This is a genomic window from Pseudomonas sp. IT-P218, assembly GCF_949767605.1.
Taxonomy (GTDB): Bacteria; Pseudomonadota; Gammaproteobacteria; order Pseudomonadales; family Pseudomonadaceae; genus Aquipseudomonas; species Aquipseudomonas putida_AE.
Genome location: NZ_CATKQQ010000044.1, coordinates 398215 through 455039, shown reverse-complemented (window position 1 = coordinate 455039; position 56825 = coordinate 398215). Strand labels below are relative to the sequence as shown.

Here is a 56825-nt window from a genome sequence, read left to right as displayed (position 1 = left end):
TGATGTGCCCGATGCAGTTCATGTTGAACGCGTTGAGCAGGATCTTCTTTTTCGCGTCGGCCATCAGATGGTCCCCCGTAGCGGCGGGTTTTCATCGTTCAGGTAGTAGTTGCCGACCGCGTGGTACTTCCAGCGCACCGGGTCGTGCAGTGTGTGCACCCGGGCATTGCGCCAGTGGCGATCCAGGCCGTGCTCGATCAGGGTGGCCTGGCTGCCGGCCAGTTCGAACAAGGTCGTGCCGGCGGCGAGGGAGATTTCGGTGCTGATCGCCCGGGCTTCGGCGACGGCAATCGACGCGGCGGCGACGCTTTCGGCATTGGTGTCGGCCTGTGCCTTGTCGAGGAATTCCCCGGCGCGCTCCAGCAAGGCTTCGGTGGCGTGCAGGCGAATGCTCAAGTGGCCGAAGCTCTTGATGGTCAGCGGGTCGTCGGTGGCTTTTTCATGGGTGGCGTCGATCCACGGCCGGGTCTTGGTGCGCACGAAATGCAGCGCATCTTCATAGGCCGCGCGGGCGATGCCGGTGTCGATGGCGGCATGGAGAATCTGCGCCAGCGGGCCGACCGGGGTCGGGCGCTCGAACGCGCTTTGAAACGGGATCACGTCTTCGGCGGCAACAAAGACATCTTCGAACACCACTGAACCGCTGCCGGTGGTGCGCTGGCCGAAGCCGCTCCAGTCGTCGATCACGGTCAGGCCTTTGCTGTCGCGCGGAACGAACGCCAGTTGCTGCACGCCGTTTTCATCGATCACGGAGGTCGGGATGCGCTGCGCGTAGATCGCGCCGGTGGCGTAGAACTTGCGACCGTTGATGCGATAGCCGTCACCATCGCGAGTCAGGCGGGTGACGCGGTCGTGGGCGGTTTTGGTACCCAGTTCGGCAAGGGCATTGCCGAATCGCTGACCGGCCAATACTTCGGCGTACAGACGTTTTTTCTGCTCTTCGCTGCCATTAACCCGCAGTACTTCGAGGGCGTAGAAATGGTTCTGCGGGATTTGCCCGAGGGAGCCATCCGCTTGGGCGATCAGGGCGATGACCTTGGCCAGGGTGACGTTGGAAACGCCGGCGCCGCCGTATTCCTTGGGCACGCTGATGCCCCACAGGCCCGAGCGGGAAAACACTTCCAGTTCCGGGTGTGGCAAACGGCGTTCGCGGTCGCGCAGGGCGCTGTCGCGTTTGAAATCTTCGGCCAGGTCGCTGGCGACGATCAGGGCTTGCTCATCGCTGGTGATGACCGCGACGTGTTGAGAAAGGGTCATGTGTTTCTCCAGATGTCTGGTCGTCAGATCCAGGAATGGCGAGCGGGCAAAGTGCCGTTCAGGTAATAGGCACCCACCGCGTGATATTTCCAGCGCACCGGGTCGTGCAGGGTGTGCACCCGGGCGTTGCGCCAGTGGCGGTCGAGGTTGAATTCGGCGAGGGTGGCGCGGCTGCCGGCCAGCTCGAAGAGCTTTTCGCTGGCCTGTAACGAGATTTCGGTGGTCAGCACTTTGGCTTCGGCCACGGCAATCGAGGCGCGGGCGGCAGACTCGGCGGTGAGCGGCGCGGCGCTCACCTGGTCGAGCACCTGCCCGGCCTTGCGCAGCAGTGCTTCGGCGGCGTGCAGTTCGATTTTCAGCTTGCCGATGTCGGCGATCACGTACAGGTCATCGCTGGCCCGTTCGACGTTGGCGTCGACCCATGGCCGGGCGCGGGTTTTGACGAATTCGATGGCGTCGTCGATGGCGCCACGGGCGATACCGGCGTCGATGGCGGCTTGAATCAGCTGCGAGACGGCGCCTTGGGTATTGGGTTTTTCATTGATCTTCCAGTTGTCCACCACCAGCTCGGCATCGACCCGCACGTTGTTGAGCAAAATGGTGCCGCTGGCGGTGGTGCGCTGGCCGAAACCGGACCAGTCATCGACGATGCGCAGTCCCGGTGTACCGCGACGGACGAAGGCCAGCACCTGCTTGCCGTCATCGTTGAGCGCCTTGACCGCGACCCAATGCGCGAACAGCGCGCCGGTGGAATAGAACTTCTGCCCGTTGAGGACAAACCCATCACCGTCGGCGCTTATGCGCGCCTTGAGTTCCAGGGTGTTTTTAGCACCGCGTTCCGGCCCGGCATTGCCGATTCGCCAGCCTTCCAGGACGCTCTTGAACAGCTGTTTTTTCTGCGCCTCGGTGGCGCTGCCGAGCACCAGGTTGAGAATGCCGAACTGGTTCTGCGGAATCTGCCCCAGGGCCGGGTCCGCCGCGGAAATGATCGCGAACACCTCGGCCAGGGTGACAAATGAAACCTGCGGGCCGCCGTACTCGCGGGGAATGGCGATGCTGCCCAGGCCGCTGCGGGTGAATTGTTCGATTTCCGACCACGGCAGCTTGCGCTGCTGGTCGCGCCGGGCAGCCTGCAGGCGAGCGACTTGCGCCAGCTCATGGGCGGCCTTGATGGCCTGGGCATCGTTGCGCAGCACGTGCGCGGGCAACAACAAGGGGGCGATGTCCAGGTCACTCTGGACGATTGCATCAGCCAGACTGGACATCAGTGCCACTCCTTGGCTACACGCAATGCCCTGGCGATCTGCACTGGGGTGATCGTGTTCCGGACCATACCTACCTCACATCTCATGGAAACACCGCGGGGTGCGGCGAACGAAAACAAGAATGTCCGGTGGTCCGGTTTATATACCCTAAACGTGTATAAATGTTTTTTGAACTAACTTTTAGGAATATGTATAGAAGGTCAAGCTGCTCCTCATCACTTTCGTCGTTCGGCGGCTTTGAGGTGTTCTTTTTTCGGCACCTTGAGATAGGGATTGGCACAACCAATCTTCAACGCCCGTGCTGGCGCCCAGCGCGAATTGTTGCCGACACGATCAAGGATGCAGTAAGTCACCTCCAGGCGCAGGTCTTCGCCGGCTTCGAGAATGATCGCCGGTGGCACCCAGATCTGAATCGGCTGGCCCACATCACTCTCCTTGAGTGGCGGCAAATCCATTCGGGCATCGCCCCAGCGCAGGGTGATTTCGTCATCGGCGGCCATGTTCAGGTACGGCTCGATGGTGACTGGCACGCCGCGCTTGATCTGGTTGGGATTCACCCCCTGCCGGCAAATCGTTCCGGGAAGTTTTACCGGTGCCAGGCTCTGGTTCTCGTCGCCAGTCAGCGCAGTAGGCTGTCCACCGGGGCACTCGAGTTTTGACTGCAGCCGCCGGGCGGGCGATACGATCGGCGCCTGCCCTATTTGCATGATTCGATAGTGAACGCGAGAAGCGCCACTGGCGATAAAGCTCTCGGGTACCCGTAGCTGAACGGGTTGGCCGATCTCATTGGCCTTCAGGGCCCTCGAGGCGACGTAGCAGTTGTCCCAGAACAGTTCGATCAGGTCGCCTTCGTCCATCCCGGGGTAGGGTGGCACCTCGATCAGCAAGTGCGCGGCCGAGGCGAGGTTGATCCCGGCCTTGTGGGACTGCGCCAGTGTCGGGGCGGCAAGTTCGATTTTGTTTGAGGTGCATGTCATGGAAGTCTCCTTGATGTTTTGCAATGAAGTCCGTTTCGGAAAACAACAGCAAAACCGTTCATTACTTTGATTTGAAATAATGATTTGGCGTGATCAGTGCCGCTGGCAGGAGACTAGATAAGAGTGCGCTGGAGTCAGTGTCAATAGAGTGGGCTAGTTAAATGAAGTGCTGGGTGTTATTCAGAAAACTCCTACGCGTTAAAGTTAATAAGCCGTTCCGATGAGTCGACTTTACCTGCTCAAGGCGCCGTTTTATGAGGGGCTGGCGCATTATATGGGTTCACGATGCGCTTGGATGTCCAGTCGGCAAAACTGTTGCGCAATACATATATGTATCGAGTGCGCTGACAAGATGTGCTTGTCGTGCACGTACATTTAATTATGTAAGAGTAAGAGTTTGGTGCGGGGAGGGTGGCACTTCCATCCATGGAAGTTGACCGATGTTACGAGAGGTTTAGTTGTGGGCGTTGTTCAGGAACTTGCTGAGAAACTGTTTCGTGCGTTCTTCCTTGGGGTTGGCAAACAACGCCTTCGCTTCGCCTTGTTCGACGATCACGCCCTTGTCGAAAAACACCACGCGATTGGCCACGTCGCGGGCAAACCCCATTTCGTGGGTGACGATGACCATGGTGCGATTCTCCTCGGCCAGGCTGCGAATGGTCGACAGGACTTCGCCCACCAGCTCCGGGTCGAGCGCCGAGGTCGGTTCATCGAACAGGATCACTTCCGGCTCCATCGCCAACGCGCGGGCGATCGCCACACGCTGTTGCTGACCACCGGAAAGGCGGCGCGGGTAAGCGTCTTCCTTGCCTGCCAGGCCGACCCTGGCCAACAGCTTTTTACCCAGGGCAACGGCCTCGGCGTGCGCGATCTTCTTGACGATGATCGGGCCTTCGATAACGTTTTCCAGGGCGGTGCGGTGGGGGAACAGGTTGAAGTTCTGGAACACGAAGCCCACGTGCTGGCGCAAACGGCGCACCAGGCTCTGTTGCTGGTTAAGCGGGCGGCTGGTATCGATCTCGATGTCGCCGACCTTGATCCGGCCGCTGGTGGGTTCTTCGAGGAAGTTCAGGCAGCGCAGGAAGGTGGTCTTGCCCGAGCCGCTTGGCCCGATGATCGCCACCACCTCGCCTTCCTTCACTTGCAGATCGATGCCGTTGAGCACGACTTGACCCTTGAACTGCTTTGTCAGTTTTTCCACGACAATCATGGGGTCAGGACTCCTGGTCGTGCCGGTTGACCCGTGCTTCCAGCTGGTTCTGCAGGTGCGACAGCACCGTGGCCAGGACCCAGTAGATCAGCGCGGCGGCAAGGTACATGGTGAAGACTTCAAAGGTACGGGCGGTGATCAGCTGCGCCTGGCGGAACAGCTCCGGCACCTGAATGGTGGCCGCCAGCGCGGTGTCCTTGACCAGTGAAATGAAGCTGTTGCCCAGTGGCGGCAATGCGGTGCGCATCGCCTGCGGCAGGATGGCCCGGCGCAGTGTTTGCGCGCGGGTCATGCCGATACTGGCAGCAGCTTCCCACTGGCCGCGCTCGATGGAACTGATCGCCGAACGCAGGATTTCACAGGCGTAGGCGGCCATGTTCAGCGAGAAGCCGATCAGGGCCGCCGGCAGCGGGTCGAGTTCCATGCCCAATTGCGGCAGGCCGTAATAGATCACGAACAGTTGCACCAGCAACGGCGTACCGCGAAAGAACGACACGTAGATGCGGGCGATCCAGCTGATCAGCTTGAAGCGCGACAGGCGCATCAGTGCCAGGCCGAAGCCCATCACCAGGCCGAAGAACATCCCGCCCAGGCTCAAGATGACCGTGTAGTAGGCCCCCTTGAGCAGGAAGGGCAGGGAGTCCAGTGCGAGTTGAAAAGCTTCTTCCATTATTGAGTGACGTCAGCGCTGAAGTATTTTTCCGAAAGCTTTTTCAGCGTGCCGTCGGCGCGCAGCTTGTCGATCGCCTTGTTCACGGCTGCCAGCAGTTCAGGCTCGCCTTTGCGCAGGGCAATGCCGGCCTCCTGGCGGGAGAACGCTTCACCGGCAGCGGTGGTGTCCTTGGCTTTCTTGGCGTATTCCAGCGCGGCCAGACGGTCGATCAGGATGGCGTCGATACGGCCGACACGCAGGTCCTGGAACTTGGTCGGATCGTCTTCATAGGTGCGCACGTCAGCGGTCGGCACGTTGGCCTTGACCCACTGCTCGTAGTTGGTGCCCAGGCCCACGCCGACTTTCTTGCCACCCAGGTCGGCCGCGGACTTGATGTTCAGCTCGGCGGCTTTCTTGGTCAGTACCAGCGCCTGGATCCCGGAAACGGTGTAGGGCTCGGAGAAGTCATACTTCTTCTTGCGCTCTTCGGAGATGGTCACCTGGTTGATCACCGCGTCCAGGCGCTTGGATTCCAGTGCCGCGAGGATGCCGTCCCATTTGGTCGGTTGCAGCTTGACCTTCACACCCAGCTCTTTGGCCAGGGCTTCGGAGAACTCGACTTCGAAGCCGGTCAGTTTGCCGTCGGCGTCGACGAAGCTGAACGGTGGGTAGGTGCCTTCCAGGCCGACGTTGATCACGCCTTTGTCCTTGATTTGTTGCAGTTGCTCACCGGCCACTGCCTGGCCAATCAGGCCGGCACTGAGGGCAAGGCCCAGCGAACCCACCAGCAGATTTCGACGTAGTGCGGAAAAATTCATGACAAGCCCCTGTGTTTTCTTATGGAAGACGCTTAAGGAAAGTTGGCAAATTCGGGATTTGGACGACTGCGATATCCTGCCCTAAAGCAGCGTATGCGTCTCGCTGCAAATTCGCCTGCGGCGTGACTATATGATGGTGCTTTTAGATTAGAAAATAATAAATTCTATTTTTCTTATTTCTTAAAGGAATATGAGTTGCCTGATGAAAAGATCGCAGCCTTCGGCAGCTCCTACAGGGGATTGCGTACATCTGTAGGAGCTGCCGAAGGCTGCGATCTTTTGATCTTGGTTCTTACAAGAAGCTCGTATAGGCAAACAACGCCGGCGCCCCGCCGGTGTGCAGGAAGATGATCGGGCCCTCATCGAAACGTGAACGTCCGATCCCGTCCAACAAACCCGCCATGGCCTTGCCAGTGTAGACCGGGTCCAGTAACAGGCCTTCCTGGCCGGCCAGCAGCTTCACCGCTGCCAGCGTCCCGGCATTGGGCTCGCCGTAACGTGGCGAGAAATACTCGTCCCACAACTCGACCTTGAAACTCTCAGGCAACGTCACCCCCAGCAACTCGGCGGTACGCTCGGCCAGGCCCTGGACCTTTGGCCGCTGGTCTTCATCGCTGCGCGAAACCGTGACGCCGATGACTGGCAATTCCGGCAATACTTCGCTCAACGCCAATGCCAGGCCGCTGTGGGTTCCGGCGCTGCCCGAGGCGAGGACGACGGCGGCAAAATTCAGCCCGGTGTCCTTGATCTGTTCGGCCAGTTCCAGACCGGCTCGCACGTAACCCAGGGCGCCCAGCGCATTGGAGCCACCGATCGGCACCAGATACGGCTTCTTGCCGTTGCTGCGCAGGCGAGCAGCCAGGGATTGCAATTGCTCGTCGGCGTTATCCAGATTTTCGACCAGCTCGACCTTGGCATCGAACAGATCCAGCAACAGCCGATTGCCGTTGCCGACATAATTGGCGTCGTCGGTGCCCAGGGGGTTTTCCAGCAGGGCCACGCAGCCCAGACCCAGCTTGGCCGCAATGGCAGCGGTCTGGCGTACATGGTTGGACTGCAGCGCTCCCGCCGTGATCAAGGTATCTGCGCCCTGGGCCAGGGCATCGGCCGCCAAATATTCGAGTTTGCGCAGCTTGTTGCCGCCCATCGCCAGTGGGGTCAGGTCATCGCGTTTGACGTAGACGTCGCGCCCCAGCCAGGCCGACAAGCGTTCGAGTTTTTCGAGGGCGGTCGGTTGGCCCAGCAGGTCTAGACGGTTGAAGCGGGCAAGCTGTTGTTTGATCATGGGTCCGTACTGGCGGTGGAAGGTCTCTGGACTATAGGCACGCCACTTTGTCGGGGCAACCGTGAATCGCTTATAGCCGATTGTAATTACGACAGCACAATTGGTTCTTAATTTCGCTTGCGAGCCTTGCCGTAAAGTAATCGCCGTCAGTGCGGCCAGACTGTCCGGCCGCCCGTGAGGAGTTTTTACCGTGAGTGAGCGTTCCAGTCATTGGCAGTTGCAAACCATCGTTAGCCAACTGCGTACGGCACGTGAGCAGTGGCGTGCACAAAACGGCCGCGCCAGCGGTGAGCAGGGTGGTCGCGAGTTGCCGTCACGGGCCGCCATGGCGGAGATTCTCGAGGCACTCTGCGGGGCACTGTTCCCGATGCGCCTGGGGCCGGTAGACTTGCGCGAAGAGAGTGAGGATTTCTACGTCGGCCACACCCTCGATGTGGCGTTGAATGCGTTGCTGGCGCAGGCACGGCTCGAATTGCGCTATGCCGCCCGTCACAGCGCCCAGGCCGACACTGAGGTCGAGGCGAAAACCATTCAGATCATCCAGGACTTCGCCCTCGCGTTGCCGGGGCTGCGCAGTCTGTTGGACACCGACGTTCTGGCGGCTTATCACGGCGATCCGGCGGCACGCAGCGTCGACGAAGTGCTGCTGTGCTATCCGGGCATCCTGGCGGTGATTCACCATCGCCTGGCCCACCATCTATATCGCGCCGGCTTGCCATTGCTGGCTCGCATCAGCGCGGAAATCGCCCACTCGGCCACCGGTATCGACATTCACCCGGGCGCGCAGATTGGCCGCAGTTTCTTCATCGACCACGGGACCGGTGTGGTGATCGGCGAGACCGCGATCATCGGCGAGCGGGTGCGGATTTATCAGGCGGTAACCTTGGGTGCCAAGCGCTTTCCGGCGGATGAAGACGGCCAGTTGCAGAAGGGCCAGGCGCGGCATCCGATCGTCGAGGATGACGTGGTGATTTACGCCGGGGCGACGATTCTGGGGCGGATCACCATCGGCAAGGGCTCGACCATTGGCGGCAATGTCTGGCTGACCCGCAGTGTGCCAGCGGGCAGTAACCTGACCCAGGCCAATCTGCAACTGGATGACGGGGCTCAGAAGTAAGAAGCTGTCAGCAACCCCCTGTAGGAGCTGTCTCGTGCAACGAGGCTGCGATCTTTTCAGAAGCACCGCAAAAGCAAAAATCAAAAGATCGCAACCTACGGCAGCTCCTACAAAAGCATGACCGCCGAGCCCTGGAATTAGTCCTTAGCCCCCTATTCATGTTTAACTTGAACGTTCATTCAAGTTAAACCGGTGGTTCGCTGCCCGCTCACAACAGGAGGCTTGCCTTTGCTGAGTCCGATTTCTACAGCCACGATTGACCCCTTCGAGGTGCACCTGCAATGAGTGCATCGTCCATTCCCCCAAGCGGCCTGGTCCGCATGAATCCGCCGGTGTTCTACTTCGCGGCGACCTTCATTCTGCTGTTCGGCATCGTGGTCATTGCCATGCCCGAACAGGCCGGCGCCTGGCTGCTGGCGGCGCAAAACTGGGCGGCCAACACGGTTGGCTGGTACTACATGCTGGCGATGACCCTGTATCTGGTCTTCGTGGTGGTCACCGCGTTATCGGGCTACGGCAAGATAAAACTCGGTGCCGACCACGACGAGCCCGAATTCAGTTATCTGTCCTGGGCCGGCATGCTGTTCGCCGCCGGGATCAGCATCACGCTGTTTTTCTTCTGCGTGTCCGAGCCCCTGACCCATATGCTGCAACCGCCCCAGGGTGAGGCCGGCACGGCGGATGCGGCGCGGCAGGCGATGCAGATCCTGTTCCTGCACTGGGGCCTGCATGGTTGGGGCGTGTTCGCCTTTGTCGGCATGGCGCTGGCCTACTTCGCCTACCGGCATAACCTGCCGCTGGCCTTGCGCTCGGCGCTGTACCCGCTGATCGGCAAGCGCATCAATGGCCCCATCGGTTACGCGGTGGACGGCTTCGGCATCATTGCCACGGTGTTCGGTCTCGGTGCCGACATGGGCTTTGGCGTGTTGCACCTCAACTCGGGCCTGGACTACCTGTTCGGCATTGCTCACACCCAGTGGATCCAGGTCGGCCTGATCACGCTGATGATGGGCGCGGCGATCATCGTCGCGGTGTCCGGCGTCGACAAGGGCGTGCGGGTCATGTCCGACATCAACATGCTGCTGGCCTGTGCGCTGCTGCTGTTCGTGTTGTTCGCCGGGCCCACCCAGCACCTGCTCAATACCCTGATCCAGAACGTCGGCGACTACCTCGGCGCCTTGCCGATGAAGAGTTTCGACCTCTACGCCTACGACAAGCCTAGCGACTGGCTGGGTGGCTGGACGGTGTTCTACTGGGCCTGGTGGATCGCCTGGTCGCCGTTCGTGGGCCTGTTCATTGCACGGATTTCCCGTGGCCGCACCATCCGCGAGTTCGTCTTCGGCGTGCTCCTGATTCCGCTGGGCTTCACCCTGGCGTGGATGTCGATCTTCGGCAACAGCGCCATCGACCAGGTGCTCAACCACGGCATGACGGCGCTGGGCATGTCGGCCATCGACAACCCGTCGATGACCCTCTACCTGCTGCTGGAAACCTACCCGTGGAGCAAGACCGTGATCGCGGTCACGGTGTTCATCAGCTTCGTGTTCTTCGTCACCTCTGCCGATTCCGGCACCGTGGTGTTGTCGACGCTGTCCGCCAAGGGTGGCAACCCGGATGAAGACGGGCCGAAATGGCTGCGGGTGTTCTGGGGCGCAATGACTGCGCTGGTGACCAGTGCGCTGCTGTTTTCCGGCAGCATCGATGCGTTGAAGTCCGCCGTGGTCCTGACTTCGCTGCCGTTCTCGCTGATTTTGCTGTTGATGATGTGGGGCCTGCATAAAGCGTTTTATCTGGAATCGCAGAAGCAGATTGCGCAGATGCATTCCCTGGCGCCGGTGTCCGGTTCGCGGCGCGGTGGTTGGCGCCAGCGCTTGAGTCAGGCGGTGCATTTCCCGTCGCGGGACGAGGTCTATCGCTTCCTCGATTCGACGATACGCCCGGCCATCGAAGAGGTGTCGGCGGTGTTTATCGAAAAGGGCCTGAAGGTCGTGACTCACCCTGAGCCGGTCAATGACAGCGTCAGCCTGGAAATCGGTCACGGCGACGAACACCCGTTCATCTATCAGGTACAGATGCGCGGCTACTTTACGCCGTCATTCGCCCGCGGCGGCATGGGCTCCAAGGAACTCAACAACCGGCGCTATTACCGGGCCGAAGTGCATTTGAGCGAGGGCAGTCAGAACTACGATCTGGTGGGATACACCAAGGAACAGATCATCAACGACATCCTTGACCAGTACGAACGGCACATGCAGTTCTTGCACCTGGTGCGTTGAGCGGGTCTAGGCCTCGGTGGTCATCACCATGAACAACACCAGCGCCGCCACGGGGATACCGAACACGGCGCTGCCCACCACCAGCTCCGTGCCCAACGGCTGGCCGGCATGCACCATGCCCACCGCGCCATTGATCAGCGTCAGGGCCAGCCACAGCACGATGAAGCTGTAGGCGAGGACCTGGCGGGGAAAGCCGATCTTTTCGCCGATGTACAGCATCAGGGCGAGCAGGATCAGGCCAAAAGTGATGATGATGGTGGTGTGCATGGTGTGTTTTGCCTGCCGGATGTGTATTGACTGGTCGGCCGCCTTCGCGAGCAAGCCCGCTCCCACAGGGTATCTCCTTTGAACATTAATCTTGTGAGCAACCGGGATCAATGTGGGAGCGGGCTTGCTCGCGAATGGGTCACCTCGATATCGGTTTGAGCATAGTTAAACCAACCCACCGTTCACCCGCAGAATCTGCCCGTTGACCCAAGCCGAATCCGGCCGCGGAAATTTATGTCGCCTCAGCGATCGCCGGACTGGGCCTGATCCAGTGCCCGCACAACCGGCACATGTCGCCACGGGTTCGGGTGTTTGTGGATTGGTTGGGGGAGGTGTTTGCGGGGGCCGTTTGAATGGAAAAATGTGAAACGTTTCAGCCATTTTTCGAGTCTCAGGTTTTCTGGCGTTTGTCTGGGCGTATGCTGGGCGACTTGCAAAGCAGTCGAGACCAGATTCAAGACAGACAAGAGAGGATTCGATGACTTACACCGCTGCCGAAAACCGCTACGACTCCATCCCCTACCGCCGCGTTGGCCGCAGCGGTCTGGTACTGCCGGCGCTGTCCCTGGGCCTGTGGCACAACTTCGGCGACAGCACGCCGATCGATACCCAGCGCGCGTTGTTGCGCACGGCTTTCGACCTTGGGATCAACCATTTTGACCTGGCAAACAACTACGGCCCTCCGTACGGCAGTGCCGAGATCAATTTCGGCCGTTTGCTGCGTGAAGACTTCAAGCAGTACCGCGACGAGCTGATCATTTCCAGCAAGGCCGGTTGGGACATGTGGCCCGGCCCTTACGGTCAGGGCGGCGGCTCGCGCAAGTACGTGCTTGCCAGTCTCGACCAGAGCCTGCAGCGCCTGGGCCTGGACTACGTGGATATTTTCTACTCCCACCGTTTCGACCCCGACACCCCGCTGGAGGAAACCGCCAGCGCGCTGGCCACGGCGGTGCAACAGGGCAAGGCGCTGTACATCGGCATCTCGTCTTATTCCGGGGTGAAAACCCGTGAAATGGCGGCGTTGCTCAAAGAGTGGAAAGTACCGCTGTTGATTCACCAACCGGCTTACAACCTGCTTAATCGTTGGGTGGAAAAGGACCTGCTGGACACCACCGATGAACTCGGCACCGGTGTCATTGCATTCACACCGCTGGCCCAGGGTTTGCTGACGGACAAGTACCTCAACGGCGTGCCGGCGGATGCGCGGGTCAACCGTCCTGGCGGTGGTTCGTTGCAGGCCTCGCACTTGTCCGAGGCCAACATTGCGCATGTGCGTGCACTCAACGAGATCGCCAGGCGTCGTGGCCAGAGCCTGGCGCAACTGGCGCTGGCCTGGACCCTGCGTGACCCGCGGGTGACCTCGGCGCTGATCGGTGCCAGCCGGCCGGAGCAGATCATCGAGAACGTCGGGGCGTTGAAGAACCTGAGTTTCAGTGCTGAGGAGCTGGCGGAGATTGACCGGTTTGCCCAGGAGGGTGGGATCAATCTTTGGGAGAAGCCTTCTACCGCTGAGTAAGCTGTAAAGCAAAAGATCGCAGCCTGCGGCAGCTCCTACAGGGGAACGCATTTCCTTGTAGGAGCTGCCGCAGGCTGCGATCTTTTGATCTTAAAAAAACGGCACATCTCCCAACACCGTCGCCCGCTGCATCAACCGCCGCGCCGGGCGATAGTCATCCACCGCGTAATGCTGGGTCACGCGGTTGTCCCAGAACGCGATGTCGTCTTTCTGCCAGCGCCAGCGAATGGTGAATTCCGGCCGGGTCGAATGGGCGAACAGGAACTTCAGGATCGCCTCGCTCTCGGTGTCCGATAGCTCGTTGATCTTCGAGGTGAAGCCCTCGTTGACGAACAGTGAGCGACGCCCGCTCACCGGATGCGTGCGGATCACCGGGTGCGACAGCGGCGGATTCTTGCGCCGTGCCTCTTCCCATTGGGCCAGCGCTTCGGGCGTGTTGCCATAGCGCTCCAGCGGAAACGAACGGGTGAAGTCATGGGTGGCGGTCAGCCCTTCGAGCAGGGTTTTCATCGGCGCCGACAGGGCTTCATACGCCGCGATACCGCTGGCCCACAGGGTATCGCCGCCAAACTCCGGCAGCAGCTTGGCGCTGAGCACCGCGCCCATGGCCGGGGTCGGCAGGAAGGTCACGTCGGTGTGCCAGATCGCGTTGTCGCGCACGTCTGTGACGGCGGTGTCGAGGATCAGTACCTCAGGTTGATCCGGCACGTTCGGGTAGATCGGATGAATGTGCAGGTCGCCGAAATTGGCGGCGAATCGCGCCTGCTGCTGCGGCGTGATCGGCTGATCACGGAAGAACAGCACCTGATGCTTGAGCAGCGCCTGCTCTATGGCGTCGCGTTGTTCCAGGTTCAGCGGCTGGCTGACGTCGACGCCGCTGATTTGCGCGCCGAGGGCCGAGCTTAGAGGGACGATGGTCAGGTGGCTCATGGTGGTTCTCTTCAATCCGGGGCGTGCTTTTTGTGGGAGCGGGCTTGCTCGCGAATGCAAACTGTCAGGCAACAAAAAGTGACTGTCACACCGCTTTCGCGAGCAAGCCCGCTCCCACATTTAAAAATCAGTGAGCCTGGCCGTGCCATGGCACCAGTTTGCGTTGCAAGGCGCGCAGGCCCATCTCCATGGCGAAGGCAATCAGCGCGATCACCAGAATCCCCAGCACCACCACATCGGTGACCAGGAACTGCGCAGCCGACTGCACCATGAAACCCAGGCCGCTGGTGGCGGCGATCAGTTCGGCGGCCACCAGTGTCGACCAACCAACTCCGAGGCCAATGCGCACGCCAGTCAAGATATCCGGCAAGGCACTGGGCAGGATCACATGGCGAATCAACTGCACGCGGGTCGCACCCAGTGACTGCGCGGCGCGCAATTTCGCCGGGTCTACCGTGCGCACGCCGGTCGCTGTCGCGATAGCGATCGGAGCGAAAATCGCCAGGTAGATCAGCAGCACTTTCGACAACTCACCGATGCCGCACCAGATCACGATCAGCGGCAGGTAAGCCAGCGGAGGAATAGGGCGGTAGAACTCGATCAAAGGATCCAGCACGCCCCGGGCAATGCGGTTGGCACCGATGGCGATGCCTACTGGCACGGCGGTCAGCACCGCGAAGCCGAGGCCCAGGCCGATGCGGCTGAGGCTTGCGCCCAGGTGCTGCCACAAGGTCGAATCCATGTAGCCGCTGGTGACCAGCAGCCAGCCTTTTTGCAGCACGGCGGACGGCGGCGGCAGAAACAGCGGCTCGATCATTCCAGTGGCGGTGACCGCCCACCAGATGGCAACGAGCGCGACCAGGGTCAGCACGCTGATCCAGCGAGTGCTCAAACTGCGGCGCAGGGGCGTGACCGTGGAACCTGGCTTGACCGCTGCAACGGGAATTTCGTAGCTGCTCATGCGCGCTCCTGCCGCTGGGCGGCGCTGCGTTGGGAGAACACTTTGGCGAGTACGTGTTCGCGGGTTTCGATAAAGCGTGGATCGGACTTGATCGACCGGGCCGATTCCCCCGCGGCGTAGCGCTGGCCGAAATCCAGCTGCAGTCGCTCGACGATCTGCCCAGGATTCGGCGCCAACAGAATCAGATCCGTGGCGAGAAACACCGCTTCTTCAATGTCGTGGGTAATCAGGAACACCGGCTTGGTGGTGCGCCGCCAGACTTGCAGCAGCAGCCCCTGCATCTGTTCGCGGGTGAAGGCGTCGAGGGCGCCGAAGGGTTCGTCCATCAGCAACACACGCGGGTCGGCAGCGAGCGCGCGGGCCAGGCCGACACGTTGCTTCTGGCCGCCGGAGAGTTGCCAGATACGGCGGCTTTCGAAGCCTGAAAGGTCCACCAGCGAAAGCATTTCCCTTGCGCGGGCTTCGCGTTGGTCCCGGGCAACGCCGGCCAATTCCAGGCCGAAACCGACGTTGGCCAGCACGTCCTGCCAGGGCAGCAGAGCGTCGTCCTGGAACACCACGCCGCGTTCGGCGCTCGGTCCTTTGACCGGCACGCCGTCAAGGGTGATGCGCCCGGCACTGGGCTCGACGAAACCGGCAATCAGGTTCAACAGCGAAGTCTTGCCACTGCCGGACGGACCGAGGGCCACCAGCAACTGCTGGGGGCCGAGGGTCAGGGAAATATCCGCCAGCACTGGTGCAGGGCTGCCGGGGTACTGTGCGCTGATGCGCTCCAGCTGTAGCAAAGCCATCGTCATTAACTCCCGATCAATCCGTGATGAACTTGGCGCTGACGTACGGCGCGTAGTCCGGCAGCACAGCGTCGACCTTGCCTTGTTCCTTGAGGAACGCGGCGGTGTCGGTGATGGCCTTGGTGGTCGGCGCGCCGAGGGTGATCACCTGGTCAGCCGCCAGTGGGTAGACGTTGCCTTGCAGCAGCAGCGGAATGTCGCTGGCCTTGGCACCGGAGAGTTTTACCAGCTTGTCGACGTTGCCTTGATTGGCCAGCCAGGCTTGTGGGTCCTTGCGGTAATCGGCGTAGGCATCCAGGGTGACTTTGGCGAACGCGGTGACGATTTCCGGGTGCTTCTCGGCGAAGTCCTTGCGCACGATCCAGGCATCGAAGGTCGGCGCACCGAACTTGGCCAGTTCGCCGGAGGTGATCAGCACCTTGCCGTTTTCCTTGGCTACACCGAGGGCCGGGTCCCACACGTAAGTGGCGTCGATGTCACCGCGTTTCCACGCGGCAATGATGGCTGGTGGAGCGAGGTTGAGCACGGTGACTTTCGAGGGGTCGATGTTCCAGTGCTTCAGCGCGGCCAGCAGGCTGTAGTGGCCGGTGGACACGAACGGTACGGCGATTTTCTTGCCGATCAGGTCCTGCGGGGTCTTGATCCCGGAACCGTCGCGGGCCACCAGGGCTTCGGCGGCGCCGATCTGGGTGGCGATCAGGAAGGTCTCCACCGGCACCTTGCGGGTGATGGCGGCTGTCAGCGGGCTGGAACCGAGGTAGCCGATCTGCACGTCACCCGAGGCGATGGCGGCGATGATGTCGGCACCGTTATCGAATTTGCGCCAGTTGATGTCGGCCTTGGTGGCTTTTTCATACGCGCCGTCGGCCTGGGCGACTTTTGCCGGGTCTACCGTGGTCTGGTAAGCGACGGTCACGTCAGCCGCCTGGGCAAACAGACTCGCCGCAGCCAGGGAGGCGGCCGCCAGCAAGCGAAGAGGGAAATTCAGTTTCATCGAGAAGCTCCTTGTCAGGCGACCGAGAGTCGGCGTGAAAAGGAGACTAAATGATATAAGAATCCGAAAATAAATAACTTTTTCGAATGAGCTTATGAGCGGAAAATTCTAAGAGTCTCTTTGTAGGAGCCGGCTTGCTGGCGAACCAGGCGGCGCGGTGTGACGGTTGCACCGCCTTCGCTGGCAAGCCAGCTCCTACAGGTTTTGCGTGATTTTCGATTAATTGCTGATCGCCAGAATACTCGCCTGGTACGAGCCGACAAACACATCGAAATCACCGACTTCGTTCTGCTCCAGCTCCGCTTGCTGAGCCAGCGACGAACGCGCCCGCTCTTCAAACTTCGCCTGTTGCTCGGCCGGCAACGGCTCGCTGCGGAAAAACTCCGCGTGGACCCGGCTCTGGCGCAGGGAGAACTGGGCAAAGCTTTCCTTGTGCTCAGCCATGGCCGCCAGTACCTGGGCCGATGGCGTCAGGGCAGGGTTCTGGACCTTGGCCATCTGCGCGTCCAGCGCCTTGCTGTGGGCATCGCCGCCGTGGCTCTGATCCAGCAGCGCGGCCAGCGGGGCAATGCGCTCCAGCAATTGGCCGGCCCACTCCTTCAGGTCGACCGGTTGCCCGTCGCGTTGCAATTGCAGGCCCGGGCGACGACCTTCCTTGACCACGCTGAGGAAGTTGGAGGTCGCATTCCCGCAGCTGGTGTTGGTCAGCAACGGACTGTCGTTCAGCGCGCAGTACAGCAGGAACGCGTCGAGGAAACGCGACTCGGTGAGGTCGATGCCCATCGGCAGGAAGGGGTTGATGTCCAGGCAGCGCACTTCGACGTACTGGATGCCGCGGGCCACCAACGCCTGGATCGGCCGCTCGCCGGTGTAGGTCACGCGTTTCGGGCGGATGTTGGAGTAGTACTCGTTCTCGATCTGCAGGATGTTGGTGTTGAGCTGGACCCACTCACCGTCCTTATGGGTGCCGACTTCGACATAAGGCGGATAGGGTGTCGCCACCGCTTTGCGCAGGCTGTCGGTGTAGCTGTTCAGGTCGTTGTAGCACGGCGTCAGGCCGGCCTGGGCGTTGCTCTGGTAACCCAGGTCGCTCATGCGCAGGCTGGTGGCGTACGGCAGGTACAGGGTATCCGGGTCCAGCTGTTCCAACTGGTGCGAGCGACCACGCAGGAACCCGGCGTCCAGCGCAGGTGAGGCGCCGAACAGGTACATCAGCAGCCAGCTGTAGCTGCGGAAGTTACGGATCAGCGCGATATAGGCCGACGACTGATAGTCGCGGTCGGTGCCGACAAAGCCTTCGGCCTGCTTGAGCAGCGGCCAGAGTTTTTCCGGCAGGGAAAAGTTGTAGTGAATGCCGGCGATGCACTGCATGGTCTTGCCGTAGCGCAGGGCCAGGCCCTTGCGATAGACGTACTTGAGCTGACCGATATTGGACGTGCCGTAGTAGGCGATCGGGATATCTTCCTCGGCCGGCAGCGGACACGGCATCGAGGGGCTCCACAGGTACTCGTTGCCGAGCTTGCTGTAGGCAAAACGGTGAATGCTGTCCAGGCTCGCCAGCGTATCGGCCGGGTCGGGCAGGGCCGGGGTGATGAACTCCAGCAGCGACTCGGAATAATCGGTGGTGATCTGTTCGTTGGTCAGCGCGGAACCCAATTCTTCCGGGTGCGGCGTTTGCGCCAGGCGACCTTCATCGGTCACGCGCAGGCATTCACGTTCGATGCCGTGAAGGCACTGTTCGAGCAGAGAGAGGTTTGCGCGCTCGCCGAGCAGAGCCAGGCGGCGGTTGAGAAGTTCGCTCAAGTTGGATTCCTTCACGCGTCAGTCGCCCCAATATGGGGGTGGGCAAGACGGTCTACAAGGGTGAAGTTAAAACTGGCGTTTTCGCCTGGTTTTGGAACTCGCCGCAATCGATGTGGGAGCGGGCTTGCTCGCGAAGAAGTTGTGTCAGCCAACAGATAATTGCCTGACACACCGCCTTCGCGGGCAAGCGCGCTCCCACAGGAAATTCCGACGCTGTGGTCACAGCGCCGAAATTAACTCAAATCGATGACATCTAGCTACAGGACAGCGAACGTGCCTTGTGCTTTAGCGACCAGTTTGTCGCCTTGCATCACATCGGCTTCGACCACCAGCGTGCGCCGACCCGGGTGGATCACCCGGGCCGTGCACATCACCTCGCCGTCAGCGACGGCGCGGATGTAGTTGATCTTGCACTCGATGGTCGCGCTCTGCTGGTCAAAGCCGTGGGTGCTGGAGCAGGCCAGCCCCATGGCAATGTCCACCAGGCTGAACAAGGCCCCGCCGTGCAGCTTGTTGGCGCGATTGCGCAGTTGTGGCTCAAGCACCAGGGCGACTTGCGCCACCCCGGTTTCCAGGCTGTGCAAACGGCAGCCCAGCAGCTTGAAAAATGCGCTTTCGGTGTACCCGGCAGGGACGTCCATCAGCGCTTCTTCAACTGTTTGGCGTTGGCGAACAGCGACGCCATGGCGTTGTTGCTCGGCGCTGCGGCCGTGGTTTCCTTGCGCGGTGCGGTGTTCTGGGATTGGCGTGGCGCCGAACCCGGACGCGCACCACGGGCGCCGTCGATTTTCTCGCCCGGGGTGTCGCTCATGCGCATCGACAGGCCCACGCGTTTACGCGGGATGTCGACTTCCATGACCTTGACCTTGACCACATCACCGGCCTTGACCGCTTCCCGTGGATCCTTGATGAACTTCTCCGAAAGTGCGGAGATGTGCACCAAACCGTCCTGATGCACGCCGATATCGACGAATGCGCCGAAGTTTGTCACGTTGGTGACCACGCCTTCGAGAATCATGCCCAGCTGCAGGTCCTTGAGGTCTTCGACGCCTTCCTGGAACTCGGCGGTCTTGAACTCGGGACGCGGGTCGCGACCAGGTTTTTCAAGCTCTTGCAGGATGTCGGTAACCGTCGGCAGGCCGAAGGTTTCATCGGTGTACTTCTTCGGATCGAGGCGCTTGAGGAACGCGGCATCGCCGATCAGCGAGCGGATATCGCGGTCGGTCTCGGCGGCGATGCGCTGTACCAGCGGATAGGCTTCCGGGTGCACGGCGGACGAATCCAGCGGGTTCTCGCCGTTCATGACGCGCAGGAAACCAGCGGCCTGTTCGAAGGTTTTTTCGCCCAGGCGCGCGACTTTCTTCAGCGCCGCGCGGGTCTTGAATGCGCCGTGCTCGTCGCGGTGGCTGACGATGTTCTGCGCCAGGGTCGCGTTGAGGCCGGAGATCCGCGCCAGCAGCGCCACGGAGGCGGTGTTGACGTCGACGCCCACGGCGTTCACGCAGTCTTCGACCACGGCATCCAGGCCACGGGCCAGTTTCAGCTGCGACACATCGTGCTGGTACTGGCCGACCCCGATGGATTTCGGATCGATCTTCACAAGCTCCGCCAGCGGGTCTTGCAGGCGGCGGGCAATCGAAACGGCACCACGGATCGAAACGTCCAGATCCGGGAATTCCTTCGAGGCCAGTTCAGACGCCGAGTACACCGAAGCGCCCGCCTCGGAAACCATGACCTTGGTCATCTTCATGGCTGGGTATTTTTTGATCAGCTCGGCGGCCAGCTTGTCGGTCTCACGGCTGGCGGTGCCGTTGCCGATGGCGATCAGGTCCACGGAATGCTTGGCGCACAGGGCGGCAAGAATCGCGATGGTCTGGTCCCACTTGTTGTGCGGCACGTGCGGGTAAACCGTGGCGTGGTCGAGCAGCTTGCCGGTGGAGTCGACCACCGCAACCTTGCAGCCGGTACGCAGGCCCGGGTCGAGGCCCAGGGTTGCGCGCGGGCCGGCCGGTGCCGACAGCAGCAAGTCGTGCAGGTTGTGGGCGAACACGTTGATCGCCTCGGTTTCCGCGCCGTCGCGCAGCTCGCCCAGCAGGTCGGTTTCCAGGTGGGTGTAGAGCTTGACCTTCCAGGTCCAGCGCACCACTTCGCCCAGCCATTTGTCGGCGGCGCGGTTCTGGTTCTGGATGCCGAACTGCTGGCCGATCATGCCCTCGCACGGGTGCATGGTGCCCGGCAGTTCGTCGCCGACCTTCAGCGCGGAGCTGAGGATGCCTTCGTTGCGACCACGGAAAATCGCCAGGGCGCGGTGCGACGGCATGCTTTTCAGCGGTTCGTCGTGTTCGAAGTAGTCGCGGAACTTGGCGCCTTCCTCTTCCTTGCCGGCGATCACGCGGGCACTGAGGGTGGCTTCCTGCTTCAGGTAGCTGCGCAACTTGTCGAGCAAGCCGGCGTCTTCGGCGAAGCGCTCCATGAGGATGTACTTGGCGCCTTCGAGGGCTGCCTTCACGTCGGCCACGCCTTTTTCGGCGTCGATGAAGCGCGAGGCTTCGGTTTCCGGGCTCAGGGTCGGGTCGTTGAACAGACCGTCAGCCAATTCGCCGAGACCGGCTTCCAGGGCGATCTGGCCCTTGGTGCGGCGCTTCTGCTTGTACGGCAGGTAAAGGTCTTCGAGACGGGTCTTGGTGTCGGCGAGCTTGATGTCGCGTTCGAGTTGCGGGGTCAGCTTGCCTTGCTCCTGGATGCTGGCAAGGATGCTGATGCGCCGTTCGTCGAGTTCTCGCAGGTAGCGCAGACGCTCTTCCAGATGACGCAGCTGGGTGTCATCGAGGCTGCCGGTCACTTCTTTCCGGTAACGGGCGATGAAGGGCACCGTGGAGCCTTCATCGAGTAGCGCGACGGCCGCTTCGACCTGTTGTGGGCGTACGCCGAGTTCCTCGGCGATGCGGCTGTTGATGCTGTCCATAAAACCACCTGACAAATTGTGAAAGCAGGCTCGCAGGCGCGCAGATAAAGGCCTGGCGAGTCTGGTTGAGCGGCCTGGCCTGCGCCGCTACCTGGATCAAAGGTATCCCGTTGACCCGTGAAATCGAACAATTACTGCCGGCGCCATGAAAATAAAAAGCAGCAGGCCGGCGTAACGATCAGACGTTGCCTGACACAAAAGGCCGCGCATTATAACCAGCGTTGCGTCCTTCGGGGACATCGCAGGTTGTAGGCATAATCGCCGGATTTCTGGCGATAAAGGAAAAATCTGCTAACAATGCACACGGTGCGTATAACGGCAGCTACGCCATAATGCGCGCCGAGATCAAAGGAGCATCCAATGAGCAGCACTGCACAAACTGCTGAAGGCGAAAAAATTCTTATCGTTGACGACGATCCAGGGCTGAGCAGCCTGTTGGAACGTTTTTTCGTCAGCAAGGGCTACCGCGCTCGCGCCGTACCGAACACTGAGCAAATGGATCGCCTGCTGGCGCGCGAAGTGTTCAACCTGGTCGTCCTCGACCTGATGTTGCCCGGCGAAGACGGCCTGACCGCCTGCCGCCGCCTGCGCGGCGCGAACAATCAAATCCCGATCATCATGCTGACCGCCAAGGGCGATGAGCTGAGCCGGATCAAGGGCCTGGAACTGGGCGCCGACGATTACCTGGCCAAGCCGTTCAACCCGGACGAGCTGATGGCCCGCGTAAAAGCCGTCCTGCGTCGTCAGTCGGCTCCGGTGCCGGGCGCGCCGGGCAGCGAAGACGAAAGCGTGACCTTCGGTGACTACGAGCTGTCCCTGGCCACCCGCGAACTCAAGCGTGGTGAAGAAGTGCACATGCTCACCACCGGCGAATTCGCGGTGCTCAAGGCATTGGTGATGAATGCCCGCCAGCCATTGACCCGCGACAAGCTGATGAACCTGGCCCGTGGGCGTGAGTGGGATGCCCTGGAGCGCTCCATCGACGTGCAGATTTCCCGCCTGCGCCGGATGATCGAACCCGATCCGTCCAAGCCGCGCTACATCCAGACCGTCTGGGGTGTGGGTTACGTGTTCGTTCCGGATGGCGCCGCCACCAAGTGATCGACGATTTGTAGGCGCGGGTTTGTGCGGGCAACGGGCAAGATGGCCTTGCCCGCAGACTCGCGACCGGCAATGTGCGAGCATCGCTCGCTCCTGCACGTGTTTAACGGTTACCCATGAAAACCCCGGTTTGGTTCCCCCAGAGTTTCTTCTCCCGCACCCTTTGGCTGGTGCTGATCGTCGTGCTGTTTTCCAAGGCGCTGACCCTGGTTTATCTGCTGATGAACGAAGACGTGCTGGTGGACCGCCAGTACAGCCATGGCGTCGCCCTGACGCTGCGCGCCTACTGGGCCGCCGATGAAGAAAATCGCGAAAAGATCGCCGATGCTGCAACCCTGATCCGGGTGGTGGGCGCCGGTGTGCCGGAGGGCGAACAACACTGGCCCTACAGCGAGATCTATCAGCGGCAGATGCAAGACGAACTGGGGGCCGATACCGAGGTGCGCTTGCGCATGCACTCGCCACCGGCGCTGTGGGTTCGGGCGCCCAGCCTGGGCGATGGCTGGCTGAAAGTGCCGCTGTATCCGCACCCGTTGCGCGGCCAGAAAATCTGGAATGTGCTTGGCTGGTTCCTCGCCATCGGCCTGCTTTCCACGGCCTCGGCGTGGATCTTCGTCAGCCAGCTCAATCAGCCCCTCAAACGCCTGGTGTATGCCGCGCGGCAACTCGGCCAGGGGCGCAGCGTGCGCCTGCCGATCAGTGATACGCCCAGTGAAATGACCGAGGTCTATCGCGCCTTCAACCAGATGGCCGAAGACGTCGAGCAGGCCGGTCGCGAGCGCGAACTGATGCTGGCCGGGGTTTCCCATGACCTGCGCACGCCGTTGACCCGGTTGCGCCTGTCGCTGGAGCTGATGGGCGACCATAACGACCTGACGGACGCCATGGTGCGCGATATCGAGGACATGGACGCCATTCTCGATCAGTTCCTGGCGTTCATTCGCGATGGTCGTGACGAGTCGGTGGAGGAGGTGGACCTGAGCGATCTCGTCCGCGAGGTCGCCGCACCGTACAACCAGAACGAAGAGAAAGTACAACTGCGCCTGGAGCCGATCCAGCCGTTCCCGTTGCGGCGGGTGTCGATGAAGCGGCTGTTGAACAACCTGATTGGCAACGCCTTGAATCATGCGGGCAGCGGGGTCGAGGTGGCGGCTTATGTGTCCGGGGATACCAGTGCGCCTTATGTCGTCCTGAGCGTCATGGACCGTGGCGCCGGGATAGATCCATCCGAGCTGGAAGCCATTTTCAACCCGTTCACCCGGGGTGACCGCGCTCGGGGCGGCAAGGGTACTGGTTTGGGACTGGCGATCGTGAAGCGGATCGCTTCGATGCATGGTGGCAATGTTGAGTTGCGCAACCGTTCGGGGGGCGGCCTGGAAGCGCGGGTGCGCTTGCCGTTGGGGCTGATGTTGCCGCGGGACGCTGTTTAAAACCCGATTTTTCAGTGGAGCTGATGGCCCCTTCGCGAGCAAGCCCGCTCCCACAGTGATCTGGGGTGTATCCAAAGTCTGTATTCACTGGAAATCACTGTGGGAGCGGGCTTGCCCGCGAAGGCGGCTTCCTTGCCACCAACAGATTCGGCGTTTAACCCTTTCCTTTGGTCCGAGTCATATTCGGCCCACCATTCTTCTCAAGATGCTCAATGATGATCCCCGCCACGTTCTTGCCGGTGGTGGTCTCGATCCCTTCAAGCCCCGGCGATGAGTTCACCTCCATCACCAGCGGCCCGTGATTGGAACGCAGGATGTCCACCCCCGCCACGGCCAGGCCCATGACCTTCGCCGCACGCAAAGCGGTCATGCGTTCTTCCGGGGTGATCTTGATCAGGCTGGCGCTGCCACCGCGATGCAGATTGGAGCGGAACTCCCCGGGTTTGGCCTGGCGCTTCATGGCTGCAATGACTTTGTCGCCCACCACGAAGCAGCGAATGTCGGCGCCGCCGGCCTCCTTGATGTACTCCTGGACCATGATGTTCTGCTTGAGGCCCATGAATGCCTCGATCACCGACTCCGCCGCCGTGGCGGTTTCGCACAGCACCACGCCGATACCCTGGGTGCCTTCCAGCACCTTGATCACCAGGGGGGCACCGTTGACCATTGCGATCAGGTCGGGAATATCGTCCGGCGAGTGGGCAAAGCCGGTGACCGGCAAACCGATACCCCGGCGTGACAGCAATTGCAGCGACCGCAACTTGTCCCGCGAGCGAGCAATGGCTACCGATTCGTTGAGGGGAAACACCCCCATCATTTCGAACTGGCGCAACACCGCGCAACCATAAAACGTGACCGACGCGCCGATCCGCGGGATCACCGCGTCAAAGCCTTCCAGCGGCTTGCCGCGGTAGTGGATCTGCGGCTTGTGGCTGGCAATGTTCATGTAGGCGCGCAGGGTATCGACCACCACCATTTCATGGCCGCGTTCGGTACCGGCTTCGACCAGGCGGCGGGTGGAATACAGACGCGGGTTCCGCGACAGCACAGCGATCTTCATGCAACACCTGTGGAAGAGGTAGATACCGGGAACACCGGCTTGTCTTGTACATATTTGATGCCCGGATTGACGACCAACTGGCCATCAATCAGGGCTTTGGAGCCGAGCAACAGGCGATAACGCATGGATTTGCGGCAGGCGAGCGTGAACTCGACCCGCCAGACCCGGTCGCCGAGGGCCAGGGTGGTGCTGATCACGTATCGCACCTGCGCATGACCGTTGGAGCTTTTAATGGTTTTTCTCGTCACCAGGGGCGCTTCGCAGCGGCGGTGACGCAACTGCACCACCGTGCCCAGGTGCGCGGTAAAGCGCACCCATTGCTCGCCGTCGCGTTCGAATGTTTCGATGTCGGTGGCATGCAGGCTGGAGGTGCTGGCGCCGGTGTCGATTTTTGCCCGAAGGCCCGCGACTCCCAAATCCGGGAGCGCCACCCACTCGCGCAGACCGACAACGGTCAAATGGTCAAATGTCTTCAAATTTGCTCAACCGGTAGAAACCGCTCTGGCCGCAAGCGGCAGAATTCGCGGTATTCACGCAGAATAATGGTTAAAAGGCGACAGATATCTACGGCCCGGATTTCCAGCCCCGCGAGGCAGTTCTGGAATGACTGCATTGTAATCCGAGACGGCTTAATTCTTGGTACGAGGAAACGGTAGTACAGTTCATCAATATTTCAGGATGAGGAAATTCCATGGCACAAAAAAACGAAGAGGATGACAAAGTCCGGCTCGATAAATGGCTGTGGGCAGCGCGGTTCTATAAAACCCGTGCCTTGGCCAAGGCGGCGATCGAAAGCGGCAAGGTGCACTGCCGGGGCGAGCGCTGCAAACCGGGCAAGGAGCCGCGTATTGGCGACGAATTCGTGATCCGTACCGGTTTCGAGGAGCGCACGGTGGTGGTCCAGGCGTTGTCGATCGTGCGCCGTGGTGCGCCCGAAGCACAGACGCTGTATGCCGAGACCGAAGCCAGCATCGCCAAGCGCGAGGATGCTGCGGCCGAGCGCAAGGCAGGTGCCTTGGGCGTGAGTACCGATGGCAAGCCGAGCAAGAAACAGCGGCGCGATCTGTTCAAGTTTCGCGGCAGCAGCAACGAGTGATTGACCGGAGCCACCGATCGCGTCAATCAGGCCAGGACTTGTAATTGCGCCTGTGCGTAGCCATATGAGGTAATTAGTCTGCCGTGTTTGTGCCATTCGTCGTAAAGCGCGCACAGCCACTGGCCTGCAGGCCATAACCAGGCAGCCATACGCTATAGCCAAGGCGTAACCTCGTTCTGTAAACACTTTTGTCACCTATTCAGATACCAGACTTATGACCGACTTACCGGATAACGACTTCACCCAACGCTTCATCTTCGATGACAGCGACACCCGCGGCGAGATGGTTTCGCTGGAGCTCAGCTACGCTGAAGTCCTGGCCAAACACGCCTATCCGGAGCCGGTTGCGCAACTGCTCGGCGAGCTGATGGCGGCTGCGGCGTTGCTGGTCGGCACCTTGAAGTTCGATGGCCTGCTGATTCTTCAGGCCCGCTCCGAAGGCCCGATTCCGCTGCTGATGATCGAGTGCTCCAGTGAGCGCGACATCCGTGGCCTGGCCCGTTACGAAGCGGACCGGATCGCCCCCGATGCCACCCTGGCCGACTTGATGCCGGATGGTTCGCTGACGTTGACCATCGATCCGAAGCAAGGCCAGCGCTACCAGGGCGTCGTCGATCTGGACGGTGAAACCTTGTCCGACTGCTTCACCAACTACTTCGTCATGTCCCAGCAGATCGGTACGCGCATCAAGCTCTGCGCCGATGGCCGCCGCGCCCGTGGCCTGTTGTTGCAGCAACTGCCCGCCGATCGCCTGAAAGACGAAGAAGAACGCGCCGCCAGCTGGCAACACCTCACTGCGCTGGCGACCACCCTGACGGCCGATGAGCTGCTGGGCCTGGACAACGAAACCGTGCTCCATCGTCTCTATCACGAAGAGCAGGTGCGTCTGTTCGATGTGCAGAAACTGCGCTTCCGCTGCAGCTGCTCGCGCGAACGTTCGGCCAATGCGTTGGTCAGTCTGGGTATGGAAGACGCGCAAAACCTGGTGGTCGAACACGGTGGAAAAATCGAGATCGATTGCCAATTCTGCAACCAGCAGTACCTGTTCGACGCCGCCGATGTCACCCAATTGTTCGCCGGAGCGGGTGTCGAGACGCCGTCAGATACCCGGCACTAAAACGGTTCAGCGCAGGTAAATTCACTGGAAAGTGGCGTAATAGCGCCGTTACGACGGGAGGGCCCTACTCTTTTTGGGCTTTTCTGGCATAATCCGGCCCACTTTTTTCGCGGTAGTAGTGCACGACTTTCTACTACAAAACGTTTGGAGCACTCGGCCACTGGCCGACGGGGAACCTCATGACGCAAGCCAATAACGCCGTGTACACCGATCTGAGTGTTGATGATCTGGTTAAAGAAGCCCTCAACCGCGGTGAAGGCGAGCTTGCCGATACCGGCGCACTGGTTGTTCGCACCGGTCACCGTACCGGCCGTTCGCCAGTCGATCGTTTCATCGTTGAAGAGCCGTCCACCTCGGCCGCCATCGCCTGGGGCCCGATCAACCGCAAGTTCCCGGCCGACAAGTTCGATGCCCTGTGGGATCGCGTCGAGGCGTTCAACAACGCGCAAGAGCACTTCGTTTCCCACGTGCATGTAGGCGCGGCCGAAGATCACTACCTGGCCGTGAAGATGACCACTCAGACTGCCTGGCAGAACCTGTTTGGCCGTTGCCTGTTCATCAACCCGGCTCAGTACAACCCGGCTGGCCGTGAAGAGTGGCAAGTGCTCAACGTTGCCAACTTCGAGTGCGTGCCTGAGCGTGACGGCACCAACTCCGACGGTTGCGTGATCCTCAACTTCGCGCAGAAGAAAGTGCTGATCGCTGGCATGCGCTACGCCGGTGAAATGAAGAAAGCCATGTTCTCGGTGCAGAACTTCCTGCTGCCGGCCGCCGACGTGCTGCCAATGCACTGCGCTGCCAACATCGGCGAAGAAGGCGACGTGACCCTGTTCTTCGGTCTGTCCGGCACTGGTAAGACCACCCTGTCCGCCGACGAAAGCCGTTACCTGATCGGTGACGACGAACACGGCTGGGGCGAGGGCGTGGTGTTCAACATCGAAGGCGGTTGCTATGCCAAGTGCATCGACTTGTCCGAGAAGAACGAGCCGGTCATCTGGAAAGCCATCAAGCACGGCGCGGTCCTGGAAAACGTCGTTATCGACGATGCCAAGCACGCCGACTACGCCGATGTCAGCCTGACCCAGAACAGCCGTGCCGCCTACCCGCTGGAGCACGTTGCCAAGCGTTCCGAGAAGAACCTCGGTGGCGAGCCGAACGCTGTGATCTTCCTGACCTGCGACCTGACCGGCGTACTGCCGCCAGTGTCGATCCTCAACGAAGAGCAAGCGGCCTACCACTTCCTGTCCGGCTACACCGCTCTGGTGGGCTCGACCGAAATGGGTTCGGGCAGCGGCATCAAGTCGACCTTCTCCACCTGCTTCGGCGCACCGTTCTTCCCGCGTCCAGCTGGCGAATACGCAGAGCTGCTGATCAAGCGCATCCGCGGCTTCGGTTCCAAGGTTTACCTGGTCAACACTGGTTGGACCGGTGGTGGCTACGGCGTCGGCAAGCGCTTCAACATCCCGACCACCCGTGCGGTGATCGCAGCGATCCAGAGCGGCGCGCTGATCGGTACCGAAACCGAGCACCTGGACACCATCAACCTCGACGTGCCACTGGCCGTACCGGGCGTTGAGACTGGCCTGCTGAACCCACGCAATACCTGGGCCGACAAAGCCGCCTACGACGAAGCCGCCAAAGCACTGGCCGGCCTGTTCATCGAGAACTTCAAGAAGTTCGAAGTGAGCGACGCGATCAAGGCTGCCGGTCCTCAGTTGTAAGTGTTGGTTTGATGCAATGAAAAAGCCGCCCTTCGGGGCGGCTTTTTTGTGGGCGACGTTTCAGGTTTTCAGGTGCAAGACAAACGCGCCGACCAACACCAGTACTACCCCCAGTACCTGCACCTTCCCCAGCCGTTCCTTGAAAAACACATACCCCAGAATAGCCGCTATCCCCCCCGACAACGTGCTGATCACCGTCACCACCGAAACCGACCCGGCCACTGCGCCCCAGGCGAATGACGAAAACCCGCCGAGGTTCATCAGGCTGGCGCCGGTCAGCGTCACGCAGTTTTTCAGCGGCGGGATTTTCAAGCCGTCGTCGATCCTGAGCACGATCACCACAAGCACTATCAGGCCCACCAGATACGCGAGCCAGAGCATGGTGACCGGCCCGAGTGTCTGCAGGACGAAGCGGCCTTGCAGCCAGAAACTGGTGCCGTAGAACACTGCCGCCAGCAACGCGTAGGCGATGGAACTGCTGGCTTGTGTGGTGTGGGGTACCTTCGGGTCGGAGTGAATGCTGGACAGAACCACACCGAGCACACAAAGGCCGATGCACAGCAACTGGATCAGGCTGATGTGTTCGCCGCCGGCCCAGGACAACAGCGTGGTCACCACGCCATAGGATGTCACCAGCGGGGCGACGATGGAGGCTTTGCCCAGGGCGAAGGCCTTGGACAAGGCCAAGGCGCCGGACACCGTCAACACGGCGGCGGCGAGGCCGAATAGCCAGGTTTCCAGCGGGGCGGCCAAGGACCGCAGAATGAATACCGGGAAGGCGACCAACAGCAGGCTCATGATGGTAAAGCCCAGCGCCTGACCGAAATACACGGCACGTTTGACGCCAACCGCGCGGGCGTTCAAGCCCACCAGAAAATCCGTGCCGCCCCACAGCACGGCGGCCAACAAGCCCATCAGAACGTCCACGCAATGTCCTTATCGTTATTCGCCGGGGACGCTACAGGCTTTCAAGTTCATCCGTGTCCCAGCGTTGGGCCTTGATGGCCCGGTAGAGCATGCCGATGGTCAAAGGCACCTTGTCGCCGCGACCCTTGGCTTTGCGCTTAAGGAATACATCGTAGCCGTCAGGCTGGAAATAGCGATAGCTGTCGTAATCCACGAAATCGATGGCGAAGTGGTCTTCCAGGGTTTGACTTGGGCAAATCTTATTGTTCGTCAGAGAGGATGGGAAGGGCGGGAGCAGATTGCGGCGAAGCATTTTGCATGTACTTGGCGATGGTTTTTTCTCGAGTGGACAGTGGTTTTTCGAGATCTGCCGGCGACGTGTTGAATCCTGCAAAACGCAAGCTTGCTAGATGTTTGAGCGGCTGACCTTTTCGTAATACGACTGTTTTTGTTTGAGCGTTAGCTTGCTATAACGTTGCTTCAGGTGGCTAATGCATTCAATACATGGACAGGGTCATTATGAATAGCTTTCAGCAAAGCCTTAGCCGGCCCCGTTGGCTCGCGACGGCCCTGCTCCCAATTTCGCAAAGTGCCAAGTTGGACGTCGATCAATGCTGCGAATTTGGCTTGAGTTAAACCAGTGGCCTTACGGATTTCTTTGACGTGCAACGCAACTACTTGAAATTCGCGGGAAGGTCGCCGCTCACCCCGTACAATCTCGTCCATCTGTTGTACGCTTTCCATCAGCTCATCAAAAAATTTGCTCATGGTTATCTCCAGTGTTCAATGACTGCTTTCAACGCTTTGCGCTCATCGGCGGTCAAATCTTGTTGTTCATTTTTAGGGTAGATCATCAATAAAGCGATTTGCGATGCCGAGATGAAATGATAGTAAATCACTCGAGCTCCGCCTCGTTTACCATGTCCCTTCGCTGCGACCCGCATTTTGCGGATCCCGCCTGTCCCTTCGATAACGTCGCCGGCTGAAGGGTTCGACACCAGCAGCTTCTGTAATATCGCGTAGGCATCGTCATCCAATAATTCTTTGGCTCGACGAGTGAAGATTGAGGTTTCAATAAAAATCATCAGTAATGTACGCCATTGGCTTACTTTTTGGCAGTGCCGGCGTTCCTGAATGACCTCCGCTTTTTCAGTTGCGACCATTATTGTTATTCAGCCGGTCAGTTTCGGCAGGCGTTGCCGGGCGATGTCGAGCAGGTCGTTGCCGTCCTGGGTCAGCAGGTACAGCGCATTGACGATGTTGGGGATATCGCGGGTGTCGGCCTGTTTGAAGCACATGCAATACAAGGTCTCCAGCAGGTCGCTCGCGGCGCGGATGCGCTGGCGGGCGGCGTCGAGGATTTCCAGGGGATCGGCCTCGGTGTCGATCACCAGTACCGGGGATTCGCTGTTGCTGGATTTGAGCGGGCGATAGCGGTCGGTCAGTGGGTCGGGGCGGATCATCGAGGTGGGTCCTGTGCGAAATCGGCAAGTGCGCCCGGTAAGCCCAGACACGGTTTTTCAGCCTTGCCGGAAACTATAGAAGGGCGTGGTGTTGTGCGACAAGACGGCGGAGATCGACAGGTGTTGTAGGGTTTTGCGCGGTTATTGAGGAAAGGGACTACAGACGCCGCAGAAGCTGTAGGGCATTTCGAATTTCGCTGCCCGCGAAGGCGATTTGCCAGGCGCCGCACTCCCAAGCCATCCGCTGTATCATCCCGTATCGTTTTTGCCCCCGACCTTTTCTCGACTCGCTGCGATCGCCGGCTAGGCTTTGCTCATCGCAGCAGTCAACGGAATGACAGCTTATGCACAACACCCTGGAACAGGTTTTCGGTTATCCACAGTTTCGGCCCGGCCAGGAGGCAACGATCAGCGCAGTGCTGGCGGGGCGATCGGCGGCGGCAATTTTCCCCACTGGCTCCGGCAAGTCCCTTTGCTATCAGCTGTCGGCCGTATTGCTGCCGCACCTGACGTTGGTGGTCTCGCCATTGCTGGCGTTGATGCAGGATCAGTTGGCGTTCCTGCAACGCCACGGCATTGCGGCGGGCAGTATCGATTCGGCCCAGAGCCGCGATGACGCCAGCGATGTCATGGCCCGCGCCAAGTCCGGCGAACTGAAAATCCTGATGGTCTCCGTGGAGCGCTTGAAAAACGAGCGCTTTCGTAATTTCCTGCAGCAGGTGCCAATCTCGTTGCTGGTGGTGGACGAGGCGCACTGCATCTCCGAATGGGGGCATAACTTTCGCCCGGATTACCTCAAGCTTCCGGACTATCAGCGCCAGTTCAATATCCCCCAGGCGTTGTTGCTGACCGCCACCGCGACCCCGAAAGTGATCGCCGACATGCAGGCGAAATTCGCCATCGAACCTGGCGACGTGGTGACCACCGGTTTCTATCGGCCGAACCTCAATCTGTGGGTGGAGCCGGTCCGCGGCCCGGACAAGCGCCGACGCCTGGTTGAATGGATGAGTCAACGACCCGGCCAGCCGAGCATTGTCTACGTCACCCTGCAGAAAACCGCCGAGCACATTGCCGAACATCTGCAGCGCCATGGCATTCAGGCCGAGGCCTATCACGCCGGTCTGCCTCACGAGCAGCGCGAGGGCATCCAGAGGCGTTTCATGGGCGGGCAGTCCAATTGCATCGTCGCCACCATCGCCTTCGGCATGGGCATCGACAAGAGCGATATCCATAACGTCGTGCATTTCGACCTGCCCAAATCGATCGAAAACTACAGCCAGGAAATCGGCCGTGCCGGACGTGACGGGCTGCCATCGGACTGTCTGGTGCTGGCCAACCGCGACAGCCTCAACGTGCTGGAAAACTTCGTCTACGGCGACACGCCTGAACTGGACGGTATCCGCTGCGTGCTCGACGAGATGCAGGCCGCCGCGCCCGAGGGGCAATGGGAGTTTCTGCTGGGGCCACTGGCGGACCAGAGCAACATCCGCCAGCTGCCGCTCAAGACCTTGCTGGTTCAGCTGGAGCTTCGTGGTCTGATCGCTCCGCGTTATGCCTACTACGCCGAATACCGGTTCAAGTATCTGCAGGAGCCCGAGCAATTGCTGGCGCGCTTCGAGGGTGAACGCAGGGATTTCGTCGCGGCGATCATCCAGACGTCCCCGCGCGCGCGTACCTGGGCCACGGTGAATTTCGATGCGCTGTACGAACAGCATCAGGCCGAGCGCAGTCGGGTGGTCAAGGCGCTGGATTATTTCCAGGAAAAGGGCTGGGTCGAGCTTGAAAGCAAGCTGATGACCGAGGTCTACAGCCTGCTGCAAACCGATTTCGACAGTGCCGAGTTGAGTGCAGAGCTGCACGCCGGCTTCACTCGGCATGAACAGACCGAGGTTGCGCGGATACATGCCATGCTCGATTTGTTCGCCACTGATCGCTGCCTGGGTTATCGCCTGGCCGAGTATTTCGGCGACGAAAATGTGCCCCGTCAGTGTGGGCATTGTTCGGTTTGTCACGGGCAAGTCGCACGACTGCCAGCACCCCCGGAGTTGCCTGCGCTTGAGGATAAGAATTTCGAGGCGCTGTGTAGCGATTTTATCCACAAGCATGAACAACACACGGGGAGTTTGCCGTCGGCCGAGCGTGTGACGCGGTTTCTGTGCGGGATCAGTGTGCCCTTGTTTACCAAGCTCAAGGTGCGGACGATTTCGGGGTTTGCGGTGTTGGAAGATTATCCGTATGCCGAGGTTCGAGGGTGGGCCGAGGCACACCTCTAACCCGTGTGTGGGCGCATCCATCCGCTGAATGTTGCTCATCACAGGAATAAATTTCAAAAAAGCGCAGCGGCTGACTATGGTGAGGGCTGTCTTCGGATCGCCAACAAGAGAACAGAACATGAGCCAGACACCGTTCGATATTCAGCGCGCAGCCGTGATCGGCGCGGGCACCATGGGCCGTGGCATTGTCATGTGCCTGGCCAACGCCGGGGTGGCGGTGCAATGGGTCGATAACAATCCGCAGATGCTTGAACAGGCACTGGTCACCGTGGCGGACACCTACGCCCATAGTGTTCGGCAAGAACGCATCGATCAGGCCGAGGCCGATGCCCGTATCGCGCGGGTCACGGCAGCGGCCAATTATGCGGCCATCCGTGACGTCGACCTGGTGATCGAAGCCGTTTACGAAAACCTCGAGCTCAAGCAGTCAATCTTCCGCGAACTGGATGGCCTGCTCAAACCTGAAGCCATTCTGGCGAGCAATACTTCAGCACTGGACATTGATGCCATCGCTGCCGTTACACGCCGTCCGCAACAAGTCCTTGGCCTGCACTTTTTCAGTCCGGCGCACATCATGAAGCTGCTGGAAATTGTCCGTGGTGCCCAGACTGCACCAGCGGTGCTTGAGGCTGCACTGGTGTTGGGCAAACGCATGGGCAAGGTCAGCGTGGTGTCGGGCAATTGCGACGGCTTCATCGGCAATCGCATGCTCAATACCTACGTGCTGGAGGCGCGCAAAATGCTGCTGGAGGGTGCTTACCCTTACCAGGTGGATGCGGCGCTGCAAGGTTTCGGTTTCGCCATGGGGCCATTCCGCATGTTCGACGTGGTTGGCGTCGATTTGCAATGGCGTGCCCGGCAACTGTCCGGCGTTGGGCAGGATGCGCCAGAGGTGCAGGTGGATAACCGTCTGTGTGAATTGGGCCGTTTTGGTCAGAAGAGCGGCGATGGCTTCTACCACTATGAACCGGGTAGTCGTCAGGCTGAGCACGACCCGCAGGTCGATGTGCTGGTACTGGAAGTCAGCGAAGGGCTGGGGTTCCATCGTCGCGAGATAAGCCAGGAAGAAATCCTGGAGCGCTGCCTGCTGGCGCTGGTCAATGAGGGCGCGAAGATTCTTCAGGAAGGCATCGCCGGATCGGCCCATGACATCGATCTGGTTTACCTCAACGGATACGGGTTCCCGGCGGACAAGGGCGGGCCGATGGCCTGGGCGGATCAGCAGGGGTTGGCGGATATTCATCAGCGGCTGTTGGCACTGGAGACCCGCCAGGGCGATCACTGGAGCCCGGCGCGGTTGATTGGTGAGTTGGCGGCGGCGCGGAAAGGGTTTGCCGACAAGTAATTGATATGGCGCCTGTTCCGGCGCCTTCGCGAGCAAGCCCGCTCCCACAGTTGAAGGCGTTCCACTGTGGGAGCGGGCTTGCTCGCGAAGAACGATAACGCGGTTTTTCGCCTTAAATTGGTCATCCAACCCCAGGAATCAACGCTGATGCCCCAACGCTCCGACTACCCGCACTTGCAACCCATCACCACCCGTTGGCACGACAACGATGCCTACGGTCATGTCAACAACGTCACCTACTACAGCTACTTCGACACGGCGGTGAACACCTACCTTATCGAAGTCGGTGGGCTGGACATCCACGATGGCGAGGTGGTGGGTTTCGTGGTGAGTTCGGCCTGTGATTACTTTGCTTCCATCGCCTTCCCGGATCGGATCGAGATCGGCTTGCGGGTCGGCAAGTTGGGCAGCAGCTCGGTGCAGTACGAATTGGCGGTGTTCAAGCAAGGGGAAGACGAGGCCTGTGCGGCGGGGCGCTTCGTGCATGTGTTCGTCGACCGGGCATCGAATCAGCCGGTGGCGATTCCGCTCGGGTTGCGCAGAGCGATGGAGCGCCTGGTAGTTTAAAACGGGCAAAAAAAATCGCAGCCCTTGGGCTGCGATTTTATCTATCAGTGAACCGCCTGGTATTCCGGGATCAGTCACGATGGCGATAGTACTTGTGATGCTTGCGGTGGCCATACGCATGACCGCGACCTGGATGGCCGTCACGGTAGTAACGACGATCATCATGACCGCGATATCGACGACCGTCATGATCATCGTCATCATCATCGGCTTTGTTGCCCATATAGTTACCCAGCGCGCCACCGGCACCGCCGCCTGCTGCGGAGCCGATCAGGCTGCCGGTGGTGCCGCCAACGCTGCGGCCAACCACGTTACCGCCTGCTGCGCCCAACGCACCGCCAATGGCGGCTTCGCCACGGCTGCGTTTGTCTGCGCCGACTGCGCTACCACCCGCGCCGCCCAGGGCTGCGCCGATGGTGGAACCTGTATTGCCGCCCAGCGATTGGCCGACGACCGAGCCCAAAACCCCGCCCAATGCGCCGCCCACACCTGCTTCGGTGGTGCCGCCAGCAGAGGCCATGCCACTGACCAGGCCAAGGGACAACAAGAGAATCGAGGAGAACTTCATGGAGGAACCTCAAGGGGATGACGACGCGATCCTGAGGCTGTGTCATGGGCGTGACAATCGAAATCCGACGAGTAACACGACTTGAGCACATTTCTATAAGTTGCTGTTTTTTGGGCGGAACTTAATGGTTTTTCGCCGGTCTTTAGTTACTTCGGATAGGCCGTTTTTGTGAAAAACGGCCTTTTTTGTGGGCGTTTGGAAACTGTTTCATCCGGATTATTCGTTGGATGATCCACCGCTTTCGCGAGCAAGCCCGCTCCCACATTGAATACCAGGCGTACATAAAATCTGTGTTCGCTGAAGATCAAATGTGGGAGCGGGCCTGCTCGCGAAGACGCCAATCCAGGCGCCGAATCAGGCCGACCTGGCCATGATCAACCCAGTCTCACTCGCCGCTTCCAACCGGATCGCCACGAACTTCGACGTTGGTGTATGGCTGCCATCCCCGGTGCTCTCCAGCGGCACCAGCGGATTCACTTCCGGATAGTACGCCGCCGCTTGTCCTGCAGGAATATCAAATGCCAGCAGCGTGAAGCCCTTCACCCGTCGTACAACGCCATCATCCCAGATCGACACGATGTCCGCCTTCTGCCCCGGCTTGAAGCCCAGGCGAATGATGTCAGCTTCGTTGACGAACAGCACATCACGTTGGCCTTTAACCCCGCGGTAACGGTCATTGAGACCATAGATCGTGGTGTTGTACTGATCGTGGGAGCGCATCGATTGCATGATCAGGTCCGGCAACACACCGGTGGCGCGGGTACGTTCGTGAACCAGATCCCTGGGCAGCGCGTTCGGGCGGAAGTTGGCCCGGCCGGATGCGGTATTCCACTTGCGCGCGCCGGCGCTGTTGCCCAGGTAGAAGCCGCCTGGGTGCTTGACCCTTTCGTTGAAATCCTTGAAGCCTGGGATGGTATCGGCAATCAAGTCGCGGATGCGCCTGTAGTCGGCCACCAGCCAGTTCCAGTCGACCGGATGGCTGCCCAGGGTCGCGGCGGCGATGCCGGCCAGGATCGCCGGTTCCGAGCGCATCTGGTTCGACAGTGGCTGCAACTGTCCGTTGGAGGCGTGGACCATGCTGAACGAATCTTCGACAGTCACCGCTTGCGCGCCTTCAGTCTGGATGTCGATGTCGGTACGGCCCAGGCACGGCAGGATCAGGGCGTCTTTGCCGTGAGTCAGATGGCTGCGGTTAAGCTTGGTGCTGATCTGCACGGTCAGGTCGCAGTTGCGCAGGGCCTGGAAGGTGCGCGGGCTGTCCGGGGTGGCTTGAGCGAAGTTGCCACCCAGGCCGATGAAGACTTTGGCCCGGCCTTCGGCCATGGCATGAATCGCCTCGACCACGTTGTGGCCGTTTTCCCGCGGAACCTTGATCTGGAAGCGACGCTCCAGGGCATCAAGGAACGCCACGGGTGGCCGTTCGTTGATGCCCATGGTCCGGTCGCCCTGCACGTTGCTGTGGCCACGCACCGGGCACAGGCCGGCGCCTGGCCGTCCGATGTTGCCGCGCAGCAACATCAGGTTGGCGATTTCCTGGATGGTCGCGACCGAATGGCGATGCTGGGTGATGCCCATGGCCCAGCACATGATGACGTTCTTGCCCTTGGCGTACATGCGCGCCGCTCGCTCGATTTCCACCAGGGGCAGGCCGGACTGCTCGACGATCTGCTCCCATGGGGTTTCGTCGATGGCGGCCAGGTAGTCCAGTACATTGACGCTGTGTTCATTGAGGAAGGCGTGATCGAACACCGCAGGCTCGCCCGCATTCTGTGCATCACGCTCCCATTGCAGCAGGAATTTCGCCATACCCCGCATGATCGCCATGTCGCCGCCCAGCGCCGGACGGAAGTACGCGGTGTTGGTCGGTTTGTCGCCATTGGTGAGCATTTCGATCGGGTGTTGCGGGTGCTGGAAGCGCTCCAGGCCGCGCTCTTTCAGTGGGTTGATGCACACCACTTGCGCGCCGCGTTTGACCGCTTCACGCAACGGTTCGAGCATCCGAGGATGGTTGGTGCCGGGGTTCTGGCCCCAGACGAAAATCGCATCGGCGTGTTCGAAGTCGTCGAAGGTCACGGTGCCTTTGCCGACGCCGACACTTTGTGACAACGCAACGCCGCTGGCTTCGTGGCACATGTTCGAACAGTCGGGGAAGTTGTTGGTGCCATAGGCGCGCACGAACAGTTGGTACAAGAAAGCCGCTTCGTTACTGGCCCGGCCGGAAGTATAGAACTCGGCCTGGTCCGGGCTCGCCAAGCCGTTCAGGTGTTTGGCGATCAGCGCAAAGGCAGCGTCCCAACTGATCGGCTTGTAGCGATCGGTCTCGGCGTCGTAGCTCATCGGCTCGGTCAGCCGGCCCTGATATTCAAGCCAGTAGTCGCTTTGCTCCAGCAGCGAAGTGACGCTGTGTTTGGCGAAAAAACTGGCGTCGACGCGGCGTTTGGTCGCTTCCCAGTTCACCGCCTTGGCGCCGTTCTCACAGAACATCACCATGCCGGCTTCGTTGGAGTCACCCCAGGCGCAGCCGGGACAGTCGAAGCCGCCGTTCTTGTTGGTCTTGAGCATCATGCGCAGGTTTTTCAGCGCGTTGTCGCTGGTCAACCAGGCTTGGGCGACGCTGATCAGTGCGCCCCAACCTCCGGCCGGGCCTGTGTAGGGTTTGTAGCGAGGGACAGGTTTCTGGTCGGCTTGACGGTGTTGACTCACGCTTGGTTCTCCAACGCTGGGCTGTAGACCCGCGGCGCATTCTTTTGTGGCAGATGGATGAGATTGAGGTTGTGGCGACGGGCCCATTGCACGGCGAGCCCTGTCGGAGATGACAGGCTGACCAGAGTCTGGATGCCGGCGCGCAAGACTTTCTGGATCAATTCGAGGCTGCAGCGACTGGTGACGATCGCCAGCCCGCCTGCCGTCGGAATGTTTTGCCGGATCAAGCCACCAATCAATTTGTCGAGGGCGTTGTGCCGGCCGATATCTTCACGGCCCAGCAACAGTTGGCCCTGGTCGTTCATGAACACAGCCGCGTGCACCGCCCCACAGTGCTGGCCAAGCGGCTGGAACGCGCCAATGCGCTGGCGCAGGCCATCGAGCCATTCAATGGGTGGCAGCGGGGCGCCGGGCAATACCTGGAGGTCCGGCAATGCCTGCTCGACCGCTTCCACGCCGCACAGCCCGCAACCGCTGGTACCGGCCAGTTGCCGACGCTGTTGCTTGAGGTTCCAGAACGCGCGATTGGCGATGGTCACTTGCGCGTACTGCGCCGAGCCCGAGCCGCTGAGTTGCAGGTCATAGATGTCCGTGGCGTCCTGGATGATGCCGCTGCCCAGGCTGAAGCCGACGATGAAGTCTTCAAGGTCCGTGGGCGTTACCAGCATCACCGCCTGGCTGATGCCGTTATAGGCAATCGCCAGTGCGACTTCCTCGGCCAGCGCGGTGCTGGCCGACTCCGAATGTTCGAGGTTGCTGTAGCTGTACGTTTGGCTGGCGTCGGGCGCGGGCGTTTCGAGGGCAGGCGCCGCGCAGGCTGGGCGCTTGGCGTTCATGGCATCACCGAGGGTTTGATCAGCTTTAAGACTAGGCGCGGCAACTTGTCACGTCTAATCGCTATTACTGATCTGCCGATAGATGCCGTCGATCAAGCGCCGATCAACGATTGCTGATAAAGCGCAAAACAGGCCTCCGCCAGAGCCGAGCGTGGCGCGCTGCGACGCATGATCAGCCCCAGCCGGCCAAGGGTCTGGGCGTTTTCGATCGGTTGCAGGCGCAAATGATCGGTCAGTCCTTCCAGGCCTCCGTCCAACGGCATCACCGCGCAGCACAAGCCACCGTGCACAGCTTGTAACAGTTGATGAACGGCATCGGTTTGCAACAAAGGCTGCGGGTTGAGCCCTCGACTATGGAAGTTGTGGTCGATGGACTGGCGAAAGTGCATGCCGCTGGTGAGCATGCCCAGCGGTAATTCGATCAGCGACTCCCAACTCAGCGGTGTATCGCCAAAGGTAAAGAAACGCTGATCGTAGAGCAGGCCCATGCGGGTTTCACTGAAGGTCAGGGAATCGAAGCGCTCGGCATCCAGGCGTTCGAGGTAGGACACGCCGAGGTCCAGGCGATTGTTCGCCAGTTGTTCGAGGATCTGCTCGGAACTCAGTGCCGAGAGTTCGAAGCGCAGGTTCGGGTGTTCCGTGTGCAGGCGTTGCAGCAGCGGCAAGGGATCGAAGCTCGACAGCGGCACCACGCCCAGGCGCAGGGTGCCGACCAGGTTACCGCGACAGGCGGCCGCCTCGGCGTACAGGCCATCATAGGCCGCCAGAACGGTGCGCGCCCAAGCCAGCACCCGCTCGCCAGGTGCAGTGAAGCCTTCGAAGCGCTGGCCGCGATTGACCAGCGGCAGGTCGAGTTCTTCTTCGAGGCTGCGCAGGCGCATGGACAGGGTCGGCTGGGTAATGTGGCAGCGCGCGGCGGCCTGGCCGAAATGGCGGGTTTCGTCCAGAGCGATGAGGAATTTCAGCTGCTTGATGTCCATCTTCGTTCCTGGAGGCGGGAAGGGGCGATTCTATCGCAAGCGGCGTCATTGGTCGGTTTGGATTGGCAAATGACTGCCGTGGTCTAGGCTTTTGCGTCTGGAACCCGAAACCCAAGGAGAGCGAAACAATGAGCCTGTTCAGTTTTCTAAAAGAAGCCGGTGAAAAAATCCTCGATGCGTTGACGCCGGACAAAGCCGAAGCCAACAGCGAGGCGTTGACCAAGCATGTGCAGAGTGCGTTGACGGGGATCGACACTTCCAAGATTCAGGTCAAGGTCGAGGGCGATAAGGTCATCGCCAGCGGCGAAGCGAATACGCAGGAAGAGAAGGAGAAAATCCTCCTGGCCCTGGGCAATGTGGCAGGTGTCAGCGGTGTTGAAGACGAGATCACTGTTACTGGACCTGTGGTCGTGGCGGCGAAGTTTGTCGTGGTCGAGAAGGGCGACACCCTGAGTGCCATTTCCTTGCGCGTGTATGGCAATGCCAACCTGTACAACAAAATCTTCGAGGCCAACAAACCCATGCTCAAGGATGTGAACAAGATCTATCCGGGGCAATCGTTGCGGATTCCCGAATAATGTGAGGCTCTGTAGGAGCTGCCGCAGGCTGCGATCTTTTGATCTTGTTTTTAAAGATCACAGTCAAAAGATCGCAGCCTTCGGCAGCTCCTACAGGGAATCAAAGGCCGGTTATCAAATCCCGATAATCACCCACTGCGGCAAATTCAGCGGTGTCCTTGGGCCCCTTTTGGCTGTCCGGCTCTTTCACGGCCAGCAAATGCCCCACACCAAAATCTCGCGCACTGCGCAGGATCGGCAAGGTATCGTCGATAAACAGGCTGCGCGCCGGGTCGAAGTCGATGTCGGCCTGCAAGGCATCCCAGAACTGCGGGTTTTCCTTGGGGAAACCGTAATCGTGGGAGCTGATCAGGCGCTCGAAATAGGGTGCCAGTTCGATTCTTTCCAGCTTCAAGGACAGCGAATCGCGGTGTGCGTTGGTGATCAGCACCACGCGTTTGCCTGCACGCTTGATCGCTGCCAGGAAGGTGTCCGCATCCGGGCGCAGGGCGATCAGATGAGCGGTTTCCAGTTTCAGCTCGCGCACCGGCAGCTTCAGTTCGGCACTCCAGAAATCCAGGCAGTACCACTGCAGCTGGCCGGCATTGCGTTCAAACAGGGGCTGCAGTTCCATATCGGCCATGGCCCGACTCACTCCGTGCCATTCGGCATAGCGCTTTGGCAGGTGCTCCAGCCAGAAATGGTTGTCGAAGTGCAGGTCCAGCAGCGTGCCGTCCATGTCCAGCAGAACGGTATCGATATCGCGCCAGGGCAGCAGGGACATAAAAACTTCTCCAGCGGTAAAAAAAGGTATCCGGGGACAACAAACAGGATAGGCCGGGTATAGTAACCCGCTATCGCCCAGGAGCCGCTCATGCGCCAGAAACCCACCATCCTCGCCCGCGAGATTGTCGCCACCAGCCGTTTGTTCTGCGTCGAGGAACTGAAGCTGCGTTTTTCCAATGGCGTGGAGCGCACCTATGAGCGGCTGGTCGGCAAGGGTGCAGGTTATGGCGCCGTGATGATCGTGGCGATGCTCGATGCGGACCATGCTGTCCTGGTCGAGGAATACTGCGGTGGTACCGATGAATACGAATTCTCGCTGCCCAAAGGCTTGATCGAGCCAGGTGAGGACGTTCTGGCGGCAGCCGAGCGCGAGCTCAAGGAAGAAGCCGGTTTTGGCGCGCGACAGCTTGAGCATTTGACCGAGCTGTCGCTGTCCCCCGGTTACATGAGCCAGAAAATCCAGGTGGTCTTGGCCACTGACCTGTACGAAGAACGCCTGGAAGGTGACGAACCTGAGCCGATGGGCGTGGACAAGGTCAACCTGCGCGAGTTGTCGGCGCTGGCGCAGAACCCGAAGTTCACCGAAGGCCGGGCCTTGGCAGCCTTGTACCTGGCCCGTGACCTGTTGACCCAGCGCGGGGTGTTCCAGCCATGAATTTTCCCCACCCATTGATGGCGCCGGTGGTCGAGCTGGCGTTGCAGGCCGGCGATGCGATCCTGCCATTTTGGCGCACCGGCACGCAGGTGACCGCCAAGGCGGATGATTCACCCGTGACGGCCGCAGACCTGGCCGCTCACCATCTGATCCTGGCCGGGCTGACGGCACTCGATCCGAGCATCCCGGTGCTGTCCGAGGAAGACGCCAACATCCCCCAGAGCGTACGCGCCGGATGGCAGCGCTGGTGGCTGGTGGACCCGCTGGACGGCACCAAGGAATTCATTTCCGGCAGCGAAGAGTTCACCGTCAACATCGCGTTGATCGAGCAGGGGCGCGTGGTATTTGGCGTGGTGTCGATGCCGACCAACGGGCGTTTCTATGTCGGTGGTGCCGGGTTCGGCGCGTGGCGTGGCGATCAAGGTGGCACGCCCGTGGCGATTGCGGTGCGTGATGTTCCGGCCCCCGGTCAGCCGTTCACCGTGGTTGCCAGCCGTCGCCATTCCAGTCCAGAGCAGGAACGCTTGCTGGCTGGGTTGAGCGCCAGCCTGGGAGAACTGGAACTGGCCAACATCGGCAGTTCTCTGAAGTTCTGCCTGTTGGCCGAGGGGGCGGCGGATTGTTATCCACGCCTGGCGCCGACTTCGCAGTGGGATACAGCAGCGGCTCAAGGCGTGCTTGAAGGGGCGGGTGGCGAGGTGCTCGACTTGAAGGGTGCGCCGTTCTGTTATCCGGCGCGAGAATCGCTGCTAAACGAATTTTTCCTGGCACTGCCGGCCAAGGCAGCGTGGCGGGAACAATTGTTGGCGCTGGCCAACCTGTAGGAGCCGGCTTGCTGGCGATCCATGCAACGCGGTGTGTCTGACTCACCGCATTGCATCGATCGGCGCATCAACGGTGCAAAACGTACTGCCCGACAAACTTCACCGCATCCTCATCGCTACCCGCATTCACCACTCGCGTATGCAGGCTCAATCGCGCCCGTCCGTACCGCTGATACATCGCCAGGAATTTCTTCCACACCTGCGCACTCGGCGCCTGGCAAATGGCGTGTGCATCGCCTGTCACTGGCAGCGGGTAGTTGATCTGCCCTTCCTGAATAACGATGTGCCCGTCGCTTATCCCTTCTTCTTTCAGGCGTAAATGCAGCCAGCCCCAACCGGCCAGTACCGCGCCGCAATACAGGCTGCCGCCGAACATGGTGCTCTTGTGGTTGACGTTGGCGTCCAGCGGCAAGTACAGGCGCAGTTGCTGATCGTGCCAGTCGAGCACCTTGAGGCCCATGTCCCGGGTGAGGGGAATGTCGTGGTGGAGGACGGATTCCAGTTGACGACTGTCGCGGCTCATTCAGGGGCCTCTTGTTTGTAGTGGATGAGTGGGCGGCAGCTCAATCGAGGTCGTCGCCATGGGTGGAGGTGCCGCTGTCGGCAAAGCTCAGGCCGTGCTTGCGCAATTTGTCATGCAAGGTCTTGCGTGGAATGCCAAGCGCCTCGGCGACGCTGCGTACCGAGCTGTGCGAGCGCGCCAGTTCCGCGGCAATCAGGGTTTTTTCGAAGTTTTCCACCTGCTCGCTCAACCCGCCGCTGACCATGTCTACCGTCGTGCCAACCGAGCCTTGCACCTCGTTGTTATCCAGCGCCAGTTCCAGGCCCAGGGCGAAGCGTTCGGCCGCATTTTGCAGTTCGCGCACGTTGCCAGGCCAAGTGTGGCGCAACAGCAGGGCGCGTTGCCCGGGTTGCAGTTCATGCGGCGGCAAGCCGTGGCGGGCGCTGGCTTCATCGGCGAAATGCTGGAACAGCATCAGCGCATCTTCACCGCGTTCGCGCAGTGGCGGAATGCGCAGGGGCGCGACGTTCAGGCGATAGTACAGGTCGGCGCGGAAGCGCCCCTGATCGGCGGCCTGACGCAGGTCTTCCTTGGTGGCGGCGATGATGCGGATGTCCAGCGGGATCAGTTGATTGCCGCCCAGACGTTCGACCACCCGCTCCTGCAGCAAGCGCAGCAATTTCACCTGGACGTCCAGGCTCATGCTTTCGATCTCATCGAGAAACAGCGTGCCGCCGTTGGCAAACTCGAACTTGCCGATGCGGCGTTTCTGCGCACCGGTGAAAGCGCCTGGCTCGTGGCCGAACAACTCGCTTTCGACCACCGACTCGGCCAGCGCCCCGGCGTTGATCGCCACGAACGGACCATTGCGCCGATTCGACAGGTCATGCAGCGCGCGGGCCACCACTTCTTTGCCGGCCCCGGTCTCACCGAGGATCAACACGTCTGCCCGGGTCGCCGCCAAGGCGCCGATTTGCTCGCGCAGGCGCAGCATCGAGGGCGAGTGTCCGACCAGGCGTGTGCTCAATTCATTGCGATCGCTCAGGGCCAGGCGCAGGCTGCGGTTGTCCAGCACCAGTCGGCGCAGGGCCAGGGCGCGGCGAACGCTGTCGAGCAGGGCGTCGCTGGCGAAGGGTTTTTCCAGAAAGTCATAAGCCCCGGCTCGCATGGCTTGCACCGCCAGCGGCACATCGCCGTGGCCGGTGATCAGCAGCACCGGCAGTTCCGGGTCCTGGGCGTGGAGTTCGGTCAGCAGTTCGATGCCGTCCATGCCCGGCATGCGGATATCGCTGACGACCACGCCCGGCCAGTCGCGCTCCAGTTGCGCGGCCAGGCCCTTGGCTTCTGCCAGCGGCAGAATCTTCAGGCCGGCCAGGTCAAGGGTCTGGCTCAAGGCCTGGCGCAGATGGGGATCGTCGTCGATCAACACGACCTGGATGCGGTTGTCGATGGTCATGCACTTCGGTCCTCGGACGGTTGCAGGCTCACACCCGGTGCGCCTGCGCGCAGTTTCAGGGTAATCAGGGCGCCGCCTTCCTTGTGGTTGGCGAACGACAGTTCGCCGCCGAAGGCGCGCATCAGGGTCTCGCAGATCGCCAGCCCCAATCCAAGGCCCTGGGTGCGGGTCTTGGTGGTGTAGAAGGGCTCGCTGGCGCGGCCGAGGGCCTCCAGGCAGAAACCGGGGCCGTTGTCGCGAATGTACAGGTTGACGCCATCGGCCGTGGATTGGGCACTCAACCAGAGTTTTCGCGGCGGGCCTTTTTCCGTCAGGGCATCCAGGGCGTTGGCCAGCAGGTTGCCCAGCACCTGGCGCAGGCGGGTTTCTCCGGCCTCTACCCACAAAGTGGCGGCGGGCAAGTCGCGGATCAGTTCGACTTCCATGCTGCGCCGACGCTTGGCCAGCAAGGCCAGGGCATCGTCCAGCGCCGGTTGCAGGGCGACGCTCTCCGGGGCATGGCGATCGCGCCGGGCAAAGGCGCGCAGGTGAGCAATGATCGACGCCATGCGTCCGGTCAATTCGCTGATCAGCTTGAGATTGCCGCGGGCATCGTCGGTGCGCTGGTGGTCGAGCAGCACTTCGGCGTTTTCCGCGTAGCTGCGGATGGCCGCCAAGGGTTGGTTGAGTTCGTGGCTGATGCTTGCCGACATCGTGCCCAGGGCCGACAGCTTGCCGGCCTGCACCAGGTCATCCTGGGCGCGAACCAGTTCTTGCTGGGCCTGTTCGCGTTCCAGCACTTCCTGTTTGAGTCGACGGTTGAGGCCCTCAAGATCACTGGTGCGCTCGGCCACCCGGCCTTCCAGTTCGCGCCGGGCCTTGGCTTCGAAGGCGATCCGTTCCAGGTAGTGGCGGCGGCGTTGCATCATCAGGCCGAGCAACAGCATCAACACCAGCAGCGTCGCGCCACCGATGGCGAGCACCGTGCGCACCGGGCGATCTATCAGGGTGCGCGGGGCGAGGATGCTGACGTTCCAGCCGGTTTCCGCGATCGCCTGGGTCTGGGTCAACCAGGCGTTGGGATTGAGCTTCAGCGGCTTGGGTTCGCGGGTGGGGTAGGGCTGGATCGCGGTGATTGCCTTGCGCTCTTCTTCGCTCAACTCACGGGTCGAACGAAAGCGCCATTCGGGCCGCGAGGTGAGGATGACCACGCCGTTGTGATCGGTCAGCAGCAGTTGCTCCGGGGTTTTGCCCCACAGGCTTTCGGTGTGGTCGAGGTCGACCTTGACCACCAGCACGCCGGTGATTTTCTCGCCCTCGCGCACGGCAGCGGCGAAGAAGTAGCCACGTTTGGCGGACGTGGTGCCCAGGCCGAAAAAACGTCCGAGTCGACCGGCCATGGCTTCGCTGAAGTACGGCCGGAAGGCAAAGTTACGACCGACGAAGCTGTCGTGCTTATCCCAGTTGGAGGCGGCCAGGGTCTTGCCCGAGGTGTCCATCAGGTACATGACTTCGGCGCCGGTCTGGGTGCTGATGTTTTTCAGCAGACGGTTGGCGTTGCCCTGGGTGACGCCATCGTCCGGCGCGCCAAGCACGGCGCGCAGGGCTGGCAGGTCGCCGAGGATCTGCGGCAATACTTCATAACGATGCAGGGTGCCCAGCAGGTTGGCGACGTAGAGATCGAGGGTCTGGCGATTCTGCCCGGCCAGTTCGCTGCGGTAATAGCGCTCGGCCAGATGCTCCAGCGGCCACAGCAAGGGCGCCAGGCACAACGCGAGCAGGGCCAGGCTGCGCCAGCGGGGTCTGCGGGGAAGGGTCGGAGTCATGAGCATCGAGCGCCTGTGGGTACAGGTGCATTATGCCTAGGCTTGCCGACGCAGTCTGCGCGCTGAAACGGGCGCCGCCGTTTCAGTCGAAGACGTCGGCGTCCTTGAAGAATGCGGCGGCCTGATCCCTGGCCGACAGTTGCGGCGCTGTATCCAGCGGCGGCCACTCGATGGCCAGGTCCGGATCGTCCCAACGAATGCTGCGCTCGGCCACCGGGTTGTAGTACTCGGTGGTTTTGTAGAGAACCTCGGCGAAATCACTCAACACCAGGAAACCGTGGGCGAAACCCTTGGGGATCCACAGCTGGCGATTGTTCTGCGCAGAAAGGCGTACGGCCACCCATTTGCCGAAATGCGGCGAGCTGCGCCGCACGTCGACGGCGACATCAAGAATTTCCCCGGCGCAGGCCCGAACCAGCTTGTCCTGGGTGTTCTCCAGTTGGTAATGCAGCCCGCGCAGCACGCCTTGTTGCGAGCGCGAATGGTTGTCCTGAATGAATTGCGTATTCAGGCCAGTGGCTTCCTTGAAAGCCTTGGCGTTGAAACTTTCGTAGAAAAACCCCCGTTCGTCACCGAAAACCTTGGGCTCGATGATCAAAACACCGGGCAGGTCGGTGGTCACAACATTCATGGGTTTCTCCAACGATGGGCATTGATGGTCGCCATTCTTGCCTAGAGTGCCTGCAAGGGCGAGTGTCATGTGGTTTTTTTCTTGGTAGTTGACCGATCCAGCCGCTTGCCAGCCGTTTCAAGGGGGTTGCGTATCGCCTTGAGCAGTGGCGATATAGGCGCCTAATAAAATTTCAGGGGTCGTTGTATGCCGCTCGCCACGTTGATTCATCGCGCCAGTTTGCCCAGCCCGCAAGTGTCAGCGGAGCAAGCGCTAGAGCTGCTGCAGGCGCATTACGGGCTGAACGCAAGATTACAGCCCCTGGGCAGCCAGCAGGATCTGAATTTTCGCGTCGACAGCGATCAGGGGCGGTTTGTCCTGAAAATCTGCCGGGGCGACTATTCGGCGCTCGAGCTGCAAGCCCAGCATGCCGGGCTCAAGCACCTGGCTGAGCATCCTGACGTCCATGTGCCGCGGGTGATTGCGGCGAAAAACGGTGCGGACCTGTTGTCCCTGGAGGTCGCAGGCCAAGCGGTGCATGTGCGTCTGCTGGATTACATCGAAGGACAATCGCTGACGCACCTCGAACATTTCAATCGCACGGTGGTGGCCGGTTTCGGGCGGCTGTGCGGTGAAATGGACCTCGCACTGGCGGATTTTGACCATCCGGGGCTGGTGCGCACCCTGCAGTGGGACGCGCGCCACGCCCATGCGCTGATCGCCCATTTGCTGCCGGTGATCAAGGATGAAACCCAGCGCCGCCTGATCGTTGAAGCGTCCGAACAGGCAGAGCGCCATTTGTTGCCACTGCAAGACAAGTTGCCCGTGCAAGCCATTCACATGGACATCACCGACGACAACGTGGTCTGGCAGCGGGATGCGCAACGCCATTGGCAGTTGCAAGGCGTGATCGATTTCGGCGACCTGATCCGCACCTGGCGTATTACCGACCTGTCGGTGACCTGTGCCGCGTTGCTGCATCATGGCGGAGGCGATCCCTTCTGCATTTTGCCGGCGGTGCAGGCCTATCACGCGGTCAATCCGCTGCAACACGAAGAACTGCTGGCGCTGTGGCCGCTGATCGTCGCCCGCGCGGCAGTACTGGTGCTCAGTGGCGAACAGCAGGTCAGCATCGATCCGGGCAATGCCTATAGCCGCGACAACCTGGTCCACGAGTGGGAAATTTTCCGTGTGGCCACCTCGGTGCCGTTGGCGCTGATGGAAGCGGCCATCCTGTCGGCCGTCGGACAGCGCCTGCCGGACATTGGCAGCGACGGTTTCGCACCGCTGCTGCCGAGCCTGGTGGGGCGCGAGTTTGCGTTGATCGACCTGGGCGTGCTCAGCCCGCATTTCGAGGTCGGTAACTGGGAGCAGGAAGGCATCGATCAGCGCCTGTTGGACGAAGCCTCCGCTGCCCACGGCCTGGCGGCCAGTCGTTATGGGCAATATCGGTTGTCGCGCACGCGCCCGGACACTGCCGGCGAACCGGACACTTGTCCCTTGCACGTCGAGTTGCGCGTGCCCCATGGCACGGCAGTCGAAGCGCCGTTTGCCGGGGTGGTGCACCAGCCGATGGCCGGGGTGCTGCAACTGGATGGTCCGCAACTGAGTGTGCGGTTGTGGGGCGTAATGCCATCGCTGCACAGCGGTGCGGCGCTGGTAAAAGGCCAGGTGCTGGGCTCGGTCAGCGGGCCGTTGATCGTGCAGTTGTGCCGAGGTGCGTCGATCAGTGCGCCACTGTTCTGCACACCTTCGCGCGCCGCCGCCTGGCAAGCGCTTTGCCCGTCGCCGGCGACGCTGCTGGGGCTGGCTTGCGATGCGCAGGAAGAACTCGATTCGCAGACCTTGCTGGCTCGGCGCGACGCCAGTTTCGCCCGTACGCAAAAACACTATTACGTCGACCCGCCGCGTATCGAACGCGGCTGGCGCAACCACCTGATCGACATGCAGGGCCGCTCCTACCTCGACATGCTCAACAACGTCGCGGTACTCGGCCACGGCCACCCGCGCATGGCGGCGGTTGCCAGCCGTCAGTGGTCGTTGCTCAACACCAACTCGCGGTTCAACTATGCGGCGGTGGCCGAATTCTCCGAGCGTTTGCTGAAACTGTCGCCAGAGGGCATGGATAGGGTGTTCCTGGTCAACAGCGGCAGCGAGGCCAACGACCTGGCCATTCGCCTGGCGTGGGCCTACAGCGGCGGGCGCGACATGCTCAGCGTGCTGGAGGCCTATCACGGCTGGACGGTAGGCGCGGATGCGGTCTCGACTTCGATCGCCGACAACCCCAAGGCCTTGAGCAGCCGTCCGGACTGGGTGCACCCGGTGATCGCGCCGAATACCTATCGCGGCGAATTCCGCGGCCCTGACAGCACGCCGGACTACGTGCGCAGCGTCGAACACAACCTGGCGAAAATCGCCGAGCAAAAGCGTCAACTGGCCGGTTTCATTTGCGAGCCTGTGTACGGCAATGCCGGTGGTATTTCACTGCCGCCGGGGTACTTGCAGCAGGTTTACGCAATGGTCCGCGCCCAAGGCGGCGTGTGCATCGCCGACGAAGTGCAAGTGGGTTACGGGCGCATGGGCGATTTCTTCTGGGGGTTCGAAGAGCAGGGCGTGGTGCCGGACATCATCACCATGGCCAAGGGCATGGGTAACGGCCAGCCCCTGGGTGCAGTGATCACCCGCCGGGAAATTGCCGAAGCGCTGGAGGCCGAGGGCTATTTCTTCTCGTCCGCCGGTGGCAGCCCGGTCAGTTGCCAGATCGGCATGGCGGTGCTGGATGTGATGGAAGAGGAAAAGCTCTGGGAAAACGCCCAGGTGGTCGGCGGGTATTTCAAGGAGCGTCTTGAAGCGCTGATCGATATTCATCCGTTGGTCGGCGCGGTGCATGGCTCCGGGTTTTATCTGGGGGTGGAGTTGATCCGCAACCGTGAAACCCTGGAGCCGGCCACCGAGGAAACCACGGCGTTGTGCGACCGTTTGCGCGAGCTGGGGATCTTCATGCAACCGACTGGCGATTACCTGAATGTGCTGAAGATCAAGCCGCCGATGGTCACTACGCGCCGGAGCGTGGATTTCTTCGTGGATATGCTCTCGAAGGTGCTCGCGGAGGGTCTGTAAACACATACTCACTGTAGGAGCGAGCTTGCTCGCGAAGAGGCCGTGTCAGCCACGAATTCTTGTCTGATTGACCGCTTTCGCGAGCAAGCTCGCTCCTTCAGGGAGTGGTGGTGTTAATTCGATTGTTATCGGGTTTAAGTGTGAAATTTTAGACGCATGGCTTATCTGTCGCTTCTAAAGCCGATATTTATCGGCTATAAAGTCGCCAATGCCAGGGTGTGGAGCAACCATGCCCGACCGTCACGCACTTGCCCGGAGATGATTCATGAGCCGTAACGTTACCGTCGCCGCCACCCAGATGGCCTGTTCCTGGGACCTTGAAGGCAATATCGAGGTCGCAGAAAGGCTGGTCCGCGAAGCCGCCGCCAAGGGCGCGCAGATCATCCTGATCCAGGAACTGTTCGAAGCGCCGTACTTCTGCCAGAAGCCGAACCCGGATTACCTGCAACTGGCGACGACGGTCGAAGACAACGTCGCCATCAAGCACTTCCAGAAAGTCGCCAGGGAACTGCAAGTAGTGCTGCCGATCAGCTTCTACGAACTGGCAGGCCGTGCGCGTTTCAACAGCATCGCGATCATCGACGCCGACGGCAGCAATCTCGGGATTTATCGTAAAAGCCACATTCCAGATGGCCCTGGCTACCACGAGAAGTACTACTTCAACCCGGGCGATACCGGCTTCAAGGTGTGGAACACCCGCTACGCGAAAATCGGCGTGGGCATCTGCTGGGACCAGTGGTTCCCCGAGGCTGCGCGCAGCATGGCGTTGCAAGGCGCGGAAATCCTGTTCTACCCGACCGCCATCGGCAGCGAGCCGCACGACAAGACCATTTCGTCCCGTGATCACTGGCAACGCGTGCAACAGGGCCACGCCGGCGCTAACCTGATGCCGCTGATCGCCAGTAACCGCATCGGCAACGAAGAACAAGACGGCTACGACATTACCTTCTATGGTTCGTCGTTCATCGCCAACCAGTTCGGCGAGAAGGTGCAGGAACTCAACGAAACCGAAGAAGGCATCCTGGTTCACACCTTCGACCTCGACCAACTGGAACACATCCGTAGCGCGTGGGGCTCGTTCCGTGACCGTCGTCCGAACCTGTACAGCGCGCTGAAAACCCTCGACGGTTCCCTGGAGTCCTGATCGACATGACCACTTTGAGCAGCACCCCTCGCGCAGACGGCTTCTACATGCCGGCCGAGTGGGCACCACAAACCCAGACCTGGATGATCTGGCCCGAGCGTCCGGACAACTGGCGCCTGGGCGGCAAGCCGGCGCAAGCCGCGCACATGGCGGTGGCCAAGGCCATCGCCCGTTTCGAACCGGTCACCGTGGCGGTGTCCGCCGGCCAGTACGAAAACGCCCGTGCCCGCCTTGACGTACCCAATATCCGCGTGGTCGAAATGTCCAGCGACGATGCCTGGGTCCGGGACACAGGACCGACGTTCGTCATCAACAACAACGGCGAAGTCCGCGGCGTGAACTGGGACTTCAACTCGTGGGGCGGTTTTGACGGTGGCCTGTATTCGCCGTGGAACCGCGACTCGCAGGTGGGCGGCAAGATCCTCGAGATCGAGCGCAGCCAACGCTACCGCACCGAGGGCTTCGTGCTTGAAGGCGGCTCGATCCATGTCGATGGCGAAGGCACGCTGATCACCACCGAAGAGTGCCTGCTCAACCGCAACCGCAACCCGCACCTGAACCGTGCGGAAATCGAAGCGGTGCTCAGCGCGCATCTGGCTGTGGATAAGATCATCTGGTTGCCGGACGGCTTGTTCAACGACGAAACCGACGGCCATGTGGATAACTTCTGCTGCTACGTGCGTCCGGGAGAGGTGCTGCTGGCGTGGACCGACGATCCACAGGACCCGAACTACCCACGCTGCCAGGCCGCGATGAAAGTGCTGCAAAACAGCACCGACGCCAAAGGTCGCCCATTTACGGTGCACAAGATGCCAATTCCAGGGCCGCTGTATGCGACCGAGGAAGAATGCGCAGGTGTCGACCCGGTGGATGGCACCCAGGAACGCAATCCGAGCGTGCGTCTGGCCGGTTCGTATGTGAACTTCCTGATCGTCAACGGCGGCATCATCGCCCCGAGTTTCGACGACCCGCTCGATGGTCCTGCAAAAGAAATTTTGCAGAACCTGTTCCCCCAGCATGAAGTGGTCATGGTGCCTGGCCGTGAACTGTTACTGGGAGGCGGCAACATTCACTGCCTTACCCAACAACAGCCAGCACCGCACAAAGAGTGAGTGCAGTTGTAACAGCTTGAGTTAGTGGCGAAATCAGAGAGGCAAACGTTTTCGCGCGCAACTTTGTGGGAAGCCCGCAGCCCTTAAGGAATGCGGGCTTTTTTGTATCCGCTTGTCGACAGCGCGCACGCCTTGGCATAGCTCTTGTATCTGCGAAGGTGTAATGCCGGGAGGGGAGAACTTAGTTGTTCTGTCATAAACCTTGGATAAGTTAGCCGCTCAAAAACCGGGAGAGAGCGTTGAAATGAACGCCGAAGTGAATGTGGCAAGTGAGCGGGCGTTGCATCCCCTGGCAGTTAATGGCGAGTCGCTGCAGATCCTGGCGCACTGGTTAAAGTCCAATGGAACGCGTCAGATCACACAAAGTGATCCGCGCCGGACGATGATCGAGCGCTACCCCGCTGGCTTGTTCAGCGAAGCGGAACTGGATGCGTTGTGGGATGTGATGGAAGGATAAGAAGAAAAACAACGGATTGAAAAAACAAAAGCGCTGCCGGGATGGCAGCGCTTTTTTTTATGGTGCGCAAGTTGTAGAAAATTACCCCGCCCCCCTGTAGGAGCTGGCTTGCCAGCGATAGCGGTAGGTCATTCAACATCAATGTTGAATGTGATGGCCCCATCGCTGGCAAGCCAGCTCCTACAGGGTGATGGTGTTAGAAACTGTAAGTCCCGGTCACCACAACGCTGCGCGGCTCACCCGGCTGAATCTGCGCCGCACTGGTGGCCGACGAGTAATACGTCTTGTCACTGATGTTGTTCAGCGCCGCGCGCAGATCCCAATCCTTCTGCCTGAACCCGGCCAACGCATCCCAGCGGCCATAACCCGGCAGCACGGTGGTGTTGAGGTTGTCGGCATAACGATCGCCAACCAGGGTCAACCCGGTTTCGGCATACCAGCCCATTTCAGGTTTCCAGGTCACGAACAGGCTGCCGTTACGCTTGGCCACGTTGCTGATGCGATTTCCTTCAAAGCCATTGTTGTCTTCCTCGATGGTCGCGTCCTGAAGACCTACGCCACCGCGCACATACCAGTTGCCGGTGATCTTGCCGGTGGCGGTCAGCTCTATCCCACGCGAACGTTGTTTACCGGTCAGCAAGGTAATGGTCGGGTTGTTCGGATCACTGGTGCGGCGGTTGTAGAGTTCCAGTTCGTAGATCGCCAGCGTGGTGCTCAGGCGATCGTCGAGCCAGTCGCTTTTCACGCCGATTTCTTTCTGCCTGGTCAGCTCCGGGCTCAGGTCGTTGGTATTGCCGGCCGCACCCGGAGTGATGCCGATCAAACCACCGCCGACCGGCGAAAACGTCTTCGACCAGGAGGCATAGAAAGAATGATTCTGCAGCGGCGTCCACACCAGCCCTACGCGAGGGCTGGTGCTGTGGCTGTCACGGTCTTCGGAAATGTCCCGCAGCTTGTTGGTCGACTCGATGTCGAACGTGTCGTAACGCAAGCCGGCGAGCAGTTGCCATTGATCGTTCAGTTGCAGCTGATCCTGCACATACACCGCACGGCTTTCGACCTCGGTGTGCGAGCTGCTGGAGACCTGCATGCGACCGGTGTGGCGTAAATCCCGATTGGGGTTGTTCAGGTCCAGCGGCGGCACCGGTGAACTGCCCGGGCCTGAGGTGGCGGCGGTGTACAAGGTCGGATCGCGCCGCTGGCTGCCGATCTCGATGCCGGTCAGCAGGCGATGTTCCAGGCCGAAGGTATCGAACCCGCCTTCCAGTTCAACGTTGTTGTAGACGTTGCGGGTGGTCAGGTCCTGTTGCCAGTGCTGGCGCGTGACCTGGTTGGTGGTCGGGTTGTAGCCGGTCAGGTAGGTGTTGTCGAAATCGCTGTTGAGCTTGAACACGCCCAGGGTCTGGCGCAGTTGCCAGTTGTCGCTGAGCTCGTAGGTGAGCTTGGAGCGCAGCGATTGCGACTTGTCGTCGATGAAATCGTGCTCGCTGCCGTAGGTCGTGTCGCGTCCGACGTCTGCCGGGCGGCCGTTGACCCCGGGGACACCGCGATCCGGCGTACGGTTGTAACGGCTGTATTCGTACTGCACCAGCCAGTTCAGGTCCGGCGTCAGCTGCCAGCTCATCGAGGGTGCAAACAACTGGCGATTACCACTCACGCCATCGCGGAAACTGTTCTGGTCCATGTTGCCCATATTCAGGCGCAGGCTGATGTTCTCGGATGGATCGCTGCTAAGGTCGGCATACAGGCTGCGAAGATCATCGCTGCCGCCCTGGGCTTCGAGGGTCGAGCGGCGGCCGAACTCCGGAAGTTTGCTCACCCGGTTGACGATCCCGCCCTGGCTGCCGCGGCCGTACAACACGGCGGCCGGACCTTTGAGCACGTCGATGCGTTCGATGTTGTGCAGGTCGCGCACGTATTGGCTGTCGTCACGGATGCCATCGAGATAAAAGTCGTTGCTTGCGTCAAAACCACGGATGCGCAGGCTGTCGAAGCGGGTGTCGGCGCCGCTGCTGACGTTGGGGATGCCACTGAGTGCGTTGCCCAGGTCGTTGGTGCCGTAATCGACAACGTTGGCGGTCTTGATCGAGTCGATGGCTTGAGGCACGTAGCGCACCGGCGTGTTGGTGCGGGTCGCCGTATTCGTTTCCTTCACACGAGGGTCATCGGCCTCGGCTTCGGCGCTGATGGAGGTGGCAGGTAAGGTGGTAGGCGCAGCGTAGGAAAAACCGGCAGATATCAGAGCAGAAAGCCCAAGGCTGAAGGGCGTAAGGCGAAAAGGGGCAGGCATTGAAGAACGCATCCGTAGGATTTTTAGGGGTGTAACAAGAGCGGCGCGAATGATAATGCTTGCTATTTACTTGTGTTAATTATTCCTGAGAAGCTCCTCTGATTGATTGTTTCCAATTGTGTCGCAATTGTTACTTTTGCCTTTTTAACGTTATTTGAAGTCGATAAAACTGCGCGTCCGTTGAGGTTTTCTGCCAAGCAAACTCATTTGTTAGACGAATTTCGCCGGGTTATGGACGATTCATGAAATTGACACATCGTTAAGGCCGCGGCTACGATCCGGTCCAACGCCTGTGGCAGACCGCCATGACCGAAAAATAATTAAAAGGCCCGCCGCGAGTGATCGTGGGCGGGCCTTTTTGTTTGCGGAATGAAATAAGAGCGCGATAGCGCCGTTTCGGCCGTTGAACACAGCGCGTTTCAACCCGTAATAAGGAAAACAACATGTTGAACAAGCGAATCAGCCTGATCGCTCTGGGGATTTTGAGCGCTACACAGGCCATGGCTAACGACCAAGCCGAATCCAAGGGATTTGTTGAAGACAGCAGCCTCAAAGTGCTGCTGCGCAATGCCTACATGAACCGTGACTATAAAGACGGCAACCCGGATAAATCCGAGTGGGGCCAAGCGGCCATCGGTACGTTCTCGTCGGGCTTCACCCAAGGCACCATCGGCGTGGGTGTGGATGCCTTTGGGCTGTACGCGCTCAATCTGGAGCGCAACGAAGACCGCAGCGGCGCCCAGGGCATCGACTTTTTCAAACAGGGTGCCAGCGGCGAACCGGCTGACGACCTGGCCAAAGCTGGCGCAGCCGTCAAATTCCGTCTGTCCAGCACAACGCTGACCTACGGCGACCAGATGCCGGTGCTGCCGGTACTGAGTTACGACAACGGTCGTCTGCTGCCGGAAAGCTACACCGGTACCCTGATCACCTCCAAGGAGATCAAGGGCCTGGAACTGAACGCCGGTCGCTTCACCGCCGAATCGCGCAAAAGCGCTGAAGGCCATGACAGCGGTGGCTTGAAGTCGATCAACGTGTTGGGCGGTAGCTACCAGTTCACCGAACAATTCAAGGCCGCGTTATATGCCTCCGACGTCGAAGACGTGCTGAAGAAGCAATACGTGAACGCCAACTACGTGTTCCCGTTCGACAAGGATCAGTCCCTGACCCTGGACTTCAACGGCTACCGTACCAAACTGGACGACTCTTACGTCCGTGACAACGGTATTACCGGCGACGACAACAAGATCTGGAGCC

At 60.5% G+C, this 56825-nt stretch carries 51 protein-coding genes and 2 pseudogenes (2 of these 53 only partly in view); 20 read left to right on the top strand and 33 right to left on the bottom strand.

Annotation, left to right across the window (positions count from 1 at the left end; genetic code table 11):
• From ACM6I6_RS22450 to ACM6I6_RS22415, 8 genes are all read right to left on the bottom strand, one after another.
• On the bottom strand, positions 1–64 hold the beginning of the coding sequence (locus ACM6I6_RS22450) for an LLM class flavin-dependent oxidoreductase (RefSeq protein WP_414920723.1). It extends 1295 nt beyond the left edge of the window; the window shows 64 of its 1359 coding nt (coding positions 1–64); it begins with the start codon at positions 62–64; the stop codon falls past the left edge of the window.
• Positions 64–1257, bottom strand: a complete 1194-nt coding sequence (locus ACM6I6_RS22445) for an SfnB family sulfur acquisition oxidoreductase (protein WP_406591380.1) — start codon at positions 1255–1257, stop codon at positions 64–66. The genes ACM6I6_RS22450 and ACM6I6_RS22445 overlap by 1 nt, the downstream gene beginning before the upstream one ends.
• A gap of 23 nt (positions 1258–1280) precedes the next feature.
• Entirely contained in the window at positions 1281–2522 is a 1242-nt protein-coding gene (locus tag ACM6I6_RS22440; protein WP_414920722.1) for an SfnB family sulfur acquisition oxidoreductase, read from the bottom strand.
• A gap of 215 nt (positions 2523–2737) precedes the next feature.
• Positions 2738–3499, bottom strand: a complete 762-nt coding sequence (locus ACM6I6_RS22435) for a hypothetical protein (protein ID WP_323626544.1) — start codon at positions 3497–3499, stop codon at positions 2738–2740.
• Between the two features lie 454 nt (positions 3500–3953).
• Positions 3954–4709, bottom strand: coding sequence for an L-cystine ABC transporter ATP-binding protein TcyN (gene tcyN, locus ACM6I6_RS22430; RefSeq protein ID WP_274075076.1), 756 nt, complete (start codon positions 4707–4709; stop codon positions 3954–3956).
• A 4-nt stretch (positions 4710–4713) separates the two neighbouring features.
• Positions 4714–5379 carry a cystine ABC transporter permease gene (gene tcyL, locus ACM6I6_RS22425; protein ID WP_274075077.1) on the bottom strand — a complete coding sequence of 222 codons (666 nt, stop codon included), beginning with the start codon at positions 5377–5379 and terminating at the stop codon, positions 4714–4716.
• Entirely contained in the window at positions 5379–6179 is an 801-nt protein-coding gene (gene tcyJ / locus ACM6I6_RS22420; protein WP_077186170.1) for a cystine ABC transporter substrate-binding protein, read from the bottom strand. Before tcyJ ends, tcyL begins: the two co-directional genes overlap by 1 nt.
• 292 nt (positions 6180–6471) lie before the next feature.
• Positions 6472–7464, bottom strand: a complete 993-nt coding sequence (locus ACM6I6_RS22415; protein WP_274075079.1) for a D-cysteine desulfhydrase — start codon at positions 7462–7464, stop codon at positions 6472–6474.
• A 190-nt stretch (positions 7465–7654) separates the two neighbouring features.
• Here ACM6I6_RS22415 and epsC point away from each other — a divergent pair, with 190 nt between their 5' ends.
• A complete protein-coding gene (gene epsC, locus ACM6I6_RS22410; RefSeq protein ID WP_323606551.1) occupies positions 7655–8581 on the top strand; it encodes a serine O-acetyltransferase EpsC in 927 nt (308 codons plus the stop codon).
• Positions 8582–8901: 320 nt separating this feature from the next.
• Complete coding sequence (gene betT, locus ACM6I6_RS22405) at positions 8902–10857, top strand: choline transporter BetT (RefSeq protein ID WP_274075175.1); 1956 nt, start codon at positions 8902–8904, stop codon at positions 10855–10857.
• 6 nt (positions 10858–10863) lie between these two features.
• Here the strand turns inward: betT and ACM6I6_RS22400 are convergent, their stop codons facing one another.
• On the bottom strand, positions 10864–11124 hold the full coding sequence (locus ACM6I6_RS22400; protein WP_274075080.1) for a hypothetical protein: 261 nt from the start codon (positions 11122–11124) through the stop codon (positions 10864–10866).
• 224 nt (positions 11125–11348) lie between these two features.
• On the opposite strand from ACM6I6_RS22400, the pseudogene ACM6I6_RS22395 reads away from it, so the two are divergent.
• Together ACM6I6_RS22395 and mgrA are read left to right on the top strand one after the other, a co-directional pair.
• A pseudogene (locus ACM6I6_RS22395) lies at positions 11349–11477 on the top strand (LysR family transcriptional regulator); the annotation flags it as partial.
• A gap of 125 nt (positions 11478–11602) precedes the next feature.
• Positions 11603–12640 (top strand): L-glyceraldehyde 3-phosphate reductase, encoded by a 1038-nt coding sequence (mgrA, locus tag ACM6I6_RS22390; protein ID WP_274075081.1) that lies wholly within the window; start codon positions 11603–11605, stop codon positions 12638–12640.
• A gap of 90 nt (positions 12641–12730) precedes the next feature.
• Here mgrA and tauD read toward each other — a convergent pair whose 3' ends face one another.
• The 7 genes from tauD to ACM6I6_RS22355 form a co-directional block, all read right to left on the bottom strand.
• Positions 12731–13570, bottom strand: coding sequence for a taurine dioxygenase (tauD, locus tag ACM6I6_RS22385; protein ID WP_414920721.1), 840 nt, complete (start codon positions 13568–13570; stop codon positions 12731–12733).
• Between the two features lie 127 nt (positions 13571–13697).
• On the bottom strand, positions 13698–14531 hold the full coding sequence (tauC, locus tag ACM6I6_RS22380) for a taurine ABC transporter permease TauC (RefSeq protein ID WP_414920720.1): 834 nt from the start codon (positions 14529–14531) through the stop codon (positions 13698–13700).
• A complete protein-coding gene (gene tauB / locus ACM6I6_RS22375) occupies positions 14528–15322 on the bottom strand; it encodes a taurine ABC transporter ATP-binding subunit (RefSeq protein ID WP_414920719.1) in 795 nt (264 codons plus the stop codon). Before tauB ends, tauC begins: the two co-directional genes overlap by 4 nt.
• A gap of 16 nt (positions 15323–15338) precedes the next feature.
• Positions 15339–16316, bottom strand: a complete 978-nt coding sequence (tauA, locus tag ACM6I6_RS22370; protein WP_274075085.1) for a taurine ABC transporter substrate-binding protein — start codon at positions 16314–16316, stop codon at positions 15339–15341.
• Positions 16317–16535: 219 nt separating this feature from the next.
• Entirely contained in the window at positions 16536–18119 is a 1584-nt protein-coding gene (gshA, locus tag ACM6I6_RS22365) for a glutamate--cysteine ligase (RefSeq protein ID WP_414920718.1), read from the bottom strand.
• A gap of 257 nt (positions 18120–18376) precedes the next feature.
• Positions 18377–18760, bottom strand: a complete 384-nt coding sequence (locus tag ACM6I6_RS22360) for a PaaI family thioesterase (protein WP_274075087.1) — start codon at positions 18758–18760, stop codon at positions 18377–18379.
• Entirely contained in the window at positions 18760–21084 is a 2325-nt protein-coding gene (locus tag ACM6I6_RS22355) for a Tex family protein (RefSeq protein WP_274075088.1), read from the bottom strand. Before ACM6I6_RS22355 ends, ACM6I6_RS22360 begins: the two co-directional genes overlap by 1 nt.
• Before the next feature lie 360 nt (positions 21085–21444).
• Between ACM6I6_RS22355 and ompR the strand changes: the two genes are divergently transcribed.
• Positions 21445–22185: a two-component system response regulator OmpR gene (ompR, locus tag ACM6I6_RS22350; protein ID WP_218441155.1), complete on the top strand. Its 741-nt coding sequence runs from the start codon at positions 21445–21447 to the stop codon at positions 22183–22185.
• A gap of 116 nt (positions 22186–22301) precedes the next feature.
• Positions 22302–23615: an ATP-binding protein gene (locus ACM6I6_RS22345; protein ID WP_274075089.1), complete on the top strand. Its 1314-nt coding sequence runs from the start codon at positions 22302–22304 to the stop codon at positions 23613–23615.
• A gap of 154 nt (positions 23616–23769) precedes the next feature.
• Here ACM6I6_RS22345 and rimK read toward each other — a convergent pair whose 3' ends face one another.
• Together rimK and ACM6I6_RS22335 are read right to left on the bottom strand one after the other, a co-directional pair.
• A complete protein-coding gene (rimK, locus tag ACM6I6_RS22340) occupies positions 23770–24675 on the bottom strand; it encodes a 30S ribosomal protein S6--L-glutamate ligase (protein ID WP_034148478.1) in 906 nt (301 codons plus the stop codon).
• Complete coding sequence (locus tag ACM6I6_RS22335; protein ID WP_178134291.1) at positions 24672–25133, bottom strand: ATP-dependent zinc protease; 462 nt, start codon at positions 25131–25133, stop codon at positions 24672–24674. Before ACM6I6_RS22335 ends, rimK begins: the two co-directional genes overlap by 4 nt.
• Positions 25134–25366: 233 nt before the next feature.
• On the opposite strand from ACM6I6_RS22335, the gene ACM6I6_RS22330 reads away from it, so the two are divergent.
• The 3 genes from ACM6I6_RS22330 (at position 25367) to ACM6I6_RS22320 (ending at position 28609) form a co-directional block, all read left to right on the top strand.
• Positions 25367–25771 (top strand): RNA-binding S4 domain-containing protein, encoded by a 405-nt coding sequence (locus ACM6I6_RS22330; RefSeq protein WP_414920717.1) that lies wholly within the window; start codon positions 25367–25369, stop codon positions 25769–25771.
• Positions 25772–25985: 214 nt separating this feature from the next.
• Positions 25986–26888, top strand: coding sequence for an Hsp33 family molecular chaperone HslO (gene hslO, locus ACM6I6_RS22325; protein ID WP_323606546.1), 903 nt, complete (start codon positions 25986–25988; stop codon positions 26886–26888).
• A gap of 179 nt (positions 26889–27067) precedes the next feature.
• Positions 27068–28609 (top strand): phosphoenolpyruvate carboxykinase, encoded by a 1542-nt coding sequence (locus ACM6I6_RS22320; RefSeq protein WP_323606545.1) that lies wholly within the window; start codon positions 27068–27070, stop codon positions 28607–28609.
• Between the two features lie 60 nt (positions 28610–28669).
• On the opposite strand, the gene ACM6I6_RS22315 is transcribed toward ACM6I6_RS22320, so the two are convergent.
• The 5 genes and pseudogenes from ACM6I6_RS22315 to ACM6I6_RS22295 all read right to left on the bottom strand — a co-directional run bounded on the left by ACM6I6_RS22315 (position 28670) and on the right by ACM6I6_RS22295 (position 30978).
• Positions 28670–29524 carry a DMT family transporter gene (locus tag ACM6I6_RS22315; protein ID WP_274075176.1) on the bottom strand — a complete coding sequence of 285 codons (855 nt, stop codon included), beginning with the start codon at positions 29522–29524 and terminating at the stop codon, positions 28670–28672.
• A gap of 43 nt (positions 29525–29567) precedes the next feature.
• Positions 29568–29762: pseudogene (locus ACM6I6_RS22310) on the bottom strand (hypothetical protein); the annotation flags it as partial.
• 233 nt (positions 29763–29995) lie between these two features.
• Positions 29996–30283 (bottom strand): helix-turn-helix domain-containing protein, encoded by a 288-nt coding sequence (locus tag ACM6I6_RS22305; protein WP_274075093.1) that lies wholly within the window; start codon positions 30281–30283, stop codon positions 29996–29998.
• Positions 30284–30285: 2 nt separating this feature from the next.
• Positions 30286–30600, bottom strand: a complete 315-nt coding sequence (locus ACM6I6_RS22300; protein ID WP_274075177.1) for a type II toxin-antitoxin system RelE/ParE family toxin — start codon at positions 30598–30600, stop codon at positions 30286–30288.
• Between the two features lie 87 nt (positions 30601–30687).
• A complete protein-coding gene (locus ACM6I6_RS22295) occupies positions 30688–30978 on the bottom strand; it encodes a hypothetical protein (protein ID WP_414920716.1) in 291 nt (96 codons plus the stop codon).
• A gap of 344 nt (positions 30979–31322) precedes the next feature.
• Here ACM6I6_RS22295 and ACM6I6_RS22290 point away from each other — a divergent pair, with 344 nt between their 5' ends.
• From ACM6I6_RS22290 to ACM6I6_RS22280, 3 genes are all read left to right on the top strand, one after another.
• Positions 31323–33251, top strand: a complete 1929-nt coding sequence (locus ACM6I6_RS22290) for an ATP-dependent DNA helicase RecQ (RefSeq protein WP_414920715.1) — start codon at positions 31323–31325, stop codon at positions 33249–33251.
• 118 nt (positions 33252–33369) lie between these two features.
• A complete protein-coding gene (locus tag ACM6I6_RS22285; RefSeq protein WP_274075096.1) occupies positions 33370–34596 on the top strand; it encodes a 3-hydroxyacyl-CoA dehydrogenase in 1227 nt (408 codons plus the stop codon).
• Positions 34597–34743: 147 nt separating this feature from the next.
• Complete coding sequence (locus ACM6I6_RS22280; protein WP_274075097.1) at positions 34744–35163, top strand: acyl-CoA thioesterase; 420 nt, start codon at positions 34744–34746, stop codon at positions 35161–35163.
• Positions 35164–35233: 70 nt separating this feature from the next.
• Here the strand turns inward: ACM6I6_RS22280 and ACM6I6_RS22275 are convergent, their stop codons facing one another.
• The 4 genes from ACM6I6_RS22275 to ACM6I6_RS22260 form a co-directional block, all read right to left on the bottom strand.
• Positions 35234–35731, bottom strand: a complete 498-nt coding sequence (locus ACM6I6_RS22275; protein WP_274075098.1) for a glycine zipper domain-containing protein — start codon at positions 35729–35731, stop codon at positions 35234–35236.
• A 354-nt stretch (positions 35732–36085) separates the two neighbouring features.
• Positions 36086–38434 (bottom strand): FdhF/YdeP family oxidoreductase, encoded by a 2349-nt coding sequence (locus ACM6I6_RS22270; protein WP_414920714.1) that lies wholly within the window; start codon positions 38432–38434, stop codon positions 36086–36088.
• Positions 38431–39270, bottom strand: coding sequence for a formate dehydrogenase accessory sulfurtransferase FdhD (fdhD, locus tag ACM6I6_RS22265; protein WP_274075100.1), 840 nt, complete (start codon positions 39268–39270; stop codon positions 38431–38433). The genes ACM6I6_RS22270 and fdhD overlap by 4 nt, the downstream gene beginning before the upstream one ends.
• A gap of 92 nt (positions 39271–39362) precedes the next feature.
• Positions 39363–40250 (bottom strand): LysR family transcriptional regulator, encoded by an 888-nt coding sequence (locus ACM6I6_RS22260; RefSeq protein WP_323606539.1) that lies wholly within the window; start codon positions 40248–40250, stop codon positions 39363–39365.
• Between the two features lie 128 nt (positions 40251–40378).
• Here ACM6I6_RS22260 and lysM point away from each other — a divergent pair, with 128 nt between their 5' ends.
• Complete coding sequence (gene lysM, locus ACM6I6_RS22255; RefSeq protein ID WP_274075102.1) at positions 40379–40828, top strand: peptidoglycan-binding protein LysM; 450 nt, start codon at positions 40379–40381, stop codon at positions 40826–40828.
• A 100-nt stretch (positions 40829–40928) separates the two neighbouring features.
• On the opposite strand, the gene yrfG is transcribed toward lysM, so the two are convergent.
• Complete coding sequence (gene yrfG, locus ACM6I6_RS22250) at positions 40929–41591, bottom strand: GMP/IMP nucleotidase (protein ID WP_274075103.1); 663 nt, start codon at positions 41589–41591, stop codon at positions 40929–40931.
• 90 nt (positions 41592–41681) lie between these two features.
• Between yrfG and nudE the strand changes: the two genes are divergently transcribed.
• The gene (nudE, locus tag ACM6I6_RS22245) at positions 41682–42248 is read left to right on the top strand and encodes an ADP compounds hydrolase NudE (RefSeq protein ID WP_274075104.1); all 567 of its coding nucleotides are present in this window, start codon (positions 41682–41684) and stop codon (positions 42246–42248) included.
• Positions 42245–43072: a 3'(2'),5'-bisphosphate nucleotidase CysQ gene (gene cysQ, locus ACM6I6_RS22240; protein WP_406591951.1), complete on the top strand. Its 828-nt coding sequence runs from the start codon at positions 42245–42247 to the stop codon at positions 43070–43072. Before nudE ends, cysQ begins: the two co-directional genes overlap by 4 nt.
• A gap of 67 nt (positions 43073–43139) precedes the next feature.
• Here cysQ and ACM6I6_RS22235 read toward each other — a convergent pair whose 3' ends face one another.
• The 4 genes from ACM6I6_RS22235 to rfbC all read right to left on the bottom strand — a co-directional run bounded on the left by ACM6I6_RS22235 (position 43140) and on the right by rfbC (position 47466).
• On the bottom strand, positions 43140–43595 hold the full coding sequence (locus tag ACM6I6_RS22235) for a YiiD C-terminal domain-containing protein (protein WP_274075106.1): 456 nt from the start codon (positions 43593–43595) through the stop codon (positions 43140–43142).
• Between the two features lie 40 nt (positions 43596–43635).
• Entirely contained in the window at positions 43636–45030 is a 1395-nt protein-coding gene (locus ACM6I6_RS22230; protein ID WP_274075107.1) for a sigma-54-dependent transcriptional regulator, read from the bottom strand.
• On the bottom strand, positions 45027–46835 hold the full coding sequence (locus ACM6I6_RS22225; protein ID WP_414920713.1) for a sensor histidine kinase: 1809 nt from the start codon (positions 46833–46835) through the stop codon (positions 45027–45029). Before ACM6I6_RS22225 ends, ACM6I6_RS22230 begins: the two co-directional genes overlap by 4 nt.
• Before the next feature lie 82 nt (positions 46836–46917).
• Complete coding sequence (gene rfbC, locus ACM6I6_RS22220) at positions 46918–47466, bottom strand: dTDP-4-dehydrorhamnose 3,5-epimerase (RefSeq protein ID WP_274075109.1); 549 nt, start codon at positions 47464–47466, stop codon at positions 46918–46920.
• 186 nt (positions 47467–47652) lie between these two features.
• Between rfbC and ACM6I6_RS22215 the strand changes: the two genes are divergently transcribed.
• The 4 genes from ACM6I6_RS22215 (at position 47653) to ACM6I6_RS22200 (ending at position 53278) form a co-directional block, all read left to right on the top strand.
• Complete coding sequence (locus tag ACM6I6_RS22215; protein ID WP_414920712.1) at positions 47653–50565, top strand: aminotransferase; 2913 nt, start codon at positions 47653–47655, stop codon at positions 50563–50565.
• A 265-nt stretch (positions 50566–50830) separates the two neighbouring features.
• Complete coding sequence (gene aguB, locus ACM6I6_RS22210; protein ID WP_046815314.1) at positions 50831–51709, top strand: N-carbamoylputrescine amidase; 879 nt, start codon at positions 50831–50833, stop codon at positions 51707–51709.
• Between the two features lie 5 nt (positions 51710–51714).
• A complete protein-coding gene (gene aguA, locus ACM6I6_RS22205) occupies positions 51715–52821 on the top strand; it encodes an agmatine deiminase (protein ID WP_323606535.1) in 1107 nt (368 codons plus the stop codon).
• Between the two features lie 244 nt (positions 52822–53065).
• Entirely contained in the window at positions 53066–53278 is a 213-nt protein-coding gene (locus tag ACM6I6_RS22200) for a hypothetical protein (RefSeq protein ID WP_274075112.1), read from the top strand.
• Between the two features lie 196 nt (positions 53279–53474).
• On the opposite strand, the gene ACM6I6_RS22195 is transcribed toward ACM6I6_RS22200, so the two are convergent.
• Positions 53475–55568: a TonB-dependent receptor gene (locus tag ACM6I6_RS22195; protein ID WP_406591947.1), complete on the bottom strand. Its 2094-nt coding sequence runs from the start codon at positions 55566–55568 to the stop codon at positions 53475–53477.
• 443 nt (positions 55569–56011) lie between these two features.
• On the opposite strand from ACM6I6_RS22195, the gene ACM6I6_RS22190 reads away from it, so the two are divergent.
• On the top strand, positions 56012–56825 hold the 5' portion of the coding sequence (locus ACM6I6_RS22190) for an OprD family porin (protein WP_274075114.1). 473 nt of this gene lie beyond the right edge of the window; the window shows 814 of its 1287 coding nt (coding positions 1–814); the start codon lies at positions 56012–56014; its stop codon lies off the right edge, out of view.

Bases quoted from the DNA above. Each gene is read 5' to 3' on its own strand.
- ACM6I6_RS22295 (WP_414920716.1), bottom strand. From the start codon at position 30,978: ATGATCCGCCCCGACCCACTGACCGACCGCTATCGCCCGCTCAAATCC.
- ACM6I6_RS22320 (WP_323606545.1), top strand. From the start codon at position 27,068: ATGACGCAAGCCAATAACGCCGTGTACACCGATCTGAGTGTTGATGAT.
- ACM6I6_RS22215 (WP_414920712.1), top strand. From the start codon at position 47,653: ATGCCGCTCGCCACGTTGATTCATCGCGCCAGTTTGCCCAGCCCGCAA.
- ACM6I6_RS22445 (WP_406591380.1), bottom strand. From the start codon at position 1,257: ATGACCCTTTCTCAACACGTCGCGGTCATCACCAGCGATGAGCAAGCC.
- lysM (WP_274075102.1), top strand. From the start codon at position 40,379: ATGAGCCTGTTCAGTTTTCTAAAAGAAGCCGGTGAAAAAATCCTCGAT.
- aguB (WP_046815314.1), top strand. From the start codon at position 50,831: ATGAGCCGTAACGTTACCGTCGCCGCCACCCAGATGGCCTGTTCCTGG.
- ACM6I6_RS22360 (WP_274075087.1), bottom strand. From the start codon at position 18,760: ATGGACGTCCCTGCCGGGTACACCGAAAGCGCATTTTTCAAGCTGCTG.
- ACM6I6_RS22280 (WP_274075097.1), top strand. From the start codon at position 34,744: ATGCCCCAACGCTCCGACTACCCGCACTTGCAACCCATCACCACCCGT.
- ACM6I6_RS22230 (WP_274075107.1), bottom strand. From the start codon at position 45,030: ATGACCATCGACAACCGCATCCAGGTCGTGTTGATCGACGACGATCCC.
- tauB (WP_414920719.1), bottom strand. From the start codon at position 15,322: ATGGCTTTGCTACAGCTGGAGCGCATCAGCGCACAGTACCCCGGCAGC.
- tauA (WP_274075085.1), bottom strand. From the start codon at position 16,316: ATGAAACTGAATTTCCCTCTTCGCTTGCTGGCGGCCGCCTCCCTGGCT.
- fdhD (WP_274075100.1), bottom strand. From the start codon at position 39,270: ATGAACGCCAAGCGCCCAGCCTGCGCGGCGCCTGCCCTCGAAACGCCC.
- ACM6I6_RS22285 (WP_274075096.1), top strand. From the start codon at position 33,370: ATGAGCCAGACACCGTTCGATATTCAGCGCGCAGCCGTGATCGGCGCG.
- yrfG (WP_274075103.1), bottom strand. From the start codon at position 41,591: ATGTCCCTGCTGCCCTGGCGCGATATCGATACCGTTCTGCTGGACATG.
- ACM6I6_RS22330 (WP_414920717.1), top strand. From the start codon at position 25,367: ATGGCACAAAAAAACGAAGAGGATGACAAAGTCCGGCTCGATAAATGG.
- rimK (WP_034148478.1), bottom strand. From the start codon at position 24,675: ATGAAGATCGCTGTGCTGTCGCGGAACCCGCGTCTGTATTCCACCCGC.
- ACM6I6_RS22435 (WP_323626544.1), bottom strand. From the start codon at position 3,499: ATGACATGCACCTCAAACAAAATCGAACTTGCCGCCCCGACACTGGCG.
- mgrA (WP_274075081.1), top strand. From the start codon at position 11,603: ATGACTTACACCGCTGCCGAAAACCGCTACGACTCCATCCCCTACCGC.
- betT (WP_274075175.1), top strand. From the start codon at position 8,902: ATGAATCCGCCGGTGTTCTACTTCGCGGCGACCTTCATTCTGCTGTTC.
- aguA (WP_323606535.1), top strand. From the start codon at position 51,715: ATGACCACTTTGAGCAGCACCCCTCGCGCAGACGGCTTCTACATGCCG.
- nudE (WP_274075104.1), top strand. From the start codon at position 41,682: ATGCGCCAGAAACCCACCATCCTCGCCCGCGAGATTGTCGCCACCAGC.
- tcyJ (WP_077186170.1), bottom strand. From the start codon at position 6,179: ATGAATTTTTCCGCACTACGTCGAAATCTGCTGGTGGGTTCGCTGGGC.
- ACM6I6_RS22275 (WP_274075098.1), bottom strand. From the start codon at position 35,731: ATGAAGTTCTCCTCGATTCTCTTGTTGTCCCTTGGCCTGGTCAGTGGC.
- ACM6I6_RS22305 (WP_274075093.1), bottom strand. From the start codon at position 30,283: ATGAGCAAATTTTTTGATGAGCTGATGGAAAGCGTACAACAGATGGAC.
- ACM6I6_RS22345 (WP_274075089.1), top strand. From the start codon at position 22,302: ATGAAAACCCCGGTTTGGTTCCCCCAGAGTTTCTTCTCCCGCACCCTT.
- ACM6I6_RS22300 (WP_274075177.1), bottom strand. From the start codon at position 30,600: ATGATTTTTATTGAAACCTCAATCTTCACTCGTCGAGCCAAAGAATTA.
- ACM6I6_RS22400 (WP_274075080.1), bottom strand. From the start codon at position 11,124: ATGCACACCACCATCATCATCACTTTTGGCCTGATCCTGCTCGCCCTG.
- ACM6I6_RS22355 (WP_274075088.1), bottom strand. From the start codon at position 21,084: ATGGACAGCATCAACAGCCGCATCGCCGAGGAACTCGGCGTACGCCCA.
- ACM6I6_RS22315 (WP_274075176.1), bottom strand. From the start codon at position 29,524: ATGGGCTTGTTGGCCGCCGTGCTGTGGGGCGGCACGGATTTTCTGGTG.
- ACM6I6_RS22200 (WP_274075112.1), top strand. From the start codon at position 53,066: ATGAACGCCGAAGTGAATGTGGCAAGTGAGCGGGCGTTGCATCCCCTG.
- tcyL (WP_274075077.1), bottom strand. From the start codon at position 5,379: ATGGAAGAAGCTTTTCAACTCGCACTGGACTCCCTGCCCTTCCTGCTC.
- hslO (WP_323606546.1), top strand. From the start codon at position 25,986: ATGACCGACTTACCGGATAACGACTTCACCCAACGCTTCATCTTCGAT.
- ACM6I6_RS22415 (WP_274075079.1), bottom strand. From the start codon at position 7,464: ATGATCAAACAACAGCTTGCCCGCTTCAACCGTCTAGACCTGCTGGGC.
- ACM6I6_RS22260 (WP_323606539.1), bottom strand. From the start codon at position 40,250: ATGGACATCAAGCAGCTGAAATTCCTCATCGCTCTGGACGAAACCCGC.
- ompR (WP_218441155.1), top strand. From the start codon at position 21,445: ATGAGCAGCACTGCACAAACTGCTGAAGGCGAAAAAATTCTTATCGTT.
- rfbC (WP_274075109.1), bottom strand. From the start codon at position 47,466: ATGAATGTTGTGACCACCGACCTGCCCGGTGTTTTGATCATCGAGCCC.
- ACM6I6_RS22225 (WP_414920713.1), bottom strand. From the start codon at position 46,835: ATGACTCCGACCCTTCCCCGCAGACCCCGCTGGCGCAGCCTGGCCCTG.
- ACM6I6_RS22195 (WP_406591947.1), bottom strand. From the start codon at position 55,568: ATGCCTGCCCCTTTTCGCCTTACGCCCTTCAGCCTTGGGCTTTCTGCT.
- tcyN (WP_274075076.1), bottom strand. From the start codon at position 4,709: ATGATTGTCGTGGAAAAACTGACAAAGCAGTTCAAGGGTCAAGTCGTG.
- ACM6I6_RS22235 (WP_274075106.1), bottom strand. From the start codon at position 43,595: ATGAGCCGCGACAGTCGTCAACTGGAATCCGTCCTCCACCACGACATT.
- tauD (WP_414920721.1), bottom strand. From the start codon at position 13,570: ATGAGCCACCTGACCATCGTCCCTCTAAGCTCGGCCCTCGGCGCGCAA.
- tauC (WP_414920720.1), bottom strand. From the start codon at position 14,531: ATGAGCAGCTACGAAATTCCCGTTGCAGCGGTCAAGCCAGGTTCCACG.
- cysQ (WP_406591951.1), top strand. From the start codon at position 42,245: ATGAATTTTCCCCACCCATTGATGGCGCCGGTGGTCGAGCTGGCGTTG.
- ACM6I6_RS22440 (WP_414920722.1), bottom strand. From the start codon at position 2,522: ATGTCCAGTCTGGCTGATGCAATCGTCCAGAGTGACCTGGACATCGCC.
- ACM6I6_RS22290 (WP_414920715.1), top strand. From the start codon at position 31,323: ATGCACAACACCCTGGAACAGGTTTTCGGTTATCCACAGTTTCGGCCC.